Annotated in this window: 51 protein-coding genes, 2 tRNA genes and 1 pseudogene; 22 read left to right on the forward strand and 32 right to left on the reverse strand. The window is 66.8% G+C overall.

Translation table 11 applies throughout. The features are described from left to right. Positions 1-150 precede the first annotated feature (150 nt). Positions 151-1,371 carry an alkane 1-monooxygenase gene (locus EB75_RS18175; protein WP_061005418.1) on the forward strand — a complete coding sequence of 407 codons (1,221 nt, stop codon included), beginning with the start codon at positions 151-153 and terminating at the stop codon, positions 1,369-1,371. A gap of 129 nt (positions 1,372-1,500) precedes the next feature. Here the strand turns inward: EB75_RS18175 and EB75_RS18180 are convergent, their stop codons facing one another. The 3 genes from EB75_RS18180 to EB75_RS18190 all read right to left on the reverse strand — a co-directional run bounded on the left by EB75_RS18180 (position 1,501) and on the right by EB75_RS18190 (position 2,908). Beyond that, positions 1,501-1,977 (reverse strand): DUF5130 domain-containing protein, encoded by a 477-nt coding sequence (locus EB75_RS18180; RefSeq protein WP_061005416.1) that lies wholly within the window; start codon positions 1,975-1,977, stop codon positions 1,501-1,503. Beyond that, the gene (gene ctaJ, locus EB75_RS18185) at positions 1,964-2,194 is read right to left on the reverse strand and encodes an aa3-type cytochrome oxidase subunit CtaJ (RefSeq protein WP_029105398.1); all 231 of its coding nucleotides are present in this window, start codon (positions 2,192-2,194) and stop codon (positions 1,964-1,966) included. Before ctaJ ends, EB75_RS18180 begins: the two co-directional genes overlap by 14 nt. 63 nt (positions 2,195-2,257) lie before the next feature. Then, on the reverse strand, positions 2,258-2,908 hold the full coding sequence (locus EB75_RS18190; RefSeq protein ID WP_073696739.1) for an HNH endonuclease: 651 nt from the start codon (positions 2,906-2,908) through the stop codon (positions 2,258-2,260). A gap of 133 nt (positions 2,909-3,041) precedes the next feature. Between EB75_RS18190 and EB75_RS18195 the strand changes: the two genes are divergently transcribed. From EB75_RS18195 to EB75_RS18225, 7 genes are all read left to right on the forward strand, one after another. Continuing rightward, entirely contained in the window at positions 3,042-3,446 is a 405-nt protein-coding gene (locus EB75_RS18195; RefSeq protein WP_174557695.1) for a globin, read from the forward strand. Further along, positions 3,446-5,014 (forward strand): glycoside hydrolase family 13 protein, encoded by a 1,569-nt coding sequence (locus EB75_RS18200; RefSeq protein WP_073696740.1) that lies wholly within the window; start codon positions 3,446-3,448, stop codon positions 5,012-5,014. Before EB75_RS18195 ends, EB75_RS18200 begins: the two co-directional genes overlap by 1 nt. A gap of 3 nt (positions 5,015-5,017) precedes the next feature. Then, positions 5,018-5,725, forward strand: coding sequence for a TetR/AcrR family transcriptional regulator (locus tag EB75_RS18205; protein WP_073696741.1), 708 nt, complete (start codon positions 5,018-5,020; stop codon positions 5,723-5,725). 283 nt (positions 5,726-6,008) lie between these two features. Beyond that, positions 6,009-6,890 carry a metal-dependent hydrolase gene (locus EB75_RS18210; RefSeq protein ID WP_073696742.1) on the forward strand — a complete coding sequence of 294 codons (882 nt, stop codon included), beginning with the start codon at positions 6,009-6,011 and terminating at the stop codon, positions 6,888-6,890. A gap of 13 nt (positions 6,891-6,903) precedes the next feature. Then, positions 6,904-8,484: a flavin-containing monooxygenase gene (locus tag EB75_RS18215; RefSeq protein WP_073696743.1), complete on the forward strand. Its 1,581-nt coding sequence runs from the start codon at positions 6,904-6,906 to the stop codon at positions 8,482-8,484. Then, complete coding sequence (locus EB75_RS18220; RefSeq protein WP_073696744.1) at positions 8,478-9,401, forward strand: SDR family NAD(P)-dependent oxidoreductase; 924 nt, start codon at positions 8,478-8,480, stop codon at positions 9,399-9,401. The genes EB75_RS18215 and EB75_RS18220 overlap by 7 nt, the downstream gene beginning before the upstream one ends. Before the next feature lie 33 nt (positions 9,402-9,434). After that, positions 9,435-10,100 carry a cyclase family protein gene (locus EB75_RS18225; RefSeq protein WP_073696745.1) on the forward strand — a complete coding sequence of 222 codons (666 nt, stop codon included), beginning with the start codon at positions 9,435-9,437 and terminating at the stop codon, positions 10,098-10,100. 15 nt (positions 10,101-10,115) lie between these two features. Here EB75_RS18225 and EB75_RS18230 read toward each other — a convergent pair whose 3' ends face one another. Both EB75_RS18230 and EB75_RS18235 read right to left on the reverse strand, forming a co-directional pair. Continuing rightward, positions 10,116-10,673 (reverse strand): YceI family protein, encoded by a 558-nt coding sequence (locus EB75_RS18230; RefSeq protein WP_073696746.1) that lies wholly within the window; start codon positions 10,671-10,673, stop codon positions 10,116-10,118. A gap of 84 nt (positions 10,674-10,757) precedes the next feature. After that, entirely contained in the window at positions 10,758-11,348 is a 591-nt protein-coding gene (locus tag EB75_RS18235; protein ID WP_073696747.1) for a TetR/AcrR family transcriptional regulator, read from the reverse strand. Between the two features lie 85 nt (positions 11,349-11,433). On the opposite strand from EB75_RS18235, the gene EB75_RS18240 reads away from it, so the two are divergent. Together EB75_RS18240 and EB75_RS18245 are read left to right on the forward strand one after the other, a co-directional pair. After that, the gene (locus tag EB75_RS18240; RefSeq protein WP_073696748.1) at positions 11,434-11,850 is read left to right on the forward strand and encodes a nuclear transport factor 2 family protein; all 417 of its coding nucleotides are present in this window, start codon (positions 11,434-11,436) and stop codon (positions 11,848-11,850) included. Between the two features lie 229 nt (positions 11,851-12,079). Further along, positions 12,080-13,318, forward strand: coding sequence for an HNH endonuclease (locus tag EB75_RS18245; RefSeq protein WP_073696749.1), 1,239 nt, complete (start codon positions 12,080-12,082; stop codon positions 13,316-13,318). A 107-nt stretch (positions 13,319-13,425) separates the two neighbouring features. On the opposite strand, the gene EB75_RS18250 is transcribed toward EB75_RS18245, so the two are convergent. The 8 genes from EB75_RS18250 to EB75_RS18285 all read right to left on the reverse strand — a co-directional run bounded on the left by EB75_RS18250 (position 13,426) and on the right by EB75_RS18285 (position 27,254). Further along, entirely contained in the window at positions 13,426-14,061 is a 636-nt protein-coding gene (locus EB75_RS18250) for a DUF8010 domain-containing protein (protein ID WP_073696750.1), read from the reverse strand. Beyond that, positions 14,058-14,471 carry an acyl-CoA thioesterase gene (locus tag EB75_RS18255; RefSeq protein ID WP_020102240.1) on the reverse strand — a complete coding sequence of 138 codons (414 nt, stop codon included), beginning with the start codon at positions 14,469-14,471 and terminating at the stop codon, positions 14,058-14,060. Before EB75_RS18255 ends, EB75_RS18250 begins: the two co-directional genes overlap by 4 nt. Positions 14,472-14,478: 7 nt before the next feature. Next, the gene (locus EB75_RS18260; RefSeq protein WP_073696751.1) at positions 14,479-19,338 is read right to left on the reverse strand and encodes an NAD-glutamate dehydrogenase; all 4,860 of its coding nucleotides are present in this window, start codon (positions 19,336-19,338) and stop codon (positions 14,479-14,481) included. Between the two features lie 55 nt (positions 19,339-19,393). Further along, entirely contained in the window at positions 19,394-21,067 is a 1,674-nt protein-coding gene (gene ettA / locus EB75_RS18265) for an energy-dependent translational throttle protein EttA (protein ID WP_073696752.1), read from the reverse strand. 172 nt (positions 21,068-21,239) lie between these two features. After that, entirely contained in the window at positions 21,240-21,677 is a 438-nt protein-coding gene (locus tag EB75_RS18270) for a single-stranded DNA-binding protein (RefSeq protein WP_073696773.1), read from the reverse strand. Between the two features lie 167 nt (positions 21,678-21,844). Continuing rightward, positions 21,845-24,202: a glycerol-3-phosphate 1-O-acyltransferase gene (locus tag EB75_RS18275; RefSeq protein ID WP_064860146.1), complete on the reverse strand. Its 2,358-nt coding sequence runs from the start codon at positions 24,200-24,202 to the stop codon at positions 21,845-21,847. Then, positions 24,199-25,776 carry an HAD-IB family hydrolase/lysophospholipid acyltransferase family protein gene (locus EB75_RS18280; protein WP_073696753.1) on the reverse strand — a complete coding sequence of 526 codons (1,578 nt, stop codon included), beginning with the start codon at positions 25,774-25,776 and terminating at the stop codon, positions 24,199-24,201. Before EB75_RS18280 ends, EB75_RS18275 begins: the two co-directional genes overlap by 4 nt. Continuing rightward, positions 25,773-27,254, reverse strand: a complete 1,482-nt coding sequence (locus EB75_RS18285) for a wax ester/triacylglycerol synthase family O-acyltransferase (RefSeq protein WP_064860144.1) — start codon at positions 27,252-27,254, stop codon at positions 25,773-25,775. The genes EB75_RS18280 and EB75_RS18285 overlap by 4 nt, the downstream gene beginning before the upstream one ends. A 130-nt stretch (positions 27,255-27,384) precedes the next feature. On the opposite strand from EB75_RS18285, the gene EB75_RS18290 reads away from it, so the two are divergent. Further along, positions 27,385-27,457: transfer RNA gene (locus EB75_RS18290), tRNA-Arg, on the forward strand. A 19-nt stretch (positions 27,458-27,476) separates the two neighbouring features. Continuing rightward, a complete protein-coding gene (locus EB75_RS29360; RefSeq protein ID WP_165605578.1) occupies positions 27,477-28,133 on the forward strand; it encodes a hypothetical protein in 657 nt (218 codons plus the stop codon). Positions 28,134-28,405: 272 nt separating this feature from the next. Here EB75_RS29360 and EB75_RS18300 read toward each other — a convergent pair whose 3' ends face one another. Next, on the reverse strand, positions 28,406-29,071 hold the full coding sequence (locus tag EB75_RS18300) for an MspA family porin (RefSeq protein WP_073696754.1): 666 nt from the start codon (positions 29,069-29,071) through the stop codon (positions 28,406-28,408). A 119-nt stretch (positions 29,072-29,190) separates the two neighbouring features. Here EB75_RS18300 and EB75_RS18305 point away from each other — a divergent pair, with 119 nt between their 5' ends. Beyond that, complete coding sequence (locus EB75_RS18305) at positions 29,191-29,943, forward strand: enoyl-CoA hydratase (protein WP_064860142.1); 753 nt, start codon at positions 29,191-29,193, stop codon at positions 29,941-29,943. On the opposite strand, the gene EB75_RS18310 is transcribed toward EB75_RS18305, so the two are convergent. The 3 genes from EB75_RS18310 to pdhA are packed head-to-tail and all read right to left on the reverse strand — an operon-like array spanning position 29,944 to position 33,294. Next, positions 29,944-31,143, reverse strand: coding sequence for a dihydrolipoamide acetyltransferase family protein (locus tag EB75_RS18310; protein ID WP_073696755.1), 1,200 nt, complete (start codon positions 31,141-31,143; stop codon positions 29,944-29,946). Next, entirely contained in the window at positions 31,140-32,195 is a 1,056-nt protein-coding gene (locus tag EB75_RS18315; protein ID WP_073696756.1) for an alpha-ketoacid dehydrogenase subunit beta, read from the reverse strand. Before EB75_RS18315 ends, EB75_RS18310 begins: the two co-directional genes overlap by 4 nt. Position 32,196: 1 nt before the next feature. Next, a complete protein-coding gene (pdhA, locus tag EB75_RS18320) occupies positions 32,197-33,294 on the reverse strand; it encodes a pyruvate dehydrogenase (acetyl-transferring) E1 component subunit alpha (protein WP_061006780.1) in 1,098 nt (365 codons plus the stop codon). 475 nt (positions 33,295-33,769) lie between these two features. On the opposite strand from pdhA, the gene EB75_RS18325 reads away from it, so the two are divergent. Continuing rightward, positions 33,770-36,016 carry a sensor histidine kinase gene (locus tag EB75_RS18325; RefSeq protein ID WP_073696757.1) on the forward strand — a complete coding sequence of 749 codons (2,247 nt, stop codon included), beginning with the start codon at positions 33,770-33,772 and terminating at the stop codon, positions 36,014-36,016. Then, a complete protein-coding gene (locus EB75_RS18330) occupies positions 35,991-36,668 on the forward strand; it encodes a LuxR C-terminal-related transcriptional regulator (protein WP_073696758.1) in 678 nt (225 codons plus the stop codon). Before EB75_RS18325 ends, EB75_RS18330 begins: the two co-directional genes overlap by 26 nt. 3 nt (positions 36,669-36,671) lie before the next feature. Here the strand turns inward: EB75_RS18330 and EB75_RS18335 are convergent, their stop codons facing one another. The 5 genes from EB75_RS18335 to EB75_RS18355 are packed head-to-tail and all read right to left on the reverse strand — an operon-like array spanning position 36,672 to position 42,666. Next, positions 36,672-37,478: an HpcH/HpaI aldolase/citrate lyase family protein gene (locus tag EB75_RS18335; protein ID WP_073696759.1), complete on the reverse strand. Its 807-nt coding sequence runs from the start codon at positions 37,476-37,478 to the stop codon at positions 36,672-36,674. After that, positions 37,475-37,966, reverse strand: a complete 492-nt coding sequence (locus tag EB75_RS18340) for a MaoC family dehydratase (protein ID WP_073696760.1) — start codon at positions 37,964-37,966, stop codon at positions 37,475-37,477. The genes EB75_RS18335 and EB75_RS18340 overlap by 4 nt, the downstream gene beginning before the upstream one ends. Then, positions 37,963-39,126, reverse strand: coding sequence for an acyl-CoA dehydrogenase family protein (locus tag EB75_RS18345; RefSeq protein WP_073696761.1), 1,164 nt, complete (start codon positions 39,124-39,126; stop codon positions 37,963-37,965). Before EB75_RS18345 ends, EB75_RS18340 begins: the two co-directional genes overlap by 4 nt. Continuing rightward, a complete protein-coding gene (locus EB75_RS18350; protein WP_073696762.1) occupies positions 39,123-41,102 on the reverse strand; it encodes an acetyl-CoA carboxylase biotin carboxylase subunit in 1,980 nt (659 codons plus the stop codon). The genes EB75_RS18345 and EB75_RS18350 overlap by 4 nt, the downstream gene beginning before the upstream one ends. A gap of 1 nt (position 41,103) precedes the next feature. Further along, complete coding sequence (locus tag EB75_RS18355; protein WP_064860258.1) at positions 41,104-42,666, reverse strand: carboxyl transferase domain-containing protein; 1,563 nt, start codon at positions 42,664-42,666, stop codon at positions 41,104-41,106. A gap of 92 nt (positions 42,667-42,758) precedes the next feature. On the opposite strand from EB75_RS18355, the gene EB75_RS18360 reads away from it, so the two are divergent. Next, complete coding sequence (locus EB75_RS18360; protein ID WP_073696763.1) at positions 42,759-43,373, forward strand: SACE_7040 family transcriptional regulator; 615 nt, start codon at positions 42,759-42,761, stop codon at positions 43,371-43,373. A gap of 66 nt (positions 43,374-43,439) precedes the next feature. Beyond that, on the forward strand, positions 43,440-44,102 hold the full coding sequence (locus EB75_RS18365; RefSeq protein ID WP_064860260.1) for an MmpS family transport accessory protein: 663 nt from the start codon (positions 43,440-43,442) through the stop codon (positions 44,100-44,102). Here EB75_RS18365 and EB75_RS18370 read toward each other — a convergent pair. Next, a complete protein-coding gene (locus tag EB75_RS18370) occupies positions 44,099-45,400 on the reverse strand; it encodes an MFS transporter (protein ID WP_064860261.1) in 1,302 nt (433 codons plus the stop codon). The genes EB75_RS18365 and EB75_RS18370 overlap by 4 nt on opposite strands. Positions 45,401-45,433: 33 nt before the next feature. Here EB75_RS18370 and cmrA point away from each other — a divergent pair, with 33 nt between their 5' ends. Further along, positions 45,434-46,240 (forward strand): mycolate reductase, encoded by an 807-nt coding sequence (cmrA, locus tag EB75_RS18375; protein ID WP_073696764.1) that lies wholly within the window; start codon positions 45,434-45,436, stop codon positions 46,238-46,240. A 19-nt stretch (positions 46,241-46,259) separates the two neighbouring features. Here cmrA and EB75_RS18380 read toward each other — a convergent pair whose 3' ends face one another. Continuing rightward, positions 46,260-47,843 (reverse strand): helicase HerA-like domain-containing protein, encoded by a 1,584-nt coding sequence (locus EB75_RS18380; RefSeq protein WP_073696765.1) that lies wholly within the window; start codon positions 47,841-47,843, stop codon positions 46,260-46,262. A gap of 80 nt (positions 47,844-47,923) precedes the next feature. Between EB75_RS18380 and orn the strand changes: the two genes are divergently transcribed. The 3 genes from orn to EB75_RS18395 all read left to right on the forward strand — a co-directional run bounded on the left by orn (position 47,924) and on the right by EB75_RS18395 (position 49,384). Then, a complete protein-coding gene (orn, locus tag EB75_RS18385) occupies positions 47,924-48,553 on the forward strand; it encodes an oligoribonuclease (RefSeq protein ID WP_061002188.1) in 630 nt (209 codons plus the stop codon). 50 nt (positions 48,554-48,603) lie between these two features. Then, positions 48,604-48,676: transfer RNA gene (locus tag EB75_RS18390), tRNA-His, on the forward strand. Between the two features lie 93 nt (positions 48,677-48,769). Further along, positions 48,770-49,384, forward strand: coding sequence for a DUF8453 domain-containing protein (locus EB75_RS18395; protein ID WP_073696766.1), 615 nt, complete (start codon positions 48,770-48,772; stop codon positions 49,382-49,384). Between the two features lie 100 nt (positions 49,385-49,484). Here the strand turns inward: EB75_RS18395 and EB75_RS30005 are convergent, their stop codons facing one another. From EB75_RS30005 to EB75_RS18410, 5 genes and pseudogenes are all read right to left on the reverse strand, one after another. Continuing rightward, positions 49,485-49,616, reverse strand: a complete 132-nt coding sequence (locus EB75_RS30005) for a hypothetical protein (RefSeq protein ID WP_286150239.1) — start codon at positions 49,614-49,616, stop codon at positions 49,485-49,487. Between the two features lie 148 nt (positions 49,617-49,764). After that, positions 49,765-50,142, reverse strand: coding sequence for a hypothetical protein (locus EB75_RS18400; RefSeq protein ID WP_286150240.1), 378 nt, complete (start codon positions 50,140-50,142; stop codon positions 49,765-49,767). A gap of 45 nt (positions 50,143-50,187) precedes the next feature. Continuing rightward, positions 50,188-50,502, reverse strand: a pseudogene (locus EB75_RS30190) (hypothetical protein); the annotation flags it as partial. Beyond that, positions 50,486-51,748 carry an AAA family ATPase gene (locus tag EB75_RS18405; protein WP_168176067.1) on the reverse strand — a complete coding sequence of 421 codons (1,263 nt, stop codon included), beginning with the start codon at positions 51,746-51,748 and terminating at the stop codon, positions 50,486-50,488. The pseudogene EB75_RS30190 and the gene EB75_RS18405, both read right to left, overlap by 17 nt. 218 nt (positions 51,749-51,966) lie before the next feature. After that, positions 51,967-52,851: a hypothetical protein gene (locus tag EB75_RS18410; protein ID WP_142239685.1), complete on the reverse strand. Its 885-nt coding sequence runs from the start codon at positions 52,849-52,851 to the stop codon at positions 51,967-51,969. Positions 52,852-52,924: 73 nt separating this feature from the next. Between EB75_RS18410 and EB75_RS28875 the strand changes: the two genes are divergently transcribed. After that, complete coding sequence (locus EB75_RS28875) at positions 52,925-53,161, forward strand: hypothetical protein (RefSeq protein WP_142239686.1); 237 nt, start codon at positions 52,925-52,927, stop codon at positions 53,159-53,161. 52 nt (positions 53,162-53,213) lie between these two features. Here the strand turns inward: EB75_RS28875 and EB75_RS18415 are convergent, their stop codons facing one another. The 3 genes from EB75_RS18415 to EB75_RS18425 form a co-directional block, all read right to left on the reverse strand. Continuing rightward, positions 53,214-53,567, reverse strand: a complete 354-nt coding sequence (locus EB75_RS18415) for a nuclear transport factor 2 family protein (protein WP_073696770.1) — start codon at positions 53,565-53,567, stop codon at positions 53,214-53,216. Positions 53,568-53,668: 101 nt separating this feature from the next. After that, positions 53,669-54,073 (reverse strand): type II toxin-antitoxin system VapC family toxin, encoded by a 405-nt coding sequence (locus EB75_RS18420; RefSeq protein ID WP_286150241.1) that lies wholly within the window; start codon positions 54,071-54,073, stop codon positions 53,669-53,671. After that, positions 54,061-54,288, reverse strand: a complete 228-nt coding sequence (locus tag EB75_RS18425; protein WP_073696771.1) for a type II toxin-antitoxin system Phd/YefM family antitoxin — start codon at positions 54,286-54,288, stop codon at positions 54,061-54,063. The genes EB75_RS18420 and EB75_RS18425 overlap by 13 nt, the downstream gene beginning before the upstream one ends. Between the last annotated feature and the right edge of the window lie 522 nt (positions 54,289-54,810).

Below are 54,810 nucleotides of genomic sequence, written 5' to 3' on the forward strand. Positions count from 1 at the left end.
CCCGGCAACGACGCGCCAACCACCTCTACACCCTCATCTGTGAAGAGCCCTCAAACAATTTGCTGGATAACGATGAGAAAACGGACAGGAAGTGGCTCTGGCTACCGACTTGTATTTGCGCAAACGGCCGAATGCGGGTACGAATACGGGGTGTTGTCGGCATTGCGCGCGGGCCAGGAGGCATCGCAACCTCACGCGCCCGAGGCACCGGACACCCCCGCCACCAAGTCGAAATGGCGCGATCCCAAACGCTACGTGTGGCTGCTGGGCCCCATCACCCCCGGAATGGTCGGCCTGTCGTGGCTGCTGGTCTGGCTCACCGGCGTCGACGCGTTCTGGTGGACCGGGTCGCTGCTGACGTTCGGGCTCGTCCCCCTGCTCGACCACATCGTCGGCCCCGAGGCCGAGAAGGCTCCCGGCGATCTCCGCAGTCTGGAAGACGACCCGTTCTACCGGATCGCCACGCATCTCTTCCTGCCGGCCCAGTATCTGTCGCTGATCTTCGCCTGCTGGCTGTGGGCCGGCGGCGGCTGGGTGACCATGTCGTTGGCCGACAAACTCGGCCTCATGGCCGCGGTCGGAACGGTCGGCGGGATCGCCATCAACGCCGCCCACGAACTGGGCCACAAGCGCGGCATGTCCGAGCGCCGGCTCTCCAAGATCGCCCTGGCGCAGACCTGCTACGGCCACTTTTTCGTCGAGCACAACCGCGGCCACCACGTGCGGGTCGCGACGCCGGAGGATCCGGCCAGTTCGCGTCTCGGCGAGAGTCTGTACGCCTTCATCGGCCGGTCTGTCCTCGGCAGCCTGCGGTCGGCCTGGAAGCTGGAATGCGACCGCCTGGCCCGCGTGCACAAGTCCAAGTGGTCGCTGCACAACGAGGTCCTCAACGCCTGGCTGCTCAGCGTCATCCTGTTCATCGTCCTGGCGGTGTGGTTCGGACCCGTTGTCGTGCCGTGGCTGTTCGGCCAGGCCGTGATCGGCATCTTCCTGCTGGAGACCGTCAACTACCTCGAGCACTACGGCCTGCGGCGGCAGAAAATGCCCAACGGCCGGTACGAGCGGGTGCGCGCCGGTCACAGCTGGAACAGCAACACCGTCATCGCCAACGTCTTCCTGTTCCACCTGCAGCGGCACTCCGATCACCACGCCAACCCGATGCGCCGCTACCAGGCGCTGTGCCATGCCGACGAGGCGCCGCAGCTGCCCGGCGGTTACGGCACCATGCTGCTGCTGGCCATCTGCCCGCCGTTGTGGCGCCGGGTGATGGACCCCCGCGTGCTGGCGCACTACGACGGCGACATCAGCCGCACCGCGCTGCAACCCGGCTACGAAGCCCGGCTGCGCAAGCGCTACCCCGCCGCGCGCTGAACCACGCCGCTCCTGCTGCCCGGCACATTCGCGCGCGTGGGCGACGCCCGCAGTCCCAGGTCGACCGCACCCGGATAGCACTCTGCCGGGTGCGAACCAGTGGTCCGCACCCGGCAGGGTGAACGAAAATCAGGCGGGTGAGACGCCGGCGCTCAGCACGCGGACCGCGCTGATCAGGCCGTCCATCAGGTTGCCCTGCTTGAACGACGCAGCCGCCGCGGAAACGCCAAGCGGAGCGGCCTCTTCGATACCGCGACCACGGACCTCGGCGCCGTAGACGACCTCGATGGCCTTCTGGTCCGGCGAAACAGCCAGCAACACGGCGTTGTTCGGCGTCGGCACGGTGGCCAGCACCTCACGCGCGGTGGCGGCGGTGTCCGCACCCAGGTCGCCGATGTAGACGGCGAAGCGGGCGCCGGCGGCGCGCGAGCCGTACTTCAGGGCATCGTCCAGGAACACGAGGTCCTTGACCGGGAACGGGTAGTGCACCGACAGCTCACCGGGTTCGGTGACGCCGGAGATTCGGCCGCTGTACGTGACGGCGTAGCCGTACGGCAGGTTGGCCGGATCGATGTTTGCGACCTCGGTCTGGCTACCACTTGCCACTTGCGCCACCTCCCACAGTCAGGTGCGAGTCATGGCCACCGTGGCCGTGATCCGCCGGTTCCTCGGCCGCCCACAGGATCGGCGCGTGGGTCCACTTGTCGGTCATCTTGTAGGTGTCCGGGTGCGGGCTCTTGCGCAGCAGGAACAGCGCGCCAAGCACCAGCAGCAGCGCCAGCGGCACCCCACCGAGCAGCGAATGAGTAAGTGCAATGCTCACGCGCAAACCGTATCAGCACCGGCCTCGCCCGTGCGGGCGACAGGGGCAATCGGCTGCCGGATATCAGGCGGCGCCTTCGCCGAGGTACCGCACCCAGGCCGGATCGAGTTCCTTGACCGCCGACAACAGCCGCCAATGCTGACCCTTCGGCGGCAACGGCACGGCATGCAACGTCCAGCCGAGTTCGGTGAGCAGCCGGTCGGCCTTGCGGTGATTACACGGACCACAGGCCGCGACGCAGTTCTCCCAGGAATGCTCGCCGCCGCGGCTGCGCGGCACGACGTGGTCGACGGTGTCGGCCTTGCCGCCGCAGTACGCGCAGCGGAACCGGTCCCGGTGCATCAGCGCGGCCCTGGTCATAGGAATGCGGGCCCGGTATGGGACCCGCACATAACTACGCAGCCGGATGACCGACGGGACGGCGACCGCGCGGGTCGCCGAGTGTATGACCGGCCCGGTCGGGTCGTCGTGCACCACATCGGCCTTGCCGCAGAGCACCATGATCACGGCGCGGCGCATGGGCAGCGCGGTCAACGGTTCGTAGGTCGAATTCAGCAGCAGGACGCGGCGGCGGCCCCAGAGTGAGCCGACCGGCCCCTCTGCGGGACTCGAGTCGACTGCGTGCAGGGATGATGACAGTGCAGGGCTTGACACAGGCGAGCCCACCGCGGCGCTGTGAAGTCTGTGGCCGCGGACCTTCCTCCGTTGCGACATACGTCCTCCGTGATCACAGTCCACCACGGATCGGCACGGAGCGCACGAGAATTCCCGGCGTGTTAGCTGGGCGATCCGGTGAACTTCACGTGACGACTCCCGTGCGGAACACGCCCGAGCGCCCTGGTGGACAATGGCGACCGTGACAGAGGCGCAGCGGTCGTTCTACGACGAAGTCGGTGGAGCAGAGACCTTCCAACTCCTGGTGTCGCGGTTCTACCAACTGGTCCGCGACGACGAAATCCTGCGCCCGCTGTACCCGGAGGACGACCTGGACGGCGCCGAGCACCGGCTGCGGATGTTCCTCGAGCAGTACTGGGGCGGCCCCCGCACCTACGGTCAGGAACGCGGCCACCCCCGGCTGCGGATGCGGCACGCGCCGTTTCGGATCGGCTACCTCGAGCGCGACGCCTGGCTGCGGTGCATGCACAGCGCACTCGCCTCGATCGGGCCCGACACCATCGACGACGCACACCGGCAGGCGCTGCTCGACTACTTCGACATGGCCGCCCAGCACATGGTCAACTCGGCGTTCTGATGACAGATCCGCGGTGGTGGTCACGCGCGGTCTTCTATCAGCTCTACCCGCGGTCGTTCGCCGACAGCGACGGTGACGGCGTCGGCGATCTCGACGGCGTGACGGCGCACCTGGACTATCTGCGCGCCCTCGGCGTCGACGCGCTGTGGCTCAACCCGGTCATGGTCTCCCCCATGGTCGATCACGGGTACGACGTCGCCGACCCGCGTGACGTCGACCCCTTGTTCGGTGGCATGGCGGCACTGGACCGGTTGCTCGCCGCCACCCGCGCGGCGGACATCAAGGTCACGATGGACCTGGTCCCCAACCACACCAGCTCGGCGCATCCGTGGTTCCGCGCAGCGTTGGCGGCGCCGCCCGGCAGCCCCGAGCGGTCGCGCTACCTCTTCCGGGACGGCCGCGGACCGGGCGGGGCGCTGCCGCCCAACAACTGGACGTCGGTGTTCGGCGGCCCGGCGTGGACCCGGGTGACCGAACCGGATGGCGAGCCCGGGCAGTGGTACCTGCATCTGTTCGATGCCGCACAGCCGGATCTGAACTGGGACAACCCGGAGGTCGCGGCGGATCTGGAACGGACACTGCGGTTTTGGCTCGATCGCGGCGTCGCCGGATTCCGGGTCGATGTCGCGCACGGGATGGCCAAACCGGCCGACCTGCCGGACATGGACGACCCCGAAGGCGTCATGCTGGCCACCCGGGTCGACGACCCGCGGTTCAACAACGACGGTGTGCACGCCATTCACCGCGGCATCCGGACGGTGCTCGACGACTATCCCGACGCGGCAACCGTCGGCGAGGTCTGGGTTTTCGACAACGAAGATTTCGCCAAGTACCTGCGTCCCGACGAACTGCACCTGGGCTTCAATTTCCGTTTGGTACGAGCCGATTTCACCGCCAGTGCCGTCCGCGAGGCCATCGAGAATTCCCTGGCCGCCGCCGAACTGGCCGACTCCCCACCCACCTGGACGCTGTCCAACCATGACGTAGACCGCGAGGTGAGCCGTTACGGCGGTGGCGCGCAAGGGCTTTCACGGGCCCGGGCGATGGCGCTGGTGATGCTGGCGCTGCCCGGGGCGGTGTTCGTCTACAACGGGGAGGAACTCGGGCTGCCCAACGTCGACCTGCCCGACGACGTCCTGCAGGACCCGGTCTGGGAACGCTCCGGACATACCGAGCGCGGCCGCGACGGCTGCCGGGTGCCACTGCCATGGTCCGGAGACTCGGCGCCGTACGGGTTCTCATCGACCGCGCAGACCTGGTTGCCGATGCCAGACGACTGGGGACCGCTGACGGTGGCGGCACAGTCCGTCGATGCGGACTCGACGCTGTCACTGTTCCGCCGTGCCATCGAATTGCGCCGGGGCCGAACAGTTTTGGGACGTTCGGTGCGCTGGCTGCCGACCGCGGACGACCTGCTGGCATTCCAGTGTGCGGACGGGCTGGTGTGCCTGCTCAATGCCGGCAGCGCTCCGGTCGACGTGCCGGCCGGCAGGGTGGTGCTTGCCAGCGGGCCACTGCCCAACGGGCAAATCCCACCCGACACGGCACTCTGGCTGACCTACGATTAGCCCATGCGCGTAGATGCCACCCGTGTCGCGGTGCGGATGTCCGCACCGACCGGTGACGCGCGGGCCGACCGGTGGCGGGCGCACCGGGCGACGGTGAAGGCAGACCTGATCGAGGCGACCCTGCGGGCCATCGATGAGTACGGGCCCGATCTGTCGATCGACGACGTGGTGAAAGCCGCCGGTGTGCCGCGGCCGAAGCTGTACCGCTTCTTCACCGACAAGGAGACGCTGTTCGCCGCGGTCGGTGAGCGCATGCAGGAACTGATCGTGCAGCGCGTCATGCCGTGCTTCCACGTCACCGCGACGGCGTTGGAGCTCGTGAGTTCCGCGCTGACCGCCTACATCGATCTGGTCGCCGAGCGGCCCAACCTCTTTCGGTTCGTCGTCGGCTCCCATTTCAGCGACGACCATTCCCGGACCAAGCTGCTCGAGAACGGCCGCAATCTGTCCAGCGCGATGACCGAGGTCCTCGCGGCGATGGTGCGCACCCGCGGCGGCGACGGCGATCACCTGGAGTACACGGCCGACGCGATCCTCGGTGCCGTGGCCCTCGGAGTACTGCGGTGGCTCAACGAGCCGACCATCAGCAAAGACGAACTCATCACCCAACTGACACCCGTGATCTGGGGTGCGGTGTCGGCGGCGGCCGCTGCCCGCGGCGTCGTCATCGCACCCGATGAGCAGATGGCGCTGTTCGGCGCCACCGACTGACCTGCCTCGGGTTGCCGCGACCTGCGGTCGAGTAGGCCAGAAAACGTCGTTATCCAAACCCCTTGCGCAATGGCGCACGCCGTCGTAACTTCGAACTACTAGAACTCGCGGTACTAGTTACTGATTGTTCGAGGAAAGGCGGGCGGCATGGCCGTACGCAGTGAGCAACACCCGTCAGCGCGGAGTTCCCGGGCGGTCCATCACCTAACGCAACGACCTCTTCGGCGCCGACAGCGTCCTCGTCGACCACCTCAGATAGCCGGCACAACGGAAGGAATCGATCATGAGTGCTGACCCGATCACCGCGCACGCGGTCACTTTTCCCAAGGTCCGCCGGATGCGGTTCCGGTTCGGCGAACCCGAACCGCTGCACCGGCATTTCGTCGAGGGCGACATCGTGTTCAGCCACCTGGTGGCGGTGTTGTCCGGTTCCTTTCCGCCCGGTGAGGAGTCGTTCATCCGGTCCGTTCGCCGCTTCTCCGACCAGATCACCGACCCGGTCCTGAAAAAGCGCGTCGCGGGGTTCATCGGCCAGGAGTCCGTGCACGGCCAGGAACACCGCAAGCTGAACACGCAACTCGCCGATATGGGCTATCCCATCGTGCGGTTTCTGCTGTTCGCGCCGACCAGCGTGCGGCAGAAGGTGGTGCTCCGCATCGAGAAGCTGATCCCCGCGAAAGTGCACCTGGCCATGACGGCCGCCGCCGAGCACTACACCGCGGTCCTCGGCGCACGGGTGCTGTCGAATGACGAAATCCAGGCGATCCCAGGCGATCCCGAGGTCTGGCGCCTGTTGAACTGGCACGCCATGGAAGAGCTGGAGCACAAGTCCGTCGCCTTCGACGTCTACCGGTCGGTGGGCGGCTCCGAGCGCACCCGCATCGCGGTCATGTGGTTCATGTACTTCCTGACCATCCCTGTCGTCACGGCGGCGGTGGCGTTGTCGATCCTCTTGGATCCGACGGCGTGGCCCCGCCCGATCACGGTGCTCCGCCAGACCTACGGGGTGTTCCGCGGCCCGTTGCTGCGCGGCTTCCTGGGAGAGATCGCCGAGTACCTGCGCCCGGGCTTCCACCCGGACGACGTGCCCACCGAGGACATCCTGCAACGCTGGCAGCACGACTTGTTCGGCGCCGGTGGCGAACTCGTCGGCTACGTCAGATAACCGAGGGCCGGAGATGACCGCCAGTACGCAGTTGGCACAGCCACCGACGGCCGAGCGACCCGAACCTGATCATGAGGTGGTGATCGTCGGTGCCGGGTTCGGTGGCATCGGCGCCGGTATCGCGCTCCTGCGCAAAGGGATCCACAACTTCGTCATCGTCGACAAGTGGGACCACGTCGGCGGCACCTGGCACGCCAACACCTATCCCGGTGTGGCAGTCGACATCCCGTCCGTCATCTACAGCTTCTCCTACGAGCAGCGCGGTGGTTGGTCCCGAGTCTTCGCTCCCGGCAGCGAGTTACGCGACTACGCCGACGACATGGTGGACAAGTACGGACTGCGAGACAAGCTGCGGCTCAACACCTCTGTGACGGGCGCGACCTTCGACGAGCAGAACTGCATGTGGCGGGTGCGCATCGACGGCGGCGCCGAGATCACCGGCCGCCATGTCGTGATGGCGGTCGGCGGGCTCGAACGGCCGAAGATGCCGGACATCCCCGGTCTGCAGGATTTCAGCGGGGTTCTCATGCACACCGCGCTGTGGGACCACGACGTGGCGCTGGCCGGCAAGCGGGTGGCGGTGATCGGGACGGGTGCGACGTCACTGCAACTGGTGCCGGCGATCGTCGACGAGGTGGCGCATCTGACTGTCTTTCAGCGCACGCCGATCTGGGTTTTTCCCAAGCCGGACAGCGAAGTTCACGGCATCGCCCGGGCGGTGCTGGAGTTCGGCCAGCTGCGGTCGGCGCTGCGCGCTGTCGGGACCATCGCGACCGAGGTCGGGATGGGCGGCATGCTCACCGGCCCGAGCTGGATGGTCGAAGCCACCCGCAAGGTCGCCGAGGCACCCGTGCGAGCCTGGATGCGCAGCCAGATCCGCGACCCCGAGACCAGGGAGAAACTGATTCCACGCTACGGCCTGGGGTGCAAACGGCCGTCGATGTCCAACGAGTACCTGAAGACGTTCAACCGCAATGACGTCAGCCTGGTCACCGACTCCATCGAGCGCATCACCGAACAAGGCGTGGTGACCGCCGACGGCGTCGAGCATGAGGTCGACGTCCTCATCTGCGCGACAGGATTCAAGCTGTGGGAACGGGATTCGGTGCCGCCCTTCCCCGTCGTCGGTCGCGACGGACTCGACGCCGCGGAGTTCTGGGCGGTCAATCGCTTTCAGGCCTATCAGGGCGTGTCCGTCCCCGGCTTCCCGAACATGTTCATGATCACCGGCCCCTACGGCTTCGTGCTCGGCTCGTATCTGTGGATGATCGAGGCCACCGCGGCACATCTGAGCCGCGCCATCGCCGAAGCCAAACGGCGCGGTGCCCGGGAAGTCGAGATCCGGCAAGAAGTGCACGACGCCTATTTCCGGTACTGCCTCCGGCGGCAGGCGCGCAACGTCCTGTTCACGCCGACCTGCGCCGGGTCCAACACGTATTACATCGACTACCACGGTGATTCCCCGTTCCGGCCGACGACGCACGGCGAGATGTACTGGCAGAACCGCCATTACGACCTCGATGTGTATCGGTACGGGCCCGGCACCGCCGATGCCCACGAAGTAGCAGCCACCGCGAAGGAAGACCGATGTTGATCAACAATCTCGAACCGCGGCTCGTCGTCGTCACCGGCGCGGGCAGCGGCATCGGACGCGCCACGGCCATCCGCTTCGCCAAACTCGGTGCGCACGTGGTGGTCTCCGACATCAACCTCGACTTGGCCGAAGCAACCGCGGCCATGATCAAAGGCGCCGGACGTCGGGCGTCGACCGCCCAGTTGGACGTCGCCGATCCGGACGCGTGGGAGGCTTTCGCGCGCGACGTGCACGCCGACCACGGCGTGCCCGACGTCGTCGTCAACAACGCCGGAATCCTCGTCAGTGGCCCGTTTCTCAAGCTGTCCCCGGAAGATTGGGACAAGCAGCTCAGCATCAACCTGATGGGCGTGGTGCACGGCTGCCGGGTGTTCGGCGCGCAGATGGCCGAGCGCGGCGAGGGCGGCCATATCGTCAACATCGCCTCGGCAGCGGCCTTCACGCCGACACCGGTCATGGCGCCGTACTCGGTGTCCAAGGCCGGGGTCAAGATGCTCAGCGAATGCCTGCGCCTGGAATTTCGGCAGTACGGCATCGGCGTCAGCGCGATCTGCCCCGGCGTCATCAACACGCACATCGGCGACCGGGCGGTGACCGTCGGCGTGGAACCCGCGCTGGTCGAGCAGGTGAAGCGCCTCACCAGGCAGCTGCAGGCATTCGCCAACGTACTGCCGTTCTCGCCGATGAGCCCCGACCTCGTGGCGCGCGCCGTGGTGCGCGCGGTCAGGTACGACCTCGCGATAGTGCCGGTCAGGGCCGAGGCGTGGCTGGGCTACGTCATGCACCGCGTCGCGCCGGGTATCAATCGCCGCATGGCACAACCCTTCTCGTTCGATCTGGTCGAGAAGCTGGCCGGGCCGTTGCTGGACCGGGTGATTCCATCGACCGCGGTCAAGGAGCCTGTCCCGTCTCGCTAAGGTTGGTCATCAACCGCGCGGGAAAGGGTCGCCATGCTCGTCGATTTGTCTCACACAATTCGTGCCGGGATGGTGACCTACCCGGGGCTGCCCGCACCGTCGATCAGTTCGCACCTCACGCGCGAGGCGTCGCGGGAGGTCTACGCTCCCGGCACCGAGTTCGCGATCGGCGCGATCACCATGGTCGGCAACACGGGCACCTACATCGACTCCCCGTTTCACCGCTACGAGAACGGTGCGGACCTGTCCGGCCTCGACTTGAACACGCTGGTGGACTTGCCCGCCATCGTCGTGCACCGTCGCGACGTCGCGGCGCGGGGCGTCGATGTCTCCGAGCTGCCCGATGACATCGAGGCCGGTTGCGCGGTGCTGATCGACACCGGATGGGACCGGCATTTCGGCACCGAGGCCTACGCCGTCGACGCACCGTTCCTGACCGAGGCCGCGACCGAGCTGTTGGTAGAGCGCGGCGTGGCGTTAGTCGGTATCGACTCCGTCAACATCGACGATGCCGGCCCGGAGTCAGCAGGTCGACGGCCCATCCATACCGCATTGCTGGGCAACGGGATTCACGTTGTCGAGCACCTCACCAACCTGGCGGCACTGCCGGCCCGCGGCGCCCGCTTCACCGCTGTCCCGCCACGGGTCGAAGGATTCGGCACCTTTCCGGTGCGGGCGTACGCGACCGTCCCGGACTGACCGAGGTCGGGTCCTCTACCCCTTCTCTACCTCGGCGGCGAACGACACCACCACCGCGTCGCCAACTTTCATGGCACCCATCAGCGTCGAGTACGGGGTGATGCCGAATTGCGTCTGGAGGACCTCGGTCCGCCCCGACAACCGCCACGACTCACCGTGGTCCTCGACAGCCAGGGTGAGTACGTGGTCGGCTGTTCGATCGCGGATGGTGAGCGCGCCGGCGATCTGATATCCGCCTTGCACCGGATCGATGGCGCTGCTGCGGAAACTCACCACCGGAAAGCGTTTCGGGTCAAAGGAATTCATGGTGTTCGTCTGAACCGCCGCCTTATCGCGTGCCGTCAGCGGCGTCACGCCACCCTCGCCGCGGAGCACTTGCAGCGACGGCACATCACACGTCAGGTCCAGCGACGCCGGCTGGTCGCCTTCCCACGTCACGGTGGCCTGCCATGAACGCACAGCGATGGTGAGCCGATGCCCCATCTTGGCTGCCCGGCCGACCACTGTGGTGTGCACCAGCAATTCGCCGGTCGAGTTGTCCAACTGCCAGGATGTCCTGTCAGGCAGGGTCATTCGCCAGCCACCCCCGAGTATCCGAATGTACGGCCCATCATGTCACGGAGCGTGCGACGGGAACCAGAGGAGCGGCTGGGCACCCTAGTCGACGGGAACGTCCAACACGAGACCCACCATGTCGCGGACCAGCTTGCCGGTCCGCTTCGGTGGCACTTCGCCCGCGAGCAGGTGGCGCCGGACGGCGGCCAGCGGCAGGTCGAGCAATGCAAACGCAATCTGATCGGCGGGACGGCCGGTTTCCTTCGCCAGCAGCCGAATGGCCTTGTCGATGTCGCGCTTGCTGTTCTCGTCCCTGGTCGCCAATTCCGTTCTGGTTGTCTCCGGCCACTCCTCCGGCTCGAACGTGCGCACACCGGCTTGCAGAACAACAGCTTCCGATAGGTGCGCACGGCACCAGTCGACGATCCACACCGCCGCGCGGACAGCGCCGGCGGGGGTCGCCGGGTCACCCAGGACGTCGAGATAGCCGCGTTGGAAGTCCCCGGTGGTGCGGAACCACATCGCAGCCAATAGCGCTGCCCGATCGGGAAACCGGTGGTAGATGGACCCGCTGGGGGCGGAGATTTCGCGAGCCACCGCATTCATCGTGAGGGCGCGAACACCGCCTTCGGCGAAGAGGCGGGTCGCGGCATCCACGAAGTCATCCACAGAGTGCCGCGGCGGTCTTCCCACGTATTAGAGAATATGCTCTAATACTGTTTTAGAGCAATCACTCTAAAACCAGCAGATGCCGGCTTCGTCACGAGGGAGATTCACCATGAGCGCACCAGCGGCCAGCCCATCGATCGACACGGCCGCCCGCCTCTACGCCGCCTTCGCCGCGCATGACGGCGCAGGCCTCGCCGAATTGCTGCATCCGGAGTTCTGTGGCCGGGTCAGCGACGGCATGCCGTTCGGCTTGGGCGGCGAGGTCCACGGCCCCGAAGAGATGTTGCTGAACGTCTGGGGCGGGGCGGCCGCACACTTCGAGATCGCGCCGCAGCCAGACGAATTCGTCGTCGTCGGCGACGACCGCGTCATCGCGTTCGGCTACTACCGCGGCCACAGCCGCGCCACCGGCAAGCAGTACTCGGCCGCATTCGTCCACGACATCACCATCCGCGACGGCATGGTCGCCTCACTGGTTCAGATCACCGACACCCAGCGCTGGCATGAGGCTCTTGTCGCGAGCTGAGTGAGTTTGGCGATCACCTACGGCGCCAGACCACGTTCCCGATGCCGGCCTCGCGAGCGCCTCACGCCTTAGTCGCGATGTACTGCGGGCGCGGCCGAGTCGCCGCCCGCGACCATCGAAACCGTCACCGATGTCCTGATGCAGAACCGTCACCGATGTCCTGATACATCCCCTGAAATTCGACCACTCCACTCCTTGTTGTTCGAACATTTGTTCGATACAATTGGGCATGGGAATCACACCGGATCTCAACCCACTACTCGACCACCTTCGTGACGTGGTCATCCCCGAGGGCATCACCGGGGATGCCGCACTTGGGGTGTTGCGGACGCTGCTGATGCTGCGGGGCGTGGTTGATCACCTGGCCGCGACGGCGACCGGGGCGCTGGACCGGTTGGGGGTGGCCGCCGCCCAGGGGCGGACGGTACGGGAACTGCTGATCTCGTTGGGGTGCGCGCCGTCGGTGGCCGAGCGGATGGTCCGCGTCGGCGGGGCTTTGCCGTCGCTGCCGACGCTCGGGGCCCATGCCGGCGATGGGGCGGTCTCCGGGGAGCATGTCGATGCGATCGTGAAGGGCATCAATCACATTGCCGCCCGCGCACCCGAACCAGTCGCTGAGGAGGCCAGGTTCACGCAGGTCACCGACCTGTTGGGGCAGTTCTTCTCCGGCGCTACCCCCGCCGACATCACGGCGCGGGCCCGGATGTTGGGGAACCGGCACGCCGCCAAAACCGGTGGCCTACCCGCGGCGGAGGACCGGTCGGTCAACACCGTGGACTATGTGGTGACCAGTGACGGTCGACGGCAGATACGCGCCGACCTCGACGCCGAAGTCGGCGCCAAATTCGTGGCCGCCATCGAGGAACACTCCGCACCCCGTCCCGAACCCGACGGCACCCCCGACACCCGCCGTGCCGGCCGTCGGCGTGCCGACGCGTTGGAGACGGTGCTGGACATCGCCGCCCGCGGCGGCGACGTCGCGTCCGCACCGCGCACACAGTTGTTGGTGACCGTGCCCGCCGACACCCCAGACCTGGCGCAGTTGGAGTTCATGGGGCCGATCAGCACCATGACCCTGGACCGCCTGACCTGCGACACAGCGGTCACCACGGTCGTTGTCGATGCCGAGCAGGTGCCGCTGGACATGGGACGAGAAAAACGCCTCTTCCCACCCCATCTACGCAAAGCCCTCTACCTACGCGATGGGGGATGCATCAAATGCGGGGCACCGGCCGGGCGGACCCATGCGCACCATATTCGGCACTGGACCCACCAGGGCGAGACCAGCCTGGACAACGGGTGCCTGCTGTGCCCGGCGTGTCACGCCAACATCCACCACGACGGCTGGGACGTCGTCATGGGCCTCGACCGACACCCCTGGCTCATCCCACCCGCCACCGTCGACCCCCACCGACAACCCATCCCCGCCCACAACCGCCGCACCATGAAACTCGACAACGCGGCCTAAATACGTTCTGCACCTTGACAACTCAATAGTGTTCCCGGCCCTCGTGCTCGCGTGGCGGGTGGAGTTCACATCCGCCACGCGAGCAGCCTCTCGGCTTCGGCAGATTCCTAGGGCGACAACAGAATCGGGCCGCCGCGCCGGCGGTACACCGAGCCGAAGCGGGCGTCGATCCGCAGCCACGCCGGATGCACCCGAACCCGGACCACCTCATCGTCAGGCAGTGGGTCAGGCACGAAACCCATGGCAGTCAAGGCGAATACGCAGCGCATCGGAATCCCGACCTCGACGTCGCCGGCACTGACGGTGATGACGTTCTGATCCAGCAGCGACGGCGGCGGGCCTTGCGCTCCACTGTGTTCGCGGGCCAGGTCGGCGCCCCGCTGCGACAGCTCCATCATGGCGCGCGCCGGCACGTCGTCGAGATGGCTGAAACCGTTGTCCGGCGGCAGCGCACCGCGCCAGGCCGAATCCATCGCGAATCCCGGATCGATCCGTCCCGACCCGGGCAGCTCGTGACTCAGCGCGTCAGCCCCGGCGCACAGGTCGGTCGGAGCCAACCGACCGCTCACCACGCGCGCGGCGAGCACCTCGAAACCCGTTGCCGCCCAAGCGACGATGACGCCCTCGCTCCGTTCCTTCAACCGCACGACCGCAGCCTCGTCGAGGCGCAGCACACGTTCGACGAAGGTCGCCAGGTTCTCCGCCTGTGCGGCGTCGGCCAACCAGATTCCGCGTTCAGTCATCGGGCGAAGCGCTGGAGGTACTCCCGCTGGTGCGGGGCGATGCGCACCAGCATCTGCCGCTCGATGTTGAACGTGGCCAGCTGGGTTTCCCCGATCACGGCCGGCTTGGAATCCGGATCGGCCTGGGCCGACCGCACCTCATACCCCAGCGTGAAGTCGCAGGCCCGCAGCCGGTTGGTCCAGATGGTCACCTGCAGCGGCGAATCCACAAGGCGCAGTTGGTCCTTGTACTTCACGTTGACTTCGGCGATCAACAGGCCGGTGGTGGCGACGTCCTCGGCGAACGGCTCGGTGAGGAACGGAACCCGCGCCTCTTCGAGGATGGTCACCATGGTGGCGTGGTTCACATGCTGGTACATGTCGATGTCCGACCAGCGCACCGGCACCGGCGTCGTGAAGCGTTCAGTCACCCGCCCATCATCCCTGATTGCCGGTTCCCGTCGTTCTCGTGGTCATGCTCCGCAGCTGCCGCGCGGCCACCGACAGGGTTGCCAGGTCACGTACCTCGTCGCCCAGGATCTCGGTCAACGTCCGGCGGGCCCGGGTGACCCGGGAGCTGTTGGTCGACGCCCACTCGTGAATCTTCTGTTCGCCGGTCTCGTCGGGCTCGCCGACCGCCATCACGTCGATGCACAGCGCCCGGATCGATCCGTAGATGTCATCGCGAATGGCCAGGCGCGCCAACGAATGCCAGCGATCGTTGCGGCTCAGCTCGGACACCGCGGTGAGCAGGTTGTCGATGCCCAGGTGGTCCGTCAACGCGAAGTACGTGTCGGCCACCTCGGCGGGGTCGCGCTCGGCGATGTCGGCGATGTCGATGACGTCCAGCAGGCTGTACTGGTAGAGCCCTGTGGCCACCATGTAGGCCAGCTCCTGCGACACGCCGGCCGCGAGGAACTGGGCGGCGTCGGTCTCCGCGATGGCCTTGTCGTCGCCACGCAGCCACTGCGCCATCTGCGGGGTGAGCGCAGCGACCTTCGCGGCGAACCGGTTGGCCTCGGCGCCCACCGCGAGCGGCTGGGGCCGGTAGTTCAGCAGCCAGCGGCCGGCCCGGTCGATCAGCCGCCGCAGGTCGAGGGTCATGCGGTCGGTGACGTCCACCGGAACGCCGGCCAGGCCGGCCGCCCGGATGTTCCGCCAGACCTCGCCGACCCGGAAGATCTTGTCGACCGCGACATAGCTACGGACGGCGTCGACCGGCCCTACACCGACGTCTTCGGCGACGCGGTAGGCGTAGGTGATGCCGGCCGTGTCGACGAGGTCGTTCACGAGCATCGTCGTGATGATCTCCCGGCGCAGCTGATGCGACCGGATGTCCGCCCCGAACCGGTCGCGCAGTTCCTCCGGGAAGTAGTCCGGCAGCCGTCCCGCGAACACCTCCTGGTCGGGCAGGTCGCTGGCCAGCACGTCCTCTTTGAGCGCCAACTTCACGTGCGCCATGAGGGTGGCCAGCTCCGGTGAGGTCAGCCCCAGGCCGGTCTCCATCCGGCGGCGGATCTCCTTGTCCGACGGCAGCGCCTCCAGCTCCCGGTTGAGGCCCCGCTCGAGGGACAGGTCGCGAATCTGGCTGGCGTGCACCGGCAACAGGCTGGCGGCGTTGGCGCGGCTGGTGCCCATCAGGTCGTTCTGCGACATGTTGTCGGCGAGCACCAGACGGCCGACCTCGTCGGTCATCGACATCAGCAGGTTTGTGCGCTCGGCCGCCGCGACCTTGCCCGCGGTGACCAGGGCGTCGACCAGAATCTTGATGTTGACCTCGTGGTCCGAGCAGTCCACACCCGCCGAGTTGTCCATCGCATCGGTGTTGATGTGGCCGCCGGCAAGATCGAATTCGATGCGGCCGCGCTGCGTCACGCCAAGGTTGCCGCCCTCGCCAACCACCTTGGCGCGCACCTGGTTTCCGTTGACCCGGATGGAGTCGTTGGCGCGATCGCCGACGTCGGCGTCCGACTCGGTCTCGGCCTTGATGTAGGTGCCGATGCCACCGTTCCAGAACAGGTCGACGGGCGCCAGCAGGATCGACTTCATCAGCGCCGGCGGCGTGAGCTCGGTGACGTCGGCAGCCAGGCCGAGCACCTCGCGCACCTGGGGACTGATCGGGATGGACTTCTGCTCGCGACTGTAGACGCCACCGCCCTCGCTGATGAGCGACTTGTCGTAGTCGTCCCAGCTGGACCGCGGCAGCTTGAACATGCGATCGCGTTCGACCCACGACCTGGCCGAATCAGGATTCGGATCCAGGAAGATGTGCCGGTGGTCGAAGGCCGCCACGACCCGAATGTGCTTGGACAGCAACATGCCGTTGCCGAACACGTCGCCGCTCATGTCGCCGACGCCGACGACGGTGAAGTCCTGGGTCTGGGTGTCGTGCCCCATCTCGCGGAAGTGCCGCTTGACCGACTCCCAGGCGCCTTTGGCCGTGATGCCCATGGCCTTGTGGTCGTAGCCGACCGAGCCGCCCGAGGCGAACGCATCACCGAGCCAGAAGCCGTACGACTTGGCGACGTCGTTGGCGATGTCGGAGAACGTCGCGGTGCCCTTGTCGGCGGCGACGACGAGGTAGGCGTCGTCGCCGTCGCGGCGCACCACCTGGGCCGGCGGGACGATGGCGCCGGTGGCGGTCTCGACGTTGTCGGTGACATCGAGCAGGCCGGCGATGAACAGCCGGTAGCAGGCGACGCCCTCATTGCGCAGCGCGTCGCGATCGGTGGCGGGGTCGCCGGTGAGAGCCGGCGGCGACTTGAGCACGAAGCCGCCCTTGGCACCGACGGGGACGATGACGGCGTTCTTCACCGCCTGTGCTTTCACCAGGCCCAGGATTTCGGTGCGGAAGTCCTCCCGCCGGTCCGACCAGCGCAGGCCACCGCGGGCCACGTTGCCGAACCGCAGGTGCACGCCTTCAACCCGCGGCGAGTACACGAAGATCTCGTATTTCGGCCTGGGCAGGGGCAACTCGTCGATGAGCTGCGGATTGAGCTTGAACGACAAGGCATTTCGCTGCCGCGCCGACCCCTCGGCGGTGACGTAGTAGTTGGTGCGCAGTGTGGCCTGCACCAGCGCCGCGAACGCCCGCAGCACCCGGTCGGTGTCGAGGCTCACCAGGGCGTCGATGTCGGCGGCGACAGCAGCCGCGGCGGTCTGAGCGCGGTCGACGGCGTCACCCCCGGCTGGGTCGAACACCGCCTCGAACAATTCGACGAGCGACTTCGCCGTACGCGGGTTGTCCCTCAGCACCGTCTCGATGTGGTACTGGCTGTAGGGAAAACCGGCCTGCCGCAGGTACTTCGCGTAGGCCCGCAGGATCGTCACCTGCTGCCAGGTCAGCCCGGCGCCGAGTACCAGCTCGTTGAACCGGTCGATCTCGACCTTGCCCTGCCAGATGGCGGTGACCGCGTCGGCGAACCGGGTGGCGATCGCTTCGCGTTCGGCCTCGGGGGCGTCGACGGTGGAGTGGTGCCGGGAAATCTTGAACTGGTAGATCCACACCGGCATGCCGTCGGCGCGCACGACGTTGAACGGCTGCTCTTCCAGCACGACCACGCCCATGGACTGCAGCATCGGCAGCAGCTCACTCAGCGAGGCCGACCGGCCGGCCAGATACCAGGTGAGTTGGGCGGTGCCGTCATCGTCGGGCCCGGCTTCGGGATAGTCCAGCACCAGTTTGACGCTGTCGTCCTGCAACTGATCGATGATGCTGATGCCCTCGATGGCACCGGTCGGCGTGAACGCCTGCTTGTACACCTCGGGGAATGCCACGGCGTAGTGCTCGGCCTCCGCGCGGGTGATGGTTCCTGGAGTGACGGCGCCGATCAACCGGTCGCCCCAGGTACGGGCGGCCTCGGTCAGCAGACCTTGAATCCGGGTTTCGTTGGCCACCGAGGTGTCGACACTCCCCGGGCTGGCCGTCTCGCCCAACCGGACCGTGAAATGCACGACGGCCCAGGGTGACTCACTGACCCGGGCGGTGTACTCGATGCTCTCGCCGCCGAGCTCGCGGACCAGGATGTCCTGCATGGCCAGCCGGACATCGGTCGTGTACCGGTCGCGCGGCAGATACACCAGGCACGACACGAAGTGGGACAGCTTGTCTGCACGCAAGAACAGCAACGCCCGCCGGCGCGAACCCAGGTCGATGACGGACTTCCCCATCGCGACGAGGTCACGCGCGTTCAGGGAGAACAGCTCGGACCGCGGGATGGTCTGGATGATGTCGAGCATCAGCTGGCCGGGCCGGCTCGGGTCCCCCTGCGACAGCGCCAGCGCCTCGTTGACGCGGCGCGAGATCAGCGGGATCTCGAGCACATTCGCGTTGCCCGCGGTGACCGTGAACTGCCCGATGAAGCGGTGCTCACGGGCAGGCCCGTTGGGTCCCGCGCTCTCGCGGACCACCACGATGTACGGGTAGGCGCCGTAGCGCAGGTAGCTGGGCATGGTGGCCTGCGCGACCGCCAGCAGTTCGTCGTCGCCGGCCAGTGGGGGCAGCACGTCGGTGCGCAGCTTGGCGACGCCCAGCCGGGTCGCCGGGTCCACCTGGGCCTGCCCGTTCTCCACGGTGCACTGCTGGTAGCCCAGCAGGACGAAGTGGCCGTCGGCCAGCCAGCGCAGCAGCGCCGCCACGTCGCGGCGGTCGTAGCCCGGGAAGCGGCCGTTGTGGTCGGCGTCGAGCGCGTTGGCCAGTCCGACGAGCGCGGCGTTCATCGCCGGCGTATCGAGCTCCACCGCACGGGTGTCGGTCAGGGCATGCGGCAGCACTGCCGCCGCATCGGCGACGGCTTGGCCGTCACCCATGGTCGCCAACTGGACGTGAATCCACGTCTCGTCGATGCCGTCGGCCGGTGCGCTGGGATCACCAGCCGGGCCCATCGCGATGACCTCGCCCGTCGAATCACGCCGCACCCGGAATTCGGGGCTCATGATCGCGGTGTAGGCGACGCCGATGCGGTGCAGCAGCACCATGACCGAGTCCATCAGCAGCGCGCTGTGGTCGGTCACGATCTGCAGGGCCGGGCCGAAGCGACCGGGCTCGTCGGCGGGGTAGATCGCGACCAGCGTCTCCCCCATGGACCGGCGGCGGCCGAGCCGGTAATGCGCGGCCAGCAACTCCGGAGACACCCGCGTCGCCAATGCCATGTCGATCGGGGCGGTGACCCCACCGTCGGCCGGTGAGCCGTCGTTGGGGCCGCGGTAGGTCAGCAGATACGCCCGTGCGAGACCAGCGTTGCCATCCGCGCCGGCGGACTGCGTCGTACAGCTGAGTCCGCCCCGATTTTCCGTCATCCGACTTGCTCCTGACGTCGCGCCGTCGTGCCCCAATCGGCACGTACGTGCGACGTTAGTCGCGAGTCAGCTTGCGGTGGGTCACTCTGTGCGGACGCGCCGCTTCGATTCCAAGTCGTTCCACTTTGTTCTCTTCATAGGCACCGAAGTTGCCCTCGAACCAGAACCATTTGGCCTCGTCCTCGTCGTCACCTTCCCACGCGAGGATGTGGGTGCAGGTGCGGTCGAGGAACCAGCGGTCGTGGCTGATGACCACGGCGCAACCGGGGAACTGCTCGAGAGCGTTCTCCAGCGAAGACAGGGTCTCCACGTCCAGGTCGTTGGTCGGCTCGTCGAGCAGGATCAGGTTGCCGCCCTCTTTGAGGGTCAGCGCCAGGTTCAACCGGTTGCGCTCACCACCGGAAAGCACGCCGGCCGGCTTCTGCTGATCGGGTCCCTTGAAGCCGAACGCCGACACATAGGCCCGCGACGGGATCTCGTTCTGGCCGACCTCGATGTAGTCGAGCTTGTCGGAGACGACCTCCCAGACCGTCTTCTTCGGGTCGATGCCCGCGCGGCTCTGGTCGACGTACGAAAGCTTGACCGTCTCGCCGACCTTCACGGTGCCGCCGTCCGGCTGCTCCAGACCGACGATCGTCTTGAACAGCGTCGACTTACCCACACCGTTCGGGCCGATGACACCGACGATGCCGTTACGCGGCAGGGTGAAGGACAGGTTCTCGATCAGGACGCGGTCGTCGAAACCCTTCTTCAGGTTGTCGACCTCCACCACGACGTTGCCCAGGCGCGGCGGCGTCGGAATCTGGATTTCCTCGAAGTCGAGCTTCCGCGTCTTCTCGGCCTCTGCGACCATCTCCTCGTAGCGTCCGAGGCGGGCCTTGTTCTTGGCCTGACGGGCCTTGGCACCGGAACGCACCCAGGCCAGCTCGTCCTTCAGCCGCTTCTGCAGCTTCTGGTCCTTCTTGCCCTGCACCTCGAGACGCTCGGCCTTCTTCTCCAGGTACGTGGAGTAGTTGCCCTCGTACGGGTAGGCGCGGCCGCGGTCGAGCTCGAGGATCCACTCGGCGACGTTGTCCAGGAAGTACCGGTCGTGGGTGACGGCGAGGATCGCGCCCTTGTAGTCGGCGAGGTGCTGTTCGAGCCAGTTCACGCTCTCGGCGTCGAGGTGGTTGGTGGGCTCGTCGAGCAGCAGCAGGTCGGGCTTGCTCAGCAGCAGCTTGCAGAGCGCGACGCGGCGGCGCTCACCACCGGACAGGTGGGTGACGGGCTCGTCCGGCGGCGGGCAGCGCAGCGCGTCCATGGCCTGCTCGAGCTGGGAGTCGATGTCCCAGGCGTCGGCGGCGTCGAGCTCCTCCTGGAGCTTGCCCATCTCTTCCATGAGCTCGTCGGTGTAGTCGGTGGCCATCAGCTCGGCGACCTCGTTGTACCGGTTGAGCTTGGCCTTGACCGCCACGCCCGCCTCGACGTTCTCGCGGACGGTCTTGGTCTCGTCGAGTTCGGGCTCCTGCATGAGGATGCCGACGCTGGCGCCGGGCGCCAGGAAGGCGTCGCCGTTGTTGGCCTTGTCGATGCCCGCCATGATCTTCAGGACGCTGGACTTACCGGCGCCGTTGGGGCCGACGACACCGATCTTCGCGCCGGGCAGGAAGTTCAGGGTGACGTCGTCGAGGATGACCTTGTCGCCGTGCGCCTTACGGACCTTGCGCATCGTGTAGATGAATTCGGCCATGCCGTCGTCATGCCTTTCGTTGGCTGTTCGTCGTAGCGTTCTCGTAGCGCGAGCCCCGGCTCCTGGATCTGGCGCGGTCCCGCGAAAACTCGCTGCCCATCCTAGGCAAGCCGCCAAATCGCCCGATGGCGCGGTCGGGGCGCCCGCCGCGTGGGGCGCCCCGACATTTGCCCTACGCCGACAGCACCAGCGCGTCCGAGTTCTCGGTCTCGGGCGGCTCCGAGGCCACCTGGGGCTGCTCCAATTCGATGGGGCTGGGCCGCCGGGGATCGATCTTGACCTGGCAACGCGCCATGTCCGCACCGACGGATGTCGCCCTCACCTCCATCGATGACCGGCGGTTGCCCTCCTTGTCCAGGTACTCGTTGGTGAAGATGTAGCCGACGACCACCACCGGGTCGCCTTTGAACAACCGGCCCGCCACCCCGTCGGCCAGCCGGCCCCAGCAGTTGACCGTGACGTACAGCGAGTTGCCCGGCTCCCAGCCGTCGTCGGTCTTCTTCCGCGAATTGCTCGCCATCCGGAACGTCGCGAGGTTGCTCTCCCCGGCCCGACGCGCGACGACGTCGGTGATCACGTTGCCGACCACGGTGAAGGGTGTCTCGAACATGTGCTTCTCCATCCATCCATTTCGGTGTTGCCGGCGTTCTCGCCGGCCTGTGCGTCCATTGACCCGTCAGGCACCGACAAAAGAACCGGCGCCGCCCTCGGGGCGGCGCCGGTTGTGGATGAATCGCGAACTGTGGATAACCCGGGGTGGGACTCACCCGGCCCGGGTCACTCCGCCTCGATCGCCTTCTTGGACTTGCGCCGCTGCAACTCGCGGACGTCGAACTTGATCCAGCCGATCGAGTCGACGGTCGCCATGTCCGCCAGGATCGCCCGCAGCTCGGCCAGGAATGCGGTGCGCCGCTCCTCCAGGTCGGGTGCCGCCTCCAGCAGCTTCTGGTCGGCCACCACCTGCCGCGCCGTCGTGAACAGCAGCGCCGACACCGACTCGTTGCTGCGAATCCGGCCCTGCGCGACGTACTGCCGGCCGACGCCGAGCGCCCTCTTGGTCAGGTCCTTCTCACTGATGTCGGGCGGCGTGCCACGCAACACGTCGGCGACCAGTTCGTAGGCCTCCAGGAACGGCCGCAGCATGGCCCCGGCGATGATCGGCCGTTTGGCCCGCAGCATCGCGTAGATGGCCTCGCCGCCCTCGGCCAGCTGCTGCTCACAGTTGTCCTGCCACGACATCTCTTCCAGGATGTGCTCGCGGAACGACGCCGAGTCGGCGAAGTAGAACTCGAACTTGAGCAGGTCGCGCAGCCGCATCACCTGGGCCCAGAACGCCCCGACCGGATCGGACTCCGCCTTGGCGGCGTGTGCCATGGCCAGCTCGACGATGGCGGTCTCCAGGAACGCGTCGATGGTCGTGTTGCGGTAGAACGCCGCCTCGTGCTCGTTCTCCGGCGCGATGAACCAGACCGGCTGGCGGCCGCTGTCCACCGCGGTCACCGGATGCCCGCCGGACATGGCGTCGAGCGTGGCCCGGACCCCCTCGGGGGTGCGGAGCCGCAGAACCGAGTTGGTCATCGGAATCTTCTTGCGCTCAAGGTAATCCAGCGCATCCTGCAGGGTGTGGTGCAACTGGTCGAGCGTCAGCGCCAGCCCGCGGGTGGTCAGCAGCAGTGCCGACACCAGAGCCGTGGCATTGATGGGCGTGGCCCGCAGGATGCGCCACGCCACCTCGAAAGCCATCTTCTGCAGCGCAAGGCGTTTGAGCGCGGGATCGGTGGCCACCGGACCGTCCGGAGGCCCCAGCTGTTCCCGCATCGACACCGCTTTGGGGAACCGCACATAGATCTTGCCGAAGTTCCGGTCGCCCTGTGCCTTGATGTAGTGGTACAGCCAGCTCAGGCCTTCGGGGGTCTTCTCACCGCCGCGGGCGTACGCGGCGTACTCGGCCGTCTCGTGCAACTGGTCGAAACTGATGGAGACGGGCTGCAGCAGGATGTCCTCGCTGCGGCCGTCGAGGTAGGCGTCGGCGACGTACGCCAGCAGACCGAGCTTGGGCGGCAACATCTTTCCGGTCCGGGAGCGCGTGCCTTCGATGGACCAGTTGAGATTGAAGCGCTTCTCCACGATGTACCCGACGTACTCCTTGAGGACGTACTTGTACAACGGGTCGCCGGCGATGTTGCGCCGGATGAAGATGACGCCGGAGTGCCGGAAGATCGGCCCCATCAGACCGAACGCCAGGTTGATGCCGGCGAAGGTGTGCACCGGCGGCAGGCGGTTCTCCTGCATCGCCACCGGGACGATCACGCCGTCGAGGTACGACCGGTGCGAGAACAGCAGCACGGCGGGGTGCAGCTCCAGCGCGTGCCGCATCGACTCGACCTGCTCGCGGTCGTAGTCCACGTTGGGGTCGAAACCCCGGCTGAAGATCGCGCGCCCGATCTTGGGGATGAAGTCGACGGAGAACCGGCTCCAGCCCGTCGACAGCTCGTCGAGCATCTCGCCGGCCTTCTCGACCGTCGCGCCCGGGATCTTCTCCAGGCCCTCCCGGAACCGGGCCGATGCCAGCACCTCGGGCTTGACCAGCCGGGGTGACTTGTATTCGGGCCCGAGCAGCCGCAACTCCACCCGCTCGATGGCGAGCTGTGCGCGGCGCAGCACGAATCGCGCGAATTCCCTTGGGTTTTCGGCGGTCGTGGTGTCTTTCCACTGCTGCCGCAGCTGGCCCACCGTGGCGGGCTCACCGGCCACCACCCGGGCCCGCAGCGGGTCCTTGCGCAGGATGCGGCGCTGCAGCAGCTCCGGCGGCCGGTACCGGTCGCGGCCGGAGATCAGCGAGACGATCTTGGAGCGCGTCGGCAGACCGGCGGGCACCCAGAACACTCGAACGGGAACCACCGAACGGCTTTCGTCGGCGCCGAGCAGTTCCACCAGCCGGGCCAGCGTGCCGGGCGACGGCTCGCCCTCGGTCGGCAGCCGGAGCACCTCGAGGCGGGTATCCGGATGCTGCTTGCGTTGATGGGCCAGCCAGTCGTTGAGCAGGTCCCACTCGGCCGCGGAGCCGACCGCGGTCAGCACCAGCGCGTCGTCCGTCGGGTCGAAGCTGGCGAGGTCGTCAGCGGTGTGCTTCACCGTCGGCCCTTGGCGCTGCGCGGCGCATCGCCGCTGCCGTCGGGCGCGTCCCCGGGTTCGGCCGGTGCCGCCGACCGGTGGTACAGCGGGTTGTCGGGCACGCTGTCGTGCGGCCATTTTCGGAGGGTGTCGAGATAGAGCTGACGCACTTCCGCGATGCGCTCCGACAGATCGTCGAGCGTCCAGTCCTCGACCGAGATCGGCGGGTAGACGACGACGTCGACCTTGCCCGCGTGGAAGGTCGACGAATCGCGCGCGGCGATCACCTCCGCGTTGCGGATCACGATCGGCACGACGGGGATACCGGCGGCCATGGCCATCCGGAACGGCCCCTTCTTGAACTCGCCGACCTCGGTGGTGTCCAGGCGGGTGCCCTCGGGTGCGATCAGGATCGAAAGGCCTTTACGGGCAAGCTCTTCCATCTTGTGCAGGCTCTCGATGGCCGAGGCGGGATCATCGCGGTCGATGAACGCGGCGTCCATCACCTTGCCGATGGTGCCCATGATCGGGTTGCTCTCGAGCTCCTTTTTGCCCACCGAGGTGAAGTTGTCGCTCACCAGCGCGCCGGCGATCATCGGGTCGGCCTGGTTGCGGTGGTTGAAGATGAACACCGCGGGCCGTTGCGCCCGCAGGTTCTCCGCGCCGAGCACGTTGAGGTCGATGCCGAGCGTCGCCATCAGCGCCTTGCTCCACGCCGACGTGAAGAAGTTGACGCCCGTGCGCCGGTTGCCGGTCAACAGACCGAGCCCCAGGGCGCCGGCGGCGACCGGTGCCAGCGAGGCGATGCCGGCAAAGGTCCGCAGCTGCGCGATGGGGCTGCTGCCGCTGCGGCTGGAGAACTTCAGCACCGGCCAACCACGTTTGGCGGCAACCGATTCGAGCTTGGCCGCCGGGTTGGTGGGCCGCGGATTACCGACCAGGTACATCAGGGCGACGTCTTCGTCACCGTCGGCGTAGAAGTAACTCTTCGCCAGGTCGACACCGTTGTTCGCCGCGAAATGCTGTGCGGCGTTGGCCTTTCCGGGCCCCCACAGCACCGGCGTGACCACCTCACCGGTGATGAGGCCGTTCTCGTCCGTCTCGAATTTGTTGCACAGCACGTTCTTGATGCCGAGGAAGTTCGCCACCGGTTCCACCTGGACCGTCAGCGCCGACGAGCTCAGCACGACGGTGTGCCCGCGCGCCTGGTGCGCGCGGACGAGTTCGCGCATCTCGGGATAAATCCGCTTCTTGATGTGCTGGATGAACAACCGCTCGCCCAACTCGTCGAGGTCGCTGAGCGAATTGCCGTTCAGCATCCGCGCGCCCCGGCCGATCAGGTCCTCGAACTCGGCGCGGCCCAGTTGGTGGTTCACGGCGGCCTGCACCATGCCGATGAATTCACCGACGCCCATCTGGCGGCGGCGCAACCGGTCCTGCGTCATGATCACGCCGGTGAACCCGGCCACCAGGGTGCCGTCCATGTCGAAGAACGCGCCGACCTCCGGCCCTTCGGGGCTGGCCAGAATCTCCGCCACCGAGCCCGGCAGCCGGGCGTTGCGGAACTCGCCCGCGTAGTCGTCGTCCGAACTCATTGTGCGGCACCCCCGTTCACTGCCGACTCGGCCTGTTCGTCTGACAACTCGAACGACGCCGGAATGGCTCGGCCGTCCCCGCCGAGGGCCAGCACCTCGTTGAATCCGTCGAGCAGGCAGCGGGCCCACAGCTCGGGATCATTGATGGATGCCCGATCGTAGCGGGTGCTGATGGTGACCCAGCCGCTGCGGGAGATGAGCACCGCCATCATCGCGACGCCGGGCAGCGGACCGATTCCGTAGTGCCGCAACACTTTTGCGCCCGCGATGTACGTGTCGACCGGAGGACCGGGCACGTTGCTGGCCTGCACATCGGAATTGACCACCGAACCGGCCATGGATTCCAGCAGCGGATCCGGCACCAGGTTCAGCAGCGGCGCGACGACGCCCACGACCTCGATGGCGCGCTCCTCGCGCTTGCGGGTCATCTGCGCGCGCACCTTCTGAATGCGCTTGCGCGGGTCGACGACGCCGATGGGGGCGGCGATGTTCACGCCGGCAAATCTGTTGCCACCAGCGGGGTCCGAGTCGGAGCGCACGTTCACCGGCACCGCCATGGGAAGCGACGCCACCGGGATGCCCTTGGCCTCGTGGTAGCGGCGCAGCGCGCCGCACAGCGCGGCGAGGTACGCATCGTTGATGGAGCCCTCGGCGGCCTTGGAGGCCTTGTGCAGATCGCTGAACTTGATGTCGATCGCCTCGCTGCGCGACGCCAGACCACGGCGCCGCAGCACCGGCGACGGCGGCGCCGCGGGCGTCATGACCCGCCGGCTCGAGCGGACGTAGTCGACCACCCCGCCGACCGCGTCGGCCGGATCCCGCACCATGCGCCCGAGCAGCCCCGCCGCGCCGCGGGTCACATCGAGCACGTTGTTGGCGATGCCCTTCGGCAACGCGTTGATGCCTTGGCGCGCAAGGTCGTTCGGCGACAGATCTTCAGGGATCGGCAACGGCGCCGATGGCCGCGGCGCGGGATCCCGCTCGAGGTCGTAGAGGTTCGCGAACATCTCCATGCTGCCGACACCGTCGGTGACGGCGTGGCTCATGTGCACGATGTTGGCGGCACCACCGCCCGGCAGCCCTTCGACCAACGTGGCCGTCCACAGCGGACGGGAGATGTCGAGCGGCGACTGCAGCGCCAGCTCGGCGAAATCGAAGACCTCGCGCAGCGTGCCCGCGCCCGGGGCACGCACGCGGCGCACGTGAAAATCCAGATTGAAGTCGGGATCGACGACCCAGCGCGCCGCCGCCGTCGGCAGGCTCGGCATCACGACCTTCTGCCGCAGGCGGATGGCCTTGCGGGACGCCTGCTCGAACCGCGCGCGGTACCGCTCCCAGTCCGGCGTGACGTCCAGCAGTTCGACGCCCATGATGCCGGACCGCGTGCGGGGATTGGCCTCCCCGCGATGCATCAACTGATCAACCGCACTCAACTCTTCGGGCAACCCGGCCGTGTCAAAGTCCGGCACGTCGCTCATGGCTGTCGCTCTCCTCCGTCGTTGCCCAGCGCTGGACCCTAACGCTAGTCCGCCGCCGGACACAGCGCGGGCAATCCGGCTGTTGCCATGGCCACTGCGCGGAGGCGTCGGGATAGACTTCCTCCGCATTGCCCCCGTGGCGCAACGGATAGCGCAGCGGATTTCTACTCCGTAGGTTGCAGGTTCGAATCCTGTCGGGGGCGCTCATCCGACTCGGCCTCGATGACCGTCCGCGACGGCGCCGTCCGCTCCCACAGCACCGCACCGACGCACGCCGTGACGACCCAGCCGGCGCCGCTGATTCCGCACCACGTGAGCAGCGCCATCGCCACACCGATGGGCCCGAAGTCGTCCCACCCGCGCAGCAGCGGCGGGAAGATCATCCGGGCCGCCAGCGGCAGGATCGTGCCCTCGATGACGACGCCCGCCAACCCTGCGAGCAGCAGCGCGCGCCAGGCCCGACCGCCGTCGCGCACCAGGAGCGCGGGTGTGATCGTCCAGAAGATCCAGACCGGGATCAGCGACACCGCGAAGAGCAGGACCTGGCTCCACCCGTGGTGCTCGGCACCGAACGCGATCCGTTCGCGCACCCCGATCATCGTCAGGTACAGGACGAACCACGTCACGCCGCGCCACAGCTTGCCGCCCCAGCCGAACGGTTCGCGGCGCCAGGCCCTGGCAAAGATGCCGGCGATGGTCATCGACATCGGGATGCCCCACACCAGGAAGCTGGCGACGCCGAAGAACGTCCAGTTGGACCGCAGACCAGAGGCGCGGCCGAAGGCGGCTCGGACATGGTCGGTCAGCGGCGACGCCAGACCGAGCTGCCGGCTCACCACGACGCCGGGGCTGGCGCTGTCGGCGAAGCCGGTGAGATAGCTGAACCCGATGATCGCCAGCGGGATCACCGTGGTGAACAGCTGGACCGACACCACGGTGCCCAGCGTGCCGCCGTCGATCTCGTTGAAGCGATTCACGACGGCGACGATGGGCCGCAGCTGACGCATCTCGGCCAACTGCCGGTAGCGGTCCTCGACGCGCTGCCGCATCGCCGGCGATTCGGCGTCGTCGCTCATGCTCCCCCTTCTACGGGCCCCGGGCATTGTGCCCGGTCGGGGGTGCTCTGCGCGCCGAAACGGCGCGAGGTGCGATCAGACGGACTTCGTGACGCCGTAGTAGGCGACGATGTCGTCGGTATCGGAGGTGGAGCTCGTCAGCACCGCGTACGACCTCAGGAACGATTGGCCGACGCAGCCGTCGACCTTGACGTGCGTGTCCTTGAGCGTGATGCGCACCGGCGCGGCCTTGAACGACTTCTTGTCGACGGGGACCTGGGTCACGGTGCCCGGCTTCGGGTGGATTTCCACGGTGCCCGATATCGGCACGCTGACGCCCGTGGGCAGGAGACCGGCCAGCGTCGAACCCGAGGTGGCGATACCGATGGAGCCGACCAGACGCACCTGGCCCAGCTCGATACCGCAGCCGATCTGGTAGCCGGCCTCCAGCGTGCCGCCGTTGAGGGTGGTCTTGCCCTTGCCGGTCACGGTCCCGGTGAACGTGCCGCCCACCAGGTATTCACGCGAGCTGACCGCGGTCGTGAGCGGTGCGACCGGGAGCTCGGTCTCGTTCTTGGCCACCACGGTGAGGACCCAGCCGTCGGGGGCCGTAACGGTCGCCGGCTCTTCCGACGCCACGAGACCGGTGTCCGGCGGCGGTCCCTCGTCACCGGCGGGCGCGGGGTCGGCGAACGCAGCGGTCGCTGCCCCGAACGGGAGCAACATGCCCACAGCAGCAACCACAGCAAAACGCTTCAACATGAACTCCGAACGCCTCTCAACATGCCTAGCCAAAGGAATCACACAGTTGTTTCGCAGATACGACCTCGGGTAAAGGTTTTGACTCACGTGAGTCGAAACACAGGCCATAGGCTGAGGTTGTGTCCGATCTCGTACTGACGCAGGTCATCGACCGCGTCGCACTCATCACGGTCAACGATCCCGACCGCCGCAACGCGGTGACCGCGGAGATGTCCGCCGGCCTGCGCGCCGCCATCACCGCCGCCGAGGCCGATCACGGTGTGCACGCCGTGGTGGTGACGGGCGCCGGCAAGGCGTTCTGCGCGGGCGCCGACCTCACCGCGTTGGGCGCCGCCACTGTCAACGGCCTGCGGGTCATCTACGACGGCTTCCTCGCGGTGGCCGACTGCACGCTGCCGACGATCGCCGCGGTGAACGGCCCGGCCGTCGGAGCCGGGCTCAACCTCGCTCTCGCCGCCGACGTCCGGATCGCCGGACCCGGGGCGGTCTTCGACCCACGGTTCCAGAAACTCGGGATTCACCCGGGCGGCGGCGCGACCTGGATGCTGCAGCGGGCCATCGGCCCCCAGGCCGCGCGGGCGGCGCTGCTGTTCGGCATGAAGTTCGACGCCGACGCCGCCGTGCGGCACGGCCTGGCGCTTGAGGTCGCCGACGACCCCGTCGCCGCGGCATTGGCCCTGGCCGCCGGTCCGGCCTCGGCGCCCCGCGAGGTGGTGTTGGCGACCAAGGCGTCGATGCGCGCGACGGACCACCCCGGCGTGCTGGACCACGAGCAGCACGCGAAGGCCGTCGACATCGAGATCGTCCCGCAGGCGGCGTCGATCGAGTCACCGGAATTCGCCGCTCGCTTGGCTGCTGCCAAGCAGCGGTGATCAGGCGTCGAGGAGCGCCAGTTCGGGCGCCTCGATGAGGGCCCGCAGTTCACCGAGGAACGCGGCCGCCCCCGCGCCGTCGGCGATCCGGTGGTCGAAGGCACAGGTGAGCGTCATGGTCGGCCGCGCCACCACCGCACCGTCACGCACGACAGCACGGGGTTTGAGCGTGCCCATCCCGAGGATCGCCGCCTCCGGATAGTTGATGACGGGTACGCCCTCGTCCAGGCCCAGCGCCCCGAAGTTCGACACGGTGAACGTCGAGCCATGCAGTTCAACGGGTTTCAGCGTGCCGTCGCGCGCGGAGCGGATCAGCCCGTCCACTGCCCAGGCCAGTTCCCGCGTCGAGAGGCGTTCGGCGTCCCGGACCACCGGCACCAGCAGTCCACGTGATGTCGCGACGCCGATGCCCAGGTGCACCGATTCGTGGAGATGAACGCTCGCGCCGTGTTCGGCCGGCACCCAGGTGGCGTTGAACTCACGGTGGTGCCGCAACGCGATGGTCAGCAGCCGCAGCGTCAGCACGAACGGTGTGACGGTGGCATCGGCACCGGCGAGGGTGTCGCGAACCCGGAGCAACTCGGCGCAGTCCACCTGAACCGATGCATGTGCATCCGGTATCTCCTTGCGTGACACCGCCATCCGGCGCGCCATCTCGGCCTGCACGCCGCCGACGGGAATCAGGTCGGCGTCGGCGGTCTGGTGCGCCGAGGCCAGCACGTCCTGGCGCGTGACGATGCCGTTCGGGCCCGACGGCGCCACTCCGGTCAGGTCAACGTGCAGGTCTGCCGCCAGCTTGCGCACCCGCGGTTTGGCCCGGGGCCGGCGGCGGGTGGTGTCGAGATCAGCATCCGCGCCGTACCCGACCAGCACGGGTTTGCGTTGCGGCGCCTGCTCTTTCGGGTCATCGGTCGCCGGCTCGTCGACGGTCGGCTCGGATGCAGCCGCCGCCGACGCGTCGGTGGCGATGCGGACCAGCACGGCGCCCACCGCGAGCGTCTGCCCCTCTGCCCCACCGAGTTCGGTCACCACACCGGCATACGGACTGGGTATCTCCACGGCCGCCTTGTTGGTCTCGACGGTGCACAACACCTGATTGAGTTCGACGGTGTCCCCCACCGCCACCGCCCAGGACGTGATGGTCGCGTCTTCCAGCCCTTCACCCAGGTCGGGGACCAGGAAATCGTGTGTTGCGGTCATGGCTGACTCATCGCCTTGTGCACGCAATCCAGCAGCCGGTCGACACCGGGCAGCCACAGTTTCTCCAGCCGGGCCGGCGGATAGGGCGTGTCAAATCCGGTGGCGCGCAACACGGGTGCCTCCAGGTCATAGAAGAGTTCTTCGGAGATCCTGGCGGCCAGTTCGGCGCCGAACCCCAGGGTGCGCGGCCCCTCGTGCATGACCACCGCGCGTCCGGTCTTCCGGATCGAGGCCGCGATGGTGTCGAAGTCGAGCGGGTTCAGCGACCGCAGGTCGATGACCTCCAGATCATGGTCGTCCGCCAGATCGGCTGCCGCCAAGGCGGTGTCGACGAGCGAGCCGTAGGTGATGACGGTGACGTCGCGGCCCGTGCGCCGTACCGCAGCCTGCCCGATGGGTGGCGCGGGCACGCTGGTGTCGAGTTCACCTTTCGTCCAGTAACGGCGTTTGGGCTCCAGGAAGATCACCGGGTCACGGGACGAGATGGCCTCGCGCAGCAGCCAGTACGCGTCCGAGGGCGTGGACGGGATGACGACCTTCAACCCGGCGGTGTGCAGCCAGTACGACTCGGTCGACTCCGAATGGTGTTCCACCGCACCGATACCGCCGAACGACGGGATGCGGATGGTCACCGGCATGTCGACATCGCCATGGGTACGCATCCGGTACTTCGCGAGGTGGCTGACGATCTGGTCGAACGCCGGGGCCGCGAATCCGTCGAACTGGATCTCGGGTACCGGCACCATGCCACGGATCGCCATGCCGATGGCGATGCCGACGATCGCCGACTCCGCCAGCGGCGTGTCGAAACAGCGGGCTTCCCCGAAGGTTTCGTGCAGACCATCGGTGACGCGGAAAACCCCGCCGAGTTTCGCGACGTCCTCGCCGAACACCAGCACCCGGTCATCGGCGGTCATGGCGTCGCGTAACGCGCGGTTGATGGCCTGCACCATCGACACTGTGGTCACCGTGGCGATTTCCCCCGCGGGCCGTCTCGGCTCGTCGGGCTCCGCGTCACCGGACCACGACGGTCGCTCGATGAGCTGCGTCATGTCAACCCTCCCAATCCAATTCGGCCAGCAACGCGTCGCGCTGCCGGGCCAGCTCGGGTGTGATGTCGGCGTAGACGTTGTCGAACATGTCCGCGACGTCGAAGTCCGGCGCGGTCAGAACCGCCTCGCGCAGGTCGGCGCGGAGCCGGCGGGAGCGGTTCTCGACGTGCTCCTGCAAGCGGGGCGTCCACACTCCGACCTGCTCCAGGTACGCCCGGTAGCGCGCGATGGGATCGCGTGCCTCCCAGTACTTCAGCTCGTCGGGGTCGCGGTAGCGGGTCGGGTCATCGGACGTGGTGTGTGGACCCATCCGATAGGTGACGGCCTCGATCAACGTCGGCCCGTCGCCACCGCGGGCGCGTTGCGCCGCCTCGGACATCACCGCGTAGCAGGCCAGCACATCGTTGCCGTCGACTCGGACGCCGGGCATGCCGTAGCCGATGGCGCGATGCGCGATCGACGGTCCCGCCTGCTGATGACGCACCGGCACGGAGATGGCCCACTGATTGTTCTGCACGAAGAACACACACGGCGCGGACGTGACGGCCGCGAAGTTGAGCGCTTCGTGCATGTCGCCTTCGGAGGTGCCGCCGTCGCCGACGAACGCCACGGTCACCGAGTCTTCGCCGAGCCGTTGTGCGGCCATCGCGGCGCCGACGGCGTGCAGACCGTGCGACCCGATGTCGATCGAGATTGGCGCACAATGTTTCTCGGTGAAGCCCAGACCGCCGTGCCAGCGGCCCCGCCACACCGCGCTGATCTGGGCCGGCGTGATGCCGCGGACCAGCAGGGCGCCGAGCTCCCGGTACTGCGGGAACAGCCAGTCGGTCTTGCGCAGACATGCTGCCGCGCCCACCTGTGCGGCTTCCTGACCGCGGCACGAGGCGAACAACGCAAGTTCACCCTGCCTCTGCAGATTGACGAATTCGACGTCGAGGTCGCGGGTGAGGACCATCTCCTCGTACAGCCAGCCCAGTGTTTCGGGCGGCAGGTCGCGGCGATATCGCTCGTCGGAGGTGGGCGCGCCGTCGGGCGCGATGAGTTGCACGGGCTCAAGGTCCACCCGGTTGTCCAGGCCAGGGACCGACACGTCAGCCATACCGCCTCCTTCCGGTGACGGCATGTTCGGCCGTCAGTCCGCGAGAAGCTCAGCGCGGTGGCGACCAGGGCAACCCTCAGGTGGTGAGGGTCGCCGGCCGATGCCGGGGTGTGGCATCAGTCGGATGATCCGCTCTGCTCGCCGCAGTGCTGGGGCATCACCGCCATTATGCGCCCGGAGGCCATCTGGCCGCGGTTATCGCAGGTAACAGACTGGCGACGTGTCGGACCGGCCGGCGCCGGTCGGCGGCAATACGGCCGACTTGTAGCCCGAACGTATGAATTCATTGTTATTTGTGCTGGTGACACGCTCATCGGCCCGAAGTCTGTCGTTGCCGCGTGCTAAAACCGTCGCATCGTCAACGTGGCAGCGCCAGAAGCGAGAAACGATGAGACGTCCGAACCGCGCCGGCCCCTACGTCGCCCGGGCCTCAGCCGTACCAGGCCCCTGACCGCACCCGTACGTCAGCCACATCATGTTTGACACCGGTACAGGCGCCGCACGCCGCAACTTCCTCGAGCACACGATGCACGTCAGTGTGTTCCTGCGGCACGGCGGGGCGCTGGTGGTGTACGCCGTCGTGCTGGTCTCGGCGCCCCGGATCAGCGTGGCCGGCGTCGTCTTCGCCGGGCTGGCCGGCGCCTGGTCGCTGTACCGGCTGCTGACCCGCTCCGCGACGCCGCGCATCATCGCGATCGACTACGCCGTCACGCTGGCCGCGTGCCTGGTCCTGCCCGTCGCGGCAGCCGACGATCAGGTGTGCCCGTCGACCTGCGCGCCGATCACCATTGCCGGTACGGCCATCGCGAGCTTCACGGTGTTCGAACCCCTGCTCAACATCGCGATGACCGCCGGTGTCGTGGCGGCGCTCGCGGCGGGCGCGGCATCGGTCGATGGGGTGCACGACCCCGGTCAATGGGTCAACGTCTACTACTTCGCACTGCTGTGGGTGGCGGCGACACTGATCCGCGTCCTGACGGTGCGCGTCGCCGAAAAAGTCGATGTGGCCCGCGCCGAGCGCCTCGCCGTCGAGCTCCGCCAGAAAGTCAATGCCGCCGTGCGCGATTACGACCGCGAGCAGATGCGGCTGCTCCACGACACCGTCGCCTCCACCCTGCTGATGGTGGGCACCGGCACCGCCTTGTCGCCTGCGCGCGTCGCCGCCCAGGCGCGCCGCGATCTTCGCGTCTTCACCGAGACCACCCAGGCTCCCGTACCCCCGGCCGATCTCGTTGCCGCCCTGCGTGATCACGCCACCCACACCACGACGCCCGTGAGCTATGCCGGTGTCACCGCGATGTGGGTGGACGGTGCGACAGCGGCGACCATCGCAGCCGCCGCGCGCGAAGCCCTCACCAATGTCGACCGGCATTCCGGCGCCACCGCCGTCACCATCACCGTGCATCCCGGACGGATCCAGATCACCGACGACGGGTGTGGATTCGATCTCACCCGGCCGACGCGGGGACACGGCATCGCCGACTCCATCGTCGCCCGTATGCAACAGCTCGGCGGCGTCGCCGAGATCAGCACGCTGCCCGGGCAGGGCACCACGGTCGAATTGTGTTGGCCCACTGCAGCATCGGCCAGCGCCACGCCGGCACCCGACCCAGAGCGGCTCATCGAGCGCGCCCATATGGGATATGGGCTGGGGTTGGTCGCCTACGGGCTGGTGAACCTGCTGGTGACCGCCCCCGCGTCCGTGAGCTTCGCGGCGTATCCCCAGCTGCAACGGTCCCTCATCGTCGTCATCACGGTCGCGACACTGGCGGCGATCCCCCGGGTGATGGGCCGGACCAATCCGCGGGCCCGGTTCGGCATCGCAGCCCTGGTGATCGTTGCTCTGGTGCAGTCGCTCTCGATGCCGATCTATGACCTCGACCCGCAGTTGCAGTGGGCCCAAGGTGCGATCGGCTGGTGCGTGCTGCCGCTGCTGCTCAGCGTGCGGCTGAGGTATGCGGTGGGCGTCCTGGTGTGGTGCTGGGTGGTGCCCGGCGTCTACGCGATCATTCGGGATCCGTCGGTCCACACCATCGTCGACCTCGGATACGACACGGCGAGCGTCCTCGTCGCCCAACTCTGCGCTCTGGTTGTGGCCGACATGATCCGGCGGTCCGCGGCCGCTGCGTCTGCCGAGACCGAGAGCCACATGCGCCTGATCGCCGCGGCGCACATCGCCGACGCAGTACAGGAGGAATACGACCGCCGCTACGCGGACCTCGCCGCCACCATTCAGCCCCTGCTGTCCGGCCTCGCCGACGGTGCACCGGTCGACGCCGAGACCCGGAGTCGCGCGCAACTCGAATATCAGCGGCTGCGTACCCTTTTCGACCAGTCATCCAGCTTCGAGCACGTACTGCTGCGCGAGCTGCGCCCCCGCGTCGACGCGGCCCAGAATCGCGGCATCGCCGTTTCCGTCGACGTCCAGGGCACGCTGCCGGCCATGGATGTGCCCACCGCGCGGCGGCTGGCCCGGCTCGTCGACCAGGTTCTGCACGCCGCCGCCGCACCGGCCCGCATCACCGTGACCGCCGAAACGGCTGCCGTCGAACTCAGCGTCATGTGTCACCGCGCGCGCCACGCCGAATTGCCGACGAAATCCAGTGTCGGCGACGAAGATGAATTCGACCTGACCACCCTCGATGACACGGTGTGGATCACCGTGCGCCACCCACTCCCAGGAAGACCCACCGAACATGTCCGCGCCGGCCAATCCACCTGAGCCCCTGGCCATCGCCGTTGTCGATGACCACGACGTCATCCACACCGGCGTCTCGGCGTGGTGTGCCCAGGCCGACCCACCCATCTGCGTCGCATCCGACCATCTCGACGCCGAGTCGTTCCTGGCGGTCTACCCCAAGGCCGACCACCAGCTGGCCGCTGTCATCCTGGATCTCGAACTGCGCAGTCGCCAGCCCGATTTCGATGCGGTCGCCGCCATCGTGGACGCGGGACACGCGGTGATCGTCTACTCGCACCTCGAGAACTCCGAGGTGATCCTGCGTTGCCTGGCCATCGGGGTGGTCACCTATCTGGCCAAGAGCGAAGGCCAGGGCCACCTCATCGAGGCCATCCGCGCGGCCAGCACCCACGAGCCGTACGTCGGTCCCCGCATGGCCGCGGCCATCTGCTCGGACACCGACTCCGGCCGGCCCGGGCTCACCAAGCGCGAACGTGAAGTGCTCAAGGCCTGGTTTCAGACCGAGAGCAAGGACATCGTCGCCAAGCGCCTGCACCTCGCGCCGACCACCGTCCGGACCCACCTGCAACGCGTTCGCGCCAAGTACGCCGCCGCGGGGCGCCCGGCGGCCACCAAGGCCCAACTGGTCGCCCGTGCCGTGCAAGACGGCATCCTCAGCGTCGAGGACCTGTAGCTCCTACGGCGCCAGGGCGACGATGCGTTCGGCGCGGCGGAGCACCGGCATGTCGACCATCAGACCGTCGTACTGGAACACGCCGCGCTCGCGGGTCGCGGCATCGAGTACCGCACGCGCCCAGGCGATCTCCTTCTCGGTCGGCGCGTAGCCGTTCCGGATGACCGCGACCTGCGTCGGGTGGATGGCCACCTTGGCGTCGAAACCGACGGCCACGGCGTCGTCGACCTCGGCCCGCAGGCCGTCCAGGTTCTTGATGTCGAGGTACACCGAGTCCAGCGCGAGCTTGCCGAAAGCCTTGGCGGCCAAAAGCGATTGCGACCGGACGTGCTTGGCCACATCGCGGTAGCTGTCGTCGGGCCGGCGGTTCGCGGTGCCGCCCAGCACCGCGAACAGGTCCTCGGCGCCCCACATGACGGCGTAGGTGTTCTCGACGCGGGCGGTCTCGGTGACGGCGAGCGCACCGCGCGGCGTCTCCACCAGCACCACGACGTCGAGCGGCGCGAGCGCCCGAACCTGTTCGGCCGACTCGGTTTTGGCGAGCATCACCGTGGTGTACGGCGTCTTGGCCAAAGCCTCCAGATCGAGCGGGTGATCGGCGGTGTCCGACGGATTCAAACGCACCACCGTCCGCGCCGGGTCCAGCGGGGTGTCGATGAGCGCCTGGCGAGCCGCCGGCCGGTCCTTCGCGGCGCAGCCGTCTTCCAGGTCGAGGATCACCACATCTGCTGCGGCGGCGGCCTTTTGGAACCGCTCAGGACGGTCCGCGGGGCAGAACAGCCAGCCGGGTCCCGGCGCGGTCAAGCTCATGACGGCTGCTCCGCGGGGCGCTTACGGACCATGGTCTTGCGTGTCGCCGTGGCGACGATGTCGCCGTGCTGGTTGCGACCGGTATGGGCGAACGTGACGATGCCCTCCCCCGGCCGGCTCTTGGACTCGCGCTTCTCGATCACCTCGGACTCGGCGTACAGCGTGTCACCGTGGAAGAGCGGCCTGGGGAACGCGATGTCGGAGAAACCGAGGTTGCCGACGATCGTGCCCTGGGTCAGCTGGGCGACCGACAGGCCGACGAGCGTCGACAGCGTGAACATCGAATTCACCAGCCGTGCATGGAACGGCGGCAGCGCATCGGAGAACGCGGCGTCCAGGTGCAGCGCCTGCGTGTTCATGGTCAGCGTGGTGAACAGGACGTTGTCGGCCTCGGTGATGGTGCGGCCGGGCCGGTGCTGGTAGATGACGCCCGGCTGGAACTCCTCGTACCAGAGCCCGCGCTGCTCGATGACCCGCTTCTCGGTCACAGCCCGGCCTCACGCGCGATCAGCATGAGCTGAACCTCCGTTGTGCCCTCACCGATTTCGAGGATCTTCGAATCGCGGTAGTGCCGGGCGACCGGGTACTCGTTCATGAAGCCGTAGCCACCGAACACCTGGGTGGCGTCGCGGGCGTTGTCCATCGCGGCCTCGCTGGCGATCATCTTGGCGATGCAGGCTGCCTTCTTGAACGGCTTGCCCGCCAGCATCAGCGCCGCGGCGTCGTAGTAGGCGGTGCGGGCGACGTGGGCGCGGGCCTCCATCCGGGCGATCTTGAAGGCGATGGCCTGGTAGCCACCGATCTTGCGGCCGAACGCTTCCCGCTCCTTCGAGTACTTGACGCACTCGTCGACACAACCCTGCGCCACACCGACCGACAGCGCGGCGATGGCGATGCGGCCCTCGTCGAGGATGCGCAGGAAGTTGGCGTAGCCGCGGCCGCGCTCGCCGAGCAGGTTCTCGACCGGCACCCGCACGTCGTCGAAGCTCAGCGGATGGGTGTCCGAGGCGTTCCAGCCGACCTTGTCGTAGGCGGGCTCGGCGGTGAAGCCCGGCGTCGGCACCGGCACCAGGATCGACGAGATCTCCTTGTGCCCACCGGGCAGTTCGCCGGTCACGGCCGTGACGGTCACCAGCTTGGTGATGTCGGTGCCGGAGTTGGTGATGAACTGCTTGGAGCCGTTGATCACCCAGCTGTCGCCGTCCAGCTTGGCGGTGGTCTTGGTCGCGCCGGCGTCGCTGCCGCCACCGGCCTCGGTCAAGCCGAAGGCGCCCAAGGCCTTTCCGCTGGCCAGCTGCGGCAGCCATTCCTGCTTCTGCGCCTCGGTGCCGAAGCGGTACACCGGCATCGCGCCCAGACCGACGCCGGCCTCCAGCGTGATGGCGACGCTCTGGTCCACCTTGCCGAGTTCTTCCAGCGCCAGGCAGAGGGCGAAGTAGTCGCCGCCCATGCCGCCGTACTCCTCGGGGAACGGCAGGCCGAACAGGCCCATCTCGGCCATCCCGTCGATGACCTTGTACGGGAAGGTGTGGTCCTTGTCGTGCTGCGCGGCCACCGGCGCGACGACCGTCTGCGCGAATTCCCGGACCGTCTTGGCCAGTTCGGCGTAGTGGTCCGGCAGGGTGCCGGTCGAAATGAAGTCGCTCATTTGGTCTCCTCGGTTGCTGCGGTAATCCGGGCCAGCGGCTGGCCCACTTTGACCTGATCGCCCACGGCGACAAGTAATTCCACGATGCCGTCGACCGGCGACGACAGCGCGTGTTCCATCTTCATGGCCTCGACGGTGACGACGACGTCACCACTACTCACCGTCGACCCGTCCGCTATGCCCACGGCCACGACGGATCCGGGCATGGGACTGACGATCTCGGCGTCGCCGCTGTGTTCGTCGTCGGCCCGGACGGGCGCCTCACGCACGTCCTCGATGACGGTCGTGCGGCCGGCTCCGGCCAGCCACAGCCGGTGGTCCTCGACGGCGGTCAGGTATTCGGTGCGCAGGCCGTCAACCGTGACGATCAGCCGGTCACCGTCCAACGATGCTGTGACGCTGCGTGGTTCGCCGTTTTCGATGCTTGCCGTGGCGGCTGCGGGAGTACCGGTGAGGTGGACGTGGTCGGTCCGGTCGCCGGCCCGCAGCCGGATGGTGGTCGGTGCATGCTCGCCCACCCGCCAGCCGGTCGGGGTGGCCCACAGCTCACCGGCGTCCAACCAGCTGTGCAGCCAGCGGTACGCGGCCGCGGCGATGAACTCGTCGTCGCCGGCCTGGGCGGCGACATAGTCACCGGTGCGGCGGTCCAGCAGACCGGTGTCGAGACGCCCGGCGATGACGTCCTCGTCGGCCAGCAGGAACCGCAGGAAGTCGATGTTGGTCCCGACACCCAGCACGGCGGTGTCTGCCAGCGCCCGGTCCAGGCCACGCCGCGCAGACTCCCGATCCGGCCCGTACGCAATGATTTTCGACAGCATCGGGTCGTAGTCGCTGCCGATCACCGAGCCGGCCCGGATACCGGAATCGACCCGGGCATCGGCGGGTTCGGCCAGCGCCAGCACGGTGCCGCCCGTGGGCAGGAAGTCGTGCGCCGGGTCTTCGGCGTACACACGGGCCTCGATGGCGTGGCCGGTCATGGTGATGTCGTCCTGGGCCACCGGCAGCGCCTCGCCGGCCGCCACCCGCACCTGCAACTCGACCAGGTCGATGCCCGTGACCAGCTCGGTGACGGGGTGCTCCACCTGCAGGCGGGTGTTCATCTCCATGAAGAAGAACTCGTCCGGCCGGTCGGCGGAGACGATGAACTCGACGGTGCCCGCGCCGCGGTAGTCGACGCTGCGCGCCGTGTCGCAGGCGGCCGCACCGATCCGTGCCCGCGTCGCCTCGTCCAGCACCGGCGAGGGGGCCTCTTCGATGACCTTCTGGTGCCGGCGCTGCAGGCTGCACTCACGCTCGCCCAGATGCACGACGTTGCCGTGGCTGTCCGCGACGACCTGGACCTCGATATGCCTGGGGTTCAACACGAATCGTTCCAGGAACAAGGTGTCGTCACCGAACGCCGACGCCGCCTCGCGGCGGGCCGAGGCCAGCGCGGCGGGCAGCTCGGCGGCCGAATGCACCACGCGCATACCCTTGCCGCCACCACCGGCGGACGGCTTCACGAGGACCGGGAAGCCCACTTCGGGAGCGCCGGTGATGAGCTCGTCGTCGGTCAGGTTGGGGCGCGAAATACCGGGAACCACCGGCACGCCGAACGCCGACACCGCCGCCTTGGCGGTGATCTTGTCGCCCATGGTGCCGATGGCCTTGGCCGGCGGCCCGATGAAGACGATGCCCGCGTCGTGCAGGGCTGCGGCGAATTCGGCGTTCTCCGAAAGGAATCCGTAGCCCGGGTGCACGGCCTGGGCGCCGGTGCGCCGGGCCGCGTCCACGATGGCCGGGATGCTCAGGTAGCTCTGGCGGGCCGGGGCCGGGCCGATGTTCACCGCGACGTCGGCCTCGAGCACGTGCCGGGCACCGGCGTCGGCGTCGCTGAACACCGCGACCGAACGAATCCCCATGGCCCGCAACGTCCGGATGACGCGGACTGCGATCTCGCCACGATTGGCGACCAGGACAGTATCGAAGGTCTTCATCTCACATCCTGAACACGCCGTAGGACACAGGCTCGAGCGGAGCCTGCGCGACAACTGAAAGAGCCAGCCCCACCACGGTTCTGGTGTCCGCAGGGTCGATGACACCGTCGTCCCAGAGCCGGGCCGTCGAGTAGTAGGGGTTGCCCTGATCCTCGTATTGCTGGCGGATCGGCGCCTTGATGGCCTCTTCCTCCTCCGGCGTCAGGTCACCGCGCACGGTGGCCAGGACCGAGGCGGCCTGCTCGCCGCCCATCACCGAGATGCGGGCGTTGGGCCACATCCACAGGAAGCGCGGCGAGTACGCGCGGCCGCACATCGAGTAGTTGCCGGCGCCGTAGGAGCCACCGATGACGACGGTCAGCTTCGGCACCCGCGCGCACGCCACCGCGGTGACCATCTTGGCGCCGTGCTTGGCGATGCCGCCGGCCTCGTAGTCGCGGCCCACCATGAAGCCGGAGATGTTCTGCAGGAACAGCAGCGGCACCGACCGCTTGTCGCACAGCTCGATGAAATGTGCGCCCTTCTGGGCGGATTCGCCGAACAGCACACCGTTGTTCGCGATGATGCCCACGGGGTGGCCGTGGATGCGGGCGAAGCCCGTCACCAGCGTGGTGCCGTATTCGGCCTTGAATTCGGTGAACTCGCCACCGTCGACGATGCGGGTGATCACCTCGTGCACGTCGTACGGCACCTTGGAGTCGATCGGTACGACGTCGTAGAGCTCGGTCTGGTCGCACACCGCGTCCACCGTCGGGGCGACGTCCCACGGCGCCTGCGCGCGCGGCCCGAACGTCGAAGCGATGCGGCGCACGATGCGCAGCGCGTCGCGGTCGTCGTGCGCGAGGTGGTCGGTAACGCCGGAGATCTTGGAGTGCAGGTCGCCACCGCCGAGGTCCTCGGCCGAAACCACTTCTCCGGTAGCGGCTTTCACCAGGGGCGGGCCGCCCAGGAAGATGGTGCCCTGGTTGCGGACGATGACGGCCTCGTCGCTCATCGCGGGGACGTACGCGCCACCGGCGGTGCAGGAGCCGAGGACCGCGGCGATCTGCGGGATGCCCCGCGCCGACATGTTGGCCTGGTTGAAGAAGATGCGGCCGAAGTGTTCACGGTCGGGGAACACCTCGTCCTGGCGGGGCAGGAACGCGCCGCCGGAGTCGACGAGATACACGCACGGCAGCTGGTTCTGGCTGGCGATCTCCTGTGCCCGCAGGTGCTTCTTGACCGTGATCGGGTAGTACGTGCCGCCTTTCACCGTCGCGTCGTTGGCGACGATCATGCATTCGCGGCCCGACACCCGGCCGATGCCGGCGATCATGCCGGCGCCCGGGCATTCGTCGTCGTACATGCCACCCGCGGCCAGCGGCGCGATCTCCAGGAACGGACTGCCGGGGTCGAGGAGCCCGTTGACCCGGTCGCGCGGCAGCAGCTTGCCGCGACCGACGTGGCGCTCGCGGGAGCGCTCGGATCCGCCCAGGGCAGCGACGGCCAGCCTGTCCTTCAGATCGGCCACCAGCGCCAGGTGCTGCTCGCGATGCGATACCCGTTGGGAAACGCTCGGCGACATCGTCGCTCCATTTCACTTGAGTTAATGGCGAATAACCGAACGCGATGTTAGTCTTCATTAACTGAGTTGTCCAGACCGGGTTGGAGGTGTCCATGACGGCATCAGCGTCAGACGCCGAAACACCGCGCAGCCGAGCCAAATCCGACCGGCGCGGCCAACTCGTCGCCGCCGCCGAACGGCTCATCGCCGAGCGTGGCTTCCTCGCCGTCCGCCTCGAGGACATCGGCTCCGCGGCCGGAATCAGCGGGCCCGCGATCTACCGCCACTTCCCCAACAAGGAAGCGCTCCTGGTCGAGTTGCTGGTGAGCGTCAGCGCCCGCCTGCACGAGGGGGGACGCGCGGTGGTCGCCGGCACCGACGACCCCGCCGACGCGCTCGACGGCCTCATCGAGTTCCACCTCGACTTCGCGCTCAACGAATCCGACCTGATCCGGATCCAGGACCGCGACCTCAACAACCTCCCCGACGCCGCCAAGCGGCAGGTGCGCCGCTCGCAGCGCCAGTACGTCGAGATCTGGGTCGACGTTCTGCGCCGGCTCGACCCGTCACGCAGCGAAACGGACGCCCGCACCATGGCGCACGCCGCGTTCGGGCTGCTGAACTCGACGCCGCACAGCGTCACCGCGGGCGGTGCCCGCAAGCAGGAGGAATCCTCGCGCGCGGTGCTGCGTGCCATGACCGTCGCCGCGCTGGCTCCGCACCGCTGACCCGGCCGCTGGAACGTCTCCACGGTCCACCGCGCGCCGCAGGTACCCTGCAAACATGAGGTGGGCATGACCGGATCGCGCGACGACGGGCTGGACGCCACCAAGAAACTCCCGGCCATGCCGACGGCCGGCTACCAGACCGACGCCTTCACCGATCCCTACGGTGTCACCGCACCGCCGAAGGTCCGCCGCCACAAGTGGCTGTTCCCGCTGGCCGGCGCGGTGCTGATCCTCGCCCTCTGCTCGGTGATCGCGCTGGTCATCGTCAACAGTTCCGAACAACAGACCCTCGTCGCCCCACCGCCACTGCCGGTCCCGACGCAGGATCCGATGTCATCGTCGACGACTGTGACCACCACCACGACGCCCGAGAGCAGTGAGCCCAGCGAAGCCGTCAGTCCCCCTGCCGCGGCCGCGCCGCCGGACGCCGAAAGCGGTGACACCGAAGCCGTGCTGTACGCCGTGATCGGCAAAGGTCGTGCCGTGAGCATCACGTACGTCGACACCGGCGGGGTGCTGCAGACGGAGTTCAACGTGCCGCTGCCGTGGACCAAGGAGGTGCAGCTGAACCGGCCGGCGGCACGCTCGGCGAGCGTCAGCATCGTCAACGCCGGACGCGGCATCGCCTGCACCATCTCGGTCGACGGCACCCAGATTCAGCAGCGGGAAGGCGCCGGCCTCACAGTGTGCCGGCAGGCCGGCAAACGCGGCCGCGGCCACGGGGCCTAACGCCGCGCCGGCACCTTCACCAACAGCATTCCGACGAGCCCGATCCCCAGGACCGTGCACAGGCCGCCCAGTCCCGCGCGCGTCGTCGCGAAGATGTCGATGAACATCGAGAACAACCACGGCGACAGCACGTGCGCCGCCCGGCCCGTGGTCGTGTAGAGCCCGAAGGCCACACCCTCCTTGCCGTCCGCCGCGATGCGGAGCATCAGGTTCCGCGACGCCGACTGGGTTGGGCCCACGAACAGGCACAGCGTCAGGCCGCAGATCCAGAAGGCCAGCGGCCCGGACAGGAACATCAGCGTGATGCCCACCGCGACCATCGCGGTCAACGAGCCCACGATGACGCGCTTGGAACCGATCCGGTCGTCGAGCATGCCACCGAGCGCCGCGCCCAGTGCCGCGATGGTGAACGCACCAGCCCCGAACAACGGCACGCTCGTCGGCGCCAGCCCGTAGACGCTGACGCCCACCACCGGGCCGAAGATCGAGATACCCGTCAGGCCGTCACGGAAGATGGCACTCGAGAGCAGGTAGTAGACGACGTTGCGGTCACGTCGCCACTCCCCGACGACCTCCGTCCACAACCTGCGGTAGGCGCCGAAGAATCCGACGGCCGGGGTGCCGTCGTGCGGCGGCGATTTCACCGTCAGCAGCAACGGCAGCGCGAAGATGACGAACCACGCCGCGGCCGCCAGGACCGCGTACCGGTCCGGTTTGCCGTCCGAGTTCGGCACATTCAGGAGCCCGAGGGTGTCGCCGCTGCCGGACTTGAGCCCCACGAAGACCAGGAGCAGCAGCACGACACTGCCGAAAAACCCTGCCGCCAAGCCGAATCCAGAGACCCGGCCCGACGTCAGCGGCGTCGACAACTGGCGCAGCATCGCGTTGTACGGGACGGTCGCCAAGTCCATGCACGCCGCCGTGGCGGCCAACAACGCCAGGCCGATCCACAGGTAGTGGTAGTCGGGCTTGATGAACGTCATCGACGCCGTCAGCACCACCACGGCGCCCGTCAGCGCCGCGAGCGCGCGCCGCCGCCGGTACGCGGCGTCGACCATCACGCCCGTCACCGGCGCCAGCAACGCCACCGCGATGCCCGCCACCAGCACCGCGCGCCCCAGCCAGCTCTCCGGCGTCGTCGACCCGGGCAGCCCTTTGCCGACCTCGGAAATGAGATAGATGTTGAAACCGAAGGTCGTCACGATCGCGTTCACGCCCGTGGCACCGGAGTCCCACAGTGCCCAGGCGGCGACGCGACCCCGGCCGACGGGCGGGATACCCGCCCCGGGGCTACTCATGCGCCCACTCTATTGGTCCCTACGATTGCACCCATGCCTGTACCCGCTCCCAGTCCCGACGCCCGCGCCGTCGTCACCGGCGCCTCTCAGAACATCGGTGAAGCGCTGGCCGCCGAACTCGCCGCCCGCGGCCACCACCTGATCATCACGGCCCGCCGCGGCGACGTGCTGGCCGAGGTCGCCCAGCGCATCACCGACAAGTACGGCGTCACCGTCGAGGTCCGGGCTTGCGACCTGACCGACCCGGCCGACCGCGACAAGCTCTGCACGGAACTGGCCGAGCGCAACATCTCGATCCTGTGCGCCAATGCCGGCACCGCGACGTTCGGCGCCGTCGCCGACCTGCCTGCCGAGGGTGAGAAGGCCCAGGTGCAGCTCAACGTGCAGGGCGTGCACGACCTGGTGCTCGCCGTGCTGCCCGGCATGATCGCGCGCAAGGGCGGCGGCATCCTGATCTCCGGTTCGGCCGCGGGCAACTCGCCCATCCCGAACAACGCGACCTACGCCGCGTCCAAGGCCTTCGCCAACACGTTCAGCGAGTCGCTGCGCGGCGAGCTCAAGCCGCACGGCATCAACGTCACGCTGCTGGCGCCCGGACCCGTGCGCACCGAGCTGCCCGACCCGTCCGAGCAGTCACTCGTCGAGCGTCTGATCCCCGACTTCCTGTGGATCGACACCGAGTACACCGCCCGGATTTCGCTGGACGGTCTGGACAAGAACAAGATGCGCGTCGTGCCCGGTCTGACCTCGAAGGCCATGTCGGCCGCGAGCGGCTACGCCCCGCGCGCCATCGTCGCGCCCATCGTCGGCGCCGTCTACAAGAAGCTCGGCGGGTCGTAAAGCCGGCCGCCGCGCCGACCTACCTCCGGCGGGTCGTGCCGAACAGGCTGCGAGTGATCTCGCGGCCTGCCACGGTCGCCGCCGACCGCAGGAAGCTCTTGAACGCCGAGCTCTGCAGCACCTCCGACACCATGCCGGGTCCTTCGGCCTCCACCTCGACGCGTCCGGATGCGGTGAGATCGGGCTCTTCGGCCGGTACGGGAGCGGGAACCGCGTCCGGGGCCGCGGGCGGCGCATCGGCCGGGGCCGGCTGCGCAGAAAGCCGCTCGAAGGCCGAGTCGCGGTCGACCGTCGGCCCATAGGTCGCCTGCAACGGGCTGGCCTTGGCAGCGGCGGCAACGGCGTCGGGTCCGATGGTGCCCATGAGCGACCGCGGCGCGCGCAGCCGGGTCCACGCCACCGGGGTCGGCGCACCCACCTCGGACAACACCGTGACGACGGCCTCGCCGATCCCGAGCGACGTCAGCGCCGACTCCAGGTCGTAGACCGTCGACTTCGGGTACGTCCGCACCGTCTTGGTCAGGGCCTTCTGGTCATCTGGAGTGAAGGCGCGAATCGCGTGCTGGACGCGCGCACCCAGCTGGCTGAGCACGTCGTTGGGAATGTCGGTCGGCAGCTGGGTGCAGAAGAACACGCCGACGCCCTTGGAGCGGATCAGCTTGACGGTCTGCTCGACCTGGTCCAGGAACGCCTTGGACGCGTCGGCGAACAGCAGGTGCGCCTCGTCGAAGAAGAAGACCAGCTTCGGCTTGTCCGCGTCACCGATCTCGGGCAGCGTGGTGAACAGGTCCGCCAGCACCCACATGAGGAACGTCGAGAACAACACCGGACGGGCGGCCTGGCTACCCAGCTCCAGCAGCGTGATGATGCCGCGGCCCTGCGGGTCCAGACGCATCAGGTCCTCGGGCTTGAGTTCGGGCAATCCGAAGAACGTGTCTCCACCCTCGGCCTCGAGGTTGATCAGCGCACGCAAGATCACGCCCGCGGTGGCCGGAGACACCGCACCCAGCGCCTTGAGCTCCTCTTTGCCCTCATCACTGGTCAGGAACTGGATGACGCCGCGCAGGTCCTTCAGGTCATCGAGGAGCAACCCCTTCTGGTCTGCCCAGTGAAAGATCAGCCCGAGCGTCGACTCCTGAGTCTGGTTCAGCCCCAACACCTTCGACAGCAGAATGGGCCCGAAGCTGGTGACTGTCGCGCGCACCGGGACGCCCGCACCCGTCGTCCCCAGCGACAGGAACTCGACGGGGAACGCGGTCGGCGTCCAGTCGTCGCCGGTGTCTTTCGCCCGCTGGGCGGTCTTGTCGCTGGCCGCGCCGGGCTGCGCGAGCCCGGACAGGTCGCCCTTGACGTCGGCCATCACGACCGGCACCCCGGCCGTCGACAGCTGCTCGGCGATGACCTGCAGCGTCTTGGTCTTGCCGGTACCGGTCGCGCCGGCGATCAGGCCGTGACGGTTGATCGTGGCGAGCGGAATCTTGACCTGCGCGGCGGGATCGACGGCCCCGTCGACGACCACCGCGCCGAGGTTCAGGGCCTGGCCGGTGACGTTGTAACCAGCGGCGATCTGCTGCGCGGGGGATGCACTCGAGTCAGTCGTCATGCGCCTGACCCTACTTCGTCGGGTCGCTGGTAGCCGGGTATGGACACCCCGTTGAGCGCCTGGGAATAGTCTGGAACACCGTGCGTGACGAACTGGTATGGATCGACTGCGAGATGACGGGGCTGGATCTCAAGTCCGACCGGCTCATCGAGATCGCGGCATTGGTCACCGACAGCGACCTGAACGTGCTCGGCGAGGGCGTCGACGTGGTGATCCACACCGACGACGCCGCACTCGACGGCATGGCCGATGTGGTGATGAAGATGCACACCCGCTCGGGCCTGATCAACGAGGTGCGGACCTCGACGGTCACCCTCGAAGAGGCCGAGCAGATGGTGCTGGACTACATCCGCGGTCACATCGGGCAAGCGAAAACCGCTCCCCTGGCCGGTAATTCGATCGCCACCGATCGCGGCTTCATCGCCCGTGACATGCCGCGTCTGGACGACTTCCTGCACTACCGGATGATCGACGTCAGCTCGATCAAGGAGCTGTGCCGCCGCTGGTACCCGCGCATCTATTACGGGCAGCCGGACAAGGGGCTCGCGCACCGCGCACTGGCCGACATCCACGAATCCATCCGCGAGCTGAAGTACTACCGCGGCACCGCGTTCGTGCCCGCGCCCGGCCCGTCTACCAGCGAAATCGCGGCCGTCGCCGGCGAGTTGGGGCCGCCGACGAACGACGCGGTGGAGACCGATTCGGCTTAGCGGGCCCAAGCGGTTAGTATCTACGACGCTGCTCCTACAGAGCGGCGATGGTGGCTGTAGTTCAGCTGGTAGAGCACCAGGTTGTGATCCTGGGTGTCGCGGGTTCGAGTCCCGTCAGCCACCCCGAGGTAGAACATCGCCTCACCCGCACATGCGGGTGAGGCGATGTTTGTTTTCCGGGTCAATGCAACAGCGGCGAGATATGGGGGTTCGGAGATGGCTTGGCTGATCGACTTTTGGCACTGGTGGACAACCGCTCGCGCCGCTGCCGCTGCGGCCGGAGTCGGCGGAACCATGGCGCTGGTAACTGGTTCGACGGCGGTCCGGACCCTGCGGCACAACCGCAAGGCCACGCAGCGGTCAACACGGCCGATGATGACGGCGACGCTACGGCCCTCCGGATCGGATTCCGCCGCGTTGGCGGTGACCAACGCCGGACAGTCGTTCGCGCGCAACGTGACCGTGAGCTTCGACCCTCCGCTACCGACCCACGATGACAGCACAGACGGTGACCGAAGCGTGATCCCGTTCGTTCGGCACCGGTACTCGAAACCGATCGGAGTGTGGACGCCGGGGTATACCGCGCGGAACGAGTTCTATGTGCTTAGCGACGACCGAGATGAAGCCGGGTTTCGCACCAACGTGGATGGCATTTCACACGACACCGTGATCGTCTTCAACTACACCGACGACGACGGCAACCCCTACTCCGACCGCATCCCACTCGACCCGACCTTGATTCAAGGCGAAACGTGGTCGGTCACCAGGCGTAACCGAGACGGCGAGGAGACGGTCATTTACGACGGTTCCCCCTGGCTGTCGGACGATTGACAGCCGGAGGGTCCCCGATCACGTGGTTTCGCGACCGGCCATCGCGTTGCGAACCTCAGCGCGCACATCGTCCTCGGACAACTCGACGCCGGCTTCCTTGTCATATGCATTGATGGTGTAGCGGAGCCGCCTGATCCTCGGTTAGACCGTCGGGGATGTTGGTGCTGCGGTCGAACCGTTCGGTGACCTGACGCCTGACCTGTTCCTCGAAGTCGTCGGCGAACGATGCCATCGAACACACCCTACTGTGGCGTGGGTGGGCGCAGAGTAGGCGTACCAACCGACACCAGAGCCGCAAACCTAGATCCATGCAGTTTTCGACTTACCATGGCAGGCGCCGTCCTCTGATCTGCTGAAGCGATGCCACGCATTACCTCCGGCTAGACGCAGGCACGAAGAAATCGCCGCCAAATCCTGTGTCGAGTTTGCTTCAGAACAACCATTTCCGGCTCTCCGGCGCCCTCCCAGAAGCCGAACCAGCGCGATACTCCAACGTCATCTTGCGAAACCTCGCTCAATAGGTCATTTATCGCTTCGCGCGTCGGATCGACATTGACTACGTCTACCGCAGCGCGAACCCTTCGACAAATGCGCTTTCGCCCTTCAGCGACAGCTTCATAATTTATCGTGGGCAACGTCTCCAGAGTCTTATCGCCGAACAAATCAAAACCATCGCCCATATACCTTGGAGCTATGACGCCCGACTCAGTGTCCAGCGTCAAGTGCTTCCACGGATCGACCTTGGTTGGATCGATCAACAGAGGATGGCCATTAGTGTCGACAGGAAACTTGGCACCCTTCTTCCGATTACATGGAGTGCATACCCACATGAAATTTGACCATGCGAATGTCAACTTATGATACGAGGCAATTGGCTTAAAGTGATCCACGTCAGAGGCATGCGAGTCGCTGCAATATGCGCACCGCTGCCGAGGGCCAGCCATTCGTTCGAGAGTCGAAACAACTGGCTCAATTTCAGAAGAAGACCGAAATGGCTTCCACATCTTCCGCGCAACCTCTGCTGAGCTACATTTCTTGGATCGAACGTAAAGCGATTGCCTGCCTTCTAAAGGCAATTCAAGCCGCGAGAGCCTTCGCATCCTAAGGCTGACTCGCATCAACTGCAAAGAGCGACAATTGCTCAAACTCACGCTGCTCTTCCGCGCTAAGCCCAACCGAACGTTCCTTCGCCTTCAAACGAGCACGTCGGTCGAGTGCGTCAACGGCGCGCGGTGATCGCGTGTGCGGCAGCCCAAAAGCGTCAGAAAGCAGAATCTCATCAGGCTTGCCAGCAATAATTTTCCGATATTCTTCCTGCGACACCCTAAATGGGGCTCCATTACCCGCCGACGGCATATGAAAAATCCGACCAGCATCGGCGGCTTGACATACGAGCGGACTGTGCGTTGTCACGATGAATTGCACGAGCGGAAGATGCTGCTTTAGCCAGAAACCTATCTCGCGTTGCCACGCCGGATGTAAATGCGCATCAACTTCGTCTATCATTACAACGCCAGGGCGATCAAGTATATAACGATCATCGCTATTTTTGTAAATCAAACCGTCCACACCGTACACGGCGGTCATGTGACGAAAAATATCTATGAACATTGCGAGCGCCGAACGGTAGCCTTCACTCATGTCAGAAAGAGGCATTCGATGGCCAGCAGCATCTCGAAGCCAGATTCCATCTGAATTCACTTCATCAACTGAGACGCCTTGATGCAGAAAGTTGTCGCCCACGAGCTTCAACAAGGCATCGAGGATAATCTCGTCGTCCTTATTTTGCTCTAGCCTTCTGTAATTCAGCTGTTTCACCCATTCTTCGCCTTCAGCGAGAGTGGCGTCTTCTTTGAAAAGAGTGGCATATCTGGGGACTCGACCTGGAAGCATCATCAATCGCTGAGCGTCAGGCGAGCTGCCGTACATTCTTCTGAACGGGCCATACCCCACAGAGAACCATCCGGGCGTGACAGACTGCCACGGACCATTGAGAGCACCCTTTTTCTTATGCCGGTAGATATCCGCGGACACGATATCGGTCACCACACCGTCTCGCTTTATTTCGACTTCAGCCCAGAAGTTGCCTGATGGGAAGCCACCGCGCTTTGTCTTGTCGATGTCATGGTCGGGCTGAACTTCGACAGAGATCGTCCCGCGGTCCTCGCCCTCAGCAATCCACCCCCGGAGATCAGGGACAAGTGCTATCACCTGCTCCGGACCTAAAAGCGCGAGTGAGATGGCTTTCAGGAAAGCCGTCTTTCCAGTGCCATTGTCCCCGGTGATTACCGTCCACCCAGCCAACGACTCGCTTTCACCTTCGAAATTGAGGTCTACTTCGTCGAATCCTTTGATGGCAGACAACGCGACTCGGCGTATATACATAGACTTCCTCTGGCACGTCGCAACACTTACCTCTACGAGCACAGACTAAAGCAGTGCGGACCTCCAAGCCCTCAGGAGACGTCGCCGACTCGCGCTTTGCGGCGAAGTAGCACCCGCACTCCACCGTCACGTGCGCAGTCGATCGAATTGATCCCGGCAGAGAATCCGTACAGCCACCGAAGGAGTCGCGACCTCACCTACTCCTTGCTCTGTAACCGATCATGCGCCTCAATGGTCGCGTCCAAGAGCATCTGCGGATCGTGTTTGCCGGCTGCAAGCCAACGGGCTGTGCCAGCATGCAGCGCTGCACACGCGGCACCGATCGTCTCGGTAACGAACGATGGGTTAGGAACTGAAACCGTTCGATAGTGCCCTGGTTCGTATTCAGCTTTGTCTAGGAGTATGTATCCCTCAACACCGAACCAATTTTGACCGTGGCCTGCACCGGCGGCTGCGTTCCAGAGGTACGCCCACCGGTTTTCGTCACTCTCTGTAGCCGTCGCCGCGTGCCTGACCAGATCCAGATATCGCGGCATTCCCGGTGGTTTCAGCGAAGACATGCCATCGATGCGAGCGTTGTGCGCCCTAATACGCTCGTCAATCCGAGCGGTATCGAGTCCGCCGGCTACGAGCGCTTTGCGATGCAGCTTGAAATCGCCCACCATCAACTGCACGAAGCGCGTCACCCACTCGTCCGTCGACTGCGGCGCCGCCAGCACCCAGAGCGCATGGGCAGCCGACTCGAGCGCCGCTCTCCCCAGCAGGAGGTAGGGCCTCAGAAGTATGCGATTCGCAGGGCCCGGAACGATCGCATGAGGAGCGATACGATCGGACCAGAAACTCAGGTGTTCCGCCGCGGCGCGCAGATACGACCGAGTCCAAACTGACGCCTTCTCCTTCTCGTAAATGCGATCGATGACGTCTAACCAGCTGCCCGGCTTCGGCCCAATCACGCGCTTAAGGACCAGCTCACTGGCTCGAGCCGTGCAGGCCAGACTCAGCCACTCGCGCTGCCGGTCCTGCGAGAGCACAAGACCAGGGGCTGAGGATTCCTCGCCGGCTGCTTCGTCCTCGTTGATCACGACACGATCCTTACGCACACGCAGGCCGCACGCGGGCAAGGGCCACACGAAGCCAGTATCTTCTAACTCCTCCATGCGCGGCCACGCACATGCCTATGCCTATGCCTATGCCTATGCCTATGCCTATGCCTATCGTGACCTGACCCAACGATGGCTGCTCAGCCGCGTATCGATGTGTGGCATCGCCCATGCTTTCGGATCAGATCAGGCGGTCTGCAGCTATTGCACGCTTCAAATAGAAGCGCTTCCGCAACAGGCAGGCTCCTCTTCTGTCTGCCACAAACGGCGTGATTCCGTCAGCCACCCCTGACAGGTCGGGGCGTGCGTCGCACGCCCCGACCTTTTGTTTTACCCTGTGCTGCTCAGCCGGGCAGCTGGTCGAGAAAGCCGTGCACGGTCCGAATCCGGCCGTCACCGTCGGTCGCCAGTACGTCGAACCCGACGATCGGCGGCTGCTCCCCCGCCGGCCCCAGCCCCCACTGGAAGCGCGCCTGGTTGTGGTGGCTGTCGGGTCCGCTGACGAGCGAGAAGACGAATCCGGGGAACTGGGTGTGCACCGCGCCGATCACCCCGGAGATGGCGTCGTGACCGCTCACGTCGGCCATCGGGTCGGTGTAGGACGCCTCAGGCGTCCAGTGGTCGCCGAGCAGCGCATTGCGCTCGGCGGGATCGGTGGCATTCCACGTCTTCAGGTACGCGGTGACGATGTCGTTCATGCTGACCTCTTTCGCATTGGGGTTGGTCAGCTCAAAGCTTGGCCGCCGCGGCGCGGCAAGTCGATTACGTCAGAGGTAACGATGTTCTGCCGCTTGGTTTTTCACCAAATGACATGCAATCCGTTCAGGTCCTGGAATGCCGCATCGGAAGACACGAGAGCGATACCCTCGACCATCGCCGTCGCCGCGATCACCCGATCGAACGGGTCGCGATGGGCCCAACCGATGGCTCCACCGAGGATCGCGTGATCCGTTGAGATGTCAACGGATTCAACGGCCGCCCGCCGCAAGTGCTGTTCGAAGTTCATCGTGATGCTGTCAGCCAAGGGCAGCTTGCCCAGCCGGCACTTGGTAGCGATCTCCCATGCCGATGCCGCCGAGACGTACAGCCGGTTCGACGAGTCCGCCAACAGCCGCCCCGCCGCATCAGACAACCGGGCAGGTTCAGTCAGCAGCCAAAGCAGCACATGGGTGTCGAGAAGGTAGCCCTCCCTCAGCTCTCCCACGCCGCGAGCTCCTCCTCCGACAGCGGGTCGAAGAAGGTCTCCGGTACGCGATACGCGACGAACCCCATCGCCCGAGGCCCACGCGGGGTGATCGGCACCAAGCGCGCGACTGGCACGTCGCCGCGGGCGATCACAATTTCGGCTCCAGCTTCGACTTCCGCCAGTAGCGCAGACAATCGCGTCTTCGCGTCCTGCACTTTCACCGTCTGAGCCATACAACCAGCCTAGGTTGACCAACTTTGTTGGTCAACCTAGTAACCAATCCCCCTGAATACGACGAAAGCCCCCTCCCGAAGGAAGGGGCTTTCGCATCTGTGCGCCGTCAGGGTTTCGAACCCCGGACCCGCTGATAAGTAGTCGACGCTTCTTAGCACTACCTAACAAGTTCGGAAAAATCACCGTCTACCAGGACAAAATCCGACGAACCCGATGCCATGAGAACTGTTGAAAAGCGTCGAAATCCGCCAATACCGCTGAATAAGCGATGACCGCCCACGACCATTCGACAGCGATGGCTGCACTAGACGCCCTGTGGGCACGGGCGACTGGGCGCGCGCGCCTTCCTGGTGACGCTTACTTGTCGGTGCTCGCCGCCATGCTTGGCACTGGGCTACTGATTGAAGCCCCTTCCCGCGTCACAGAAGGGTCCCCAGCGATGCATGACGACAACGACCTACGCCGCGCTCACGATAGCGTCCCGGGGAGTGGTGGACTTCGGATCTGGCGTGGTTCACGCG

The organism is Mycobacterium sp. ST-F2 (genome assembly GCF_001905655.1).
In the GTDB taxonomy this organism is placed as follows: domain Bacteria; phylum Actinomycetota; class Actinomycetes; order Mycobacteriales; family Mycobacteriaceae; genus Mycobacterium.

What these genes read in the sequence shown, in the direction of transcription:
- EB75_RS30005 (WP_286150239.1), bottom strand. Translation starts at nt 49,616, where the DNA reads ATGGCATCGTTCGCCGACGACTTCGAGGAACAGGTCAGGCGTCAGGTC.
- EB75_RS18285 (WP_064860144.1), bottom strand. Translation starts at nt 27,254, where the DNA reads ATGAGCGACGTGCCGGACTTTGACACGGCCGGGTTGCCCGAAGAGTTG.
- EB75_RS18315 (WP_073696756.1), bottom strand. Translation starts at nt 32,195, where the DNA reads ATGACGCAGCTCATCGAGCGACCGTCGTGGTCCGGTGACGCGGAGCCC.
- EB75_RS29360 (WP_165605578.1), top strand. Translation starts at nt 27,477, where the DNA reads ATGACCGTCCGCGACGGCGCCGTCCGCTCCCACAGCACCGCACCGACG.
- EB75_RS18250 (WP_073696750.1), bottom strand. Translation starts at nt 14,061, where the DNA reads ATGACTGAACGCGGAATCTGGTTGGCCGACGCCGCACAGGCGGAGAAC.
- EB75_RS18190 (WP_073696739.1), bottom strand. Translation starts at nt 2,908, where the DNA reads ATGTCGCAACGGAGGAAGGTCCGCGGCCACAGACTTCACAGCGCCGCG.
- EB75_RS18215 (WP_073696743.1), top strand. Translation starts at nt 6,904, where the DNA reads ATGACCGCCAGTACGCAGTTGGCACAGCCACCGACGGCCGAGCGACCC.
- EB75_RS18280 (WP_073696753.1), bottom strand. Translation starts at nt 25,776, where the DNA reads ATGAGTTCGGACGACGACTACGCGGGCGAGTTCCGCAACGCCCGGCTG.
- EB75_RS18220 (WP_073696744.1), top strand. Translation starts at nt 8,478, where the DNA reads ATGTTGATCAACAATCTCGAACCGCGGCTCGTCGTCGTCACCGGCGCG.
- EB75_RS18200 (WP_073696740.1), top strand. Translation starts at nt 3,446, where the DNA reads ATGACAGATCCGCGGTGGTGGTCACGCGCGGTCTTCTATCAGCTCTAC.
- EB75_RS18360 (WP_073696763.1), top strand. Translation starts at nt 42,759, where the DNA reads ATGACGGCATCAGCGTCAGACGCCGAAACACCGCGCAGCCGAGCCAAA.
- EB75_RS18230 (WP_073696746.1), bottom strand. Translation starts at nt 10,673, where the DNA reads ATGACCCTGCCTGACAGGACATCCTGGCAGTTGGACAACTCGACCGGC.
- EB75_RS18270 (WP_073696773.1), bottom strand. Translation starts at nt 21,677, where the DNA reads ATGTTCGAGACACCCTTCACCGTGGTCGGCAACGTGATCACCGACGTC.
- EB75_RS18210 (WP_073696742.1), top strand. Translation starts at nt 6,009, where the DNA reads ATGAGTGCTGACCCGATCACCGCGCACGCGGTCACTTTTCCCAAGGTC.
- EB75_RS18260 (WP_073696751.1), bottom strand. Translation starts at nt 19,338, where the DNA reads ATGACGGAAAATCGGGGCGGACTCAGCTGTACGACGCAGTCCGCCGGC.
- EB75_RS18330 (WP_073696758.1), top strand. Translation starts at nt 35,991, where the DNA reads ATGTCCGCGCCGGCCAATCCACCTGAGCCCCTGGCCATCGCCGTTGTC.
- EB75_RS18380 (WP_073696765.1), bottom strand. Translation starts at nt 47,843, where the DNA reads ATGACGACTGACTCGAGTGCATCCCCCGCGCAGCAGATCGCCGCTGGT.
- EB75_RS18350 (WP_073696762.1), bottom strand. Translation starts at nt 41,102, where the DNA reads ATGAAGACCTTCGATACTGTCCTGGTCGCCAATCGTGGCGAGATCGCA.
- cmrA (WP_073696764.1), top strand. Translation starts at nt 45,434, where the DNA reads ATGCCTGTACCCGCTCCCAGTCCCGACGCCCGCGCCGTCGTCACCGGC.
- EB75_RS18225 (WP_073696745.1), top strand. Translation starts at nt 9,435, where the DNA reads ATGCTCGTCGATTTGTCTCACACAATTCGTGCCGGGATGGTGACCTAC.
- EB75_RS18300 (WP_073696754.1), bottom strand. Translation starts at nt 29,071, where the DNA reads ATGTTGAAGCGTTTTGCTGTGGTTGCTGCTGTGGGCATGTTGCTCCCG.
- EB75_RS18355 (WP_064860258.1), bottom strand. Translation starts at nt 42,666, where the DNA reads ATGTCGCCGAGCGTTTCCCAACGGGTATCGCATCGCGAGCAGCACCTG.
- EB75_RS18395 (WP_073696766.1), top strand. Translation starts at nt 48,770, where the DNA reads ATGGCTTGGCTGATCGACTTTTGGCACTGGTGGACAACCGCTCGCGCC.
- EB75_RS18240 (WP_073696748.1), top strand. Translation starts at nt 11,434, where the DNA reads ATGAGCGCACCAGCGGCCAGCCCATCGATCGACACGGCCGCCCGCCTC.
- EB75_RS18325 (WP_073696757.1), top strand. Translation starts at nt 33,770, where the DNA reads ATGTTTGACACCGGTACAGGCGCCGCACGCCGCAACTTCCTCGAGCAC.
- EB75_RS18415 (WP_073696770.1), bottom strand. Translation starts at nt 53,567, where the DNA reads ATGAACGACATCGTCACCGCGTACCTGAAGACGTGGAATGCCACCGAT.
- EB75_RS18365 (WP_064860260.1), top strand. Translation starts at nt 43,440, where the DNA reads ATGACCGGATCGCGCGACGACGGGCTGGACGCCACCAAGAAACTCCCG.
- EB75_RS18245 (WP_073696749.1), top strand. Translation starts at nt 12,080, where the DNA reads ATGGGAATCACACCGGATCTCAACCCACTACTCGACCACCTTCGTGAC.
- EB75_RS18370 (WP_064860261.1), bottom strand. Translation starts at nt 45,400, where the DNA reads ATGAGTAGCCCCGGGGCGGGTATCCCGCCCGTCGGCCGGGGTCGCGTC.
- EB75_RS18425 (WP_073696771.1), bottom strand. Translation starts at nt 54,288, where the DNA reads ATGGCTCAGACGGTGAAAGTGCAGGACGCGAAGACGCGATTGTCTGCG.
- ettA (WP_073696752.1), bottom strand. Translation starts at nt 21,067, where the DNA reads ATGGCCGAATTCATCTACACGATGCGCAAGGTCCGTAAGGCGCACGGC.
- pdhA (WP_061006780.1), bottom strand. Translation starts at nt 33,294, where the DNA reads ATGGCTGACGTGTCGGTCCCTGGCCTGGACAACCGGGTGGACCTTGAG.
- EB75_RS18310 (WP_073696755.1), bottom strand. Translation starts at nt 31,143, where the DNA reads ATGACCGCAACACACGATTTCCTGGTCCCCGACCTGGGTGAAGGGCTG.
- EB75_RS18205 (WP_073696741.1), top strand. Translation starts at nt 5,018, where the DNA reads ATGCGCGTAGATGCCACCCGTGTCGCGGTGCGGATGTCCGCACCGACC.
- EB75_RS18195 (WP_174557695.1), top strand. Translation starts at nt 3,042, where the DNA reads ATGGCGACCGTGACAGAGGCGCAGCGGTCGTTCTACGACGAAGTCGGT.
- EB75_RS28875 (WP_142239686.1), top strand. Translation starts at nt 52,925, where the DNA reads ATGCGCGGCCACGCACATGCCTATGCCTATGCCTATGCCTATGCCTAT.
- EB75_RS18345 (WP_073696761.1), bottom strand. Translation starts at nt 39,126, where the DNA reads ATGAGCGACTTCATTTCGACCGGCACCCTGCCGGACCACTACGCCGAA.
- EB75_RS18335 (WP_073696759.1), bottom strand. Translation starts at nt 37,478, where the DNA reads ATGAGCTTGACCGCGCCGGGACCCGGCTGGCTGTTCTGCCCCGCGGAC.